The organism is Klebsiella sp. P1CD1 (assembly GCF_003790505.1).
GTDB classification, from domain to species: Bacteria; Pseudomonadota; Gammaproteobacteria; order Enterobacterales; family Enterobacteriaceae; genus Klebsiella; species Klebsiella variicola.
In genome coordinates this window covers 2,053,424-2,111,094 of record NZ_CP033631.1, presented here as the reverse complement: position 1 = coordinate 2,111,094, position 57,671 = coordinate 2,053,424, and the positions used below count along the sequence as shown (strand labels likewise).

Genomic DNA, 57,671 nt, shown 5'->3' with positions numbered 1-57,671 from the left:
AGACGGTGTGTTTAAAATCGTCAACGATTACACCGGTGAAGGCTGGAACGAGCAGGTCGACGATGAGCTTGGTAACTTCGACTACCTGATGGGCGCCAACATTGATTTTCGTAATCACGCCGTTACCGAGGAGATCAAATACTGGGCGCGCTGGGTCATGGAGCAGACCGGCTGCGATGGTTTTCGTCTTGACGCCGTGAAGCATATCCCCGCCTGGTTTTACAAAGCGTGGATCGAGCACGTCCAGGAGGTGGCACCGCAGCCGCTGTTTATTGTCGCGGAGTATTGGTCCCATGAGGTGGAAAAGCTCCAGCAGTATATCGACCTGGTCGAGGGCAAGACGATGCTGTTCGATGCCCCGCTGCAGATGAAATTTCATGAAGCCTCACGCCAGGGGCGCGATTATGACATGAGCCAGATATTCAGCGGCACGCTGGTGGAAGCAGACCCTTTTCACGCCGTGACGCTGGTGACAAACCACGATACGCAGCCGCTGCAGGCCCTCGAGGCGCCGGTTGAACCCTGGTTCAAGCCGCTGGCCTATGCGCTGATCCTGCTGCGTGAAAATGGTGTGCCGTCGGTCTTTTATGCCGATCTTTTCGGCGCATCCTATGAAGATACCGGCGGCGATGGACAAACCTACGCCATTGAGATGCCCGTTATCGAACAACTGCATGAACTGATCGACGCCCGTCAGCGCTTTGCCCATGGCGTGCAAACGCTGTGGTTCGATCACCCCAACTGTATTGCCTTCAGCCGTAGCGGCACCGACGAGGATCCCGGCTGCGTGGTGGTGATGTCCAATGGCGATGAGGGAGAAAAAACCCTGACGCTGGGCGAGAACTATGGCAATAAACGCTGGCGGGATTTTCTCGGCAACCGGGAAGAGATTGTCGAAACCGACGCTGAGGGTAGCGCGATCTTTACCTGCAACGGGGGTAGCGTGAGCGTGTGGGTGATGGAAGCCGTGCTGTAGTCAGCTGGCGATGTACCTGGCGGGCCGGAACGGGCCCGCCGGAACCTCAGCGCACGGAAGCCCGCGCGCTGACGGCCCCTGTCGTACGCGCTTTGGCCCACGCCTTTTCGCACTCAGGGGTGAGGCGTTCAACGCGAGTCAACGTCATACGATCGTAGGAGAGGGTATTGCCCTCACGCTCGATTGGATAGATATCCAGGGAAGCGGTAACGTTGTAGATCTGGTTATCGCGGTTCATCAGTTTACCCGGCTGCGCGATCACGCGCTGCCACTGGCGGCAGTCGAAGGTATCCCCTTCTTTAGTGACGATCAGGCTGGCGATCGCGTCAGGGCTCATCATTTCACTCTGCGGCCCTTTCGATTGCCAGTAGCCCTCAAGGCCAGCCGGCGCCGGTGCTTTAACGACGTCATCGTAATGATCAACCTGCACACATCCGGCCAGCGCCACCACCATGCCCGCAAAAACTAACTGTTTCATCATTCATCCCACAAGCCGATAAAAAAGTATTGTGGCATTAAAGCGTTAAGCCTTCCACCCCCGCTCCCGGCGGAAAAACCGGGCAAAACAGGAACGGGCAGCACCGCCTTCATTTGAAATAAGGAAATTCCGAAAATAAAATAATGTTTGGGGCGTAACCATAGCATCTATGGGCACTTTTTGTTTTTAATCCGCTCACACTACCGGTTCTCGACTTTACTTTAAGAGTTTTCCTGGCAAATTATATGCATAGATGCGGAATAGTTTAACGGAACTAATAGGTTCTTTCGTAAACCTACTATTACTGCTCGCAAGGACTGCTTCGCACAATGCGTGTGAAGAGAATATCGTTACGTGTTGATTGAGGATGGGTCATGTCAACGATGATTATGGATTTGTGCAGTTATACCCGGTTAGGCTTAACGGGTTATCTGACCAGTCGGGGAATAAAAAAACAGGAAATCGTTGAGGTCCATTGCGCGACAGATTTGCAAAAACATTGCGCGTCGTGTTGTCCGGCAGTGGTGTTTCTTAATGAAGACTGCTTCGTGCATGATGATGAAAGTAATGGCATTATTCGCCAGATCATTACGCAAAACCCGGCGACGCTGTTTGTTATCTTTATGTCGCTGGCAAACATTCATTTTGACCGCTATTTGCGGGTACGGAAAAACCTGCTGATCAGTTCGAAATCGATAACGCCAAAAGACCTTGATGTTATTCTGGTTAATTATCTAAAATACAAAAATAGCAGTCTGGGGCAATTAAATTTACCGACGTTGTCGCTGAGTAAAACAGAATCAAATATGCTGCAAATGTGGATGGCCGGGCACGGCACGTCACAAATTTCAACGCAAATGAACATCAAAGCGAAGACGGTATCATCGCATAAAGGCAATATTAAAAAGAAAATACAAACGCACAATAAGCAGGTGATTTACCATATCGTTCGACTGACCGAAAACGTAACGTCAGGTATTCAGGTGAATCTGCGTTGAAACAGACTGGCGGTAGTACCGCCAGTCCCGTTTTATGAGGCTTCTTTTTCGACGAAGATCCCATCCGGATGCCCTATTTCGTTGAAAAACCAGATCCCTAAAGGATAGTCTTCCAGCGAAACCAGATACATCGTCCCTTCACTAAACGACTCAATTGCCAGCACTACCCCCGATCGACGTGGGCCACCGTCGGTCTTCACCGTGACACGATCGTTCACCTGCATATTCACTCTCCTCTATTTTTCAGCCAGTGTAGAACAAAACCACGCAACTCGCAGCGTCGCGGCCCATGACTGGTGTTTTTTTAGACCGACTATACTTAAAGAGGGTTGAGCGACGCTCAGCGAGGGGGTAATGATGAAGAATCGATTGACTGGCCAGGCCGGAAATGACGTTGATGTCAACGTGGATGCGCTACTGGCAGCGATTAATGAGATTAGCGAAAGTGAAATCCATCGCACTCTGGACGACCCACAGCGCGCCAGCATTGATGGCCGCGGGTCACATACCTGGCGCGAACTGGCGGAGGCATTTGAGCTCGACATTCACGATTTCAGCGCCAGTGAAGTTAACCGCTAACGGCAGGCGAAAAAAATCCCGACTCGCAGGAGTCGGGATCAAACTTGCTAATGCAAGAAGCACTTGAAAATTCGTTACACCGGGAAATCCGATGCGTTAAAACATTATCCTCAATTATTTTGCATGACAAGCGATATTCATGACGCAAATTATTGAGAATGTTAGCGCTTTGCTTTGAGCAGGGCTGCAGGGCTGATGCGAGAAGGCTTCGCCGCAAACCGGTTTCATTCGATAGCGCGATCCCCGTCGAACACTTTAAGAAAAATCTCATTTCGCCTGATTCGGGCGAAACGTTTTGCTCACGCTTCGCTGCGAAAACAGACCTGATTGCGGCCGTTCTGCTTTGCCAGATAGAGACGACGATCGGCCACCGACTGTAAGGCTTCAAACTGATACTCCCCCTGCTCTTCGCTGGTACTGACCCCCAGCGAGGCACTGACCCGCAGCGTCACATTGTTATGTAAAAAGACCTCCCGGCCCTGAATTCGCAGGCGTAGCCGCTCTGCCACCGCCACCGCGTCCTGTAGTGTGGTATTCGGCAGCACGACACAAAACTCCTCCCCGCCCACGCGGCCCAGCAAGTCATCCTCACGAACGGTGCTGGCAAGGGTACTGGCCACCGTCGACAGCACTCTGTCACCCGCCTGATGGCCATAGCGATCGTTGATGCGCTTGAAGTGATCCAGATCGAGCTGGATCACCGACAGCGGCCGTCCACTGCGCTGGCAGGCGCTGGCTACCGCCATCGCCTGTTCAAACAGCGCCCCGCGATTGAGCAGACGGGTTAAGGCATCATGCCATGCCTGCCATTCAAGGGAGGTTTGCAGGACGCTCATATTGCGGACCATGCGGCGGATCACCAGCCAGGAGAGCAACAGCATCAAGGTGAAGAGGACCCACATCAGGGTCAGGGCGATGGTGATGGTGCCAAAATTGCCCCGCACGCCTTCCCGCAGGGTGTGGATCCGCAGCAACACGCCGTCAAAATTGCGCAGTTTGGCCCAGCTGATATAGCGCGTCAGCAAGCGCAGCCCCCCCTGGTTATCATGGACAAACGCGCGGCTGAGCAGTTCCTGTTCCCTGGGGGACAATAGCGTCAGGACATTCCCCGGCGCGGAAGAGGCCAGCAGGTTCAAATGGCTATCATAAAGCTGGTACTCCCCCTCCTGCCCGCCCTGCATGGCGCTGACCAAAAACGCTTTTATTTCACTGACCGAGAAATCCATCGCCAGCACCCCGCGCCAGTAACCGGCGAAATCCAGCGGTATCGAAGCGGTGACCACCTGCTCTTCCAGCTGCGGGTCATCGTCAGGAAAGGTTTGCCAGATAACGCCCCGCCCCGGATTATTCCGCTGGCTCTGTCGGGTAAACCAGAGGGCGCTGATGGCTTGCGAATAGTGGGTCATCACCTGCGACTCGTCCCGCAGCGGCAGGGTCGAGGTGAAAAAGCCGCTGCGAGAGATATACTGCATCCGCTCGGCGAAATCGCGGTCATGTTGCGTCAGATTCAACAGATACCCCAGCTCCAGCGTCGCCATCAACTCATCAGCCGCGAGCGGATCGTCCTTCAGCAGTATAGGGTTGTTACCGACGACGCTCCCCGAGACGCCAAACACCGGCAGCGTACGACGATTCGGCAGCGCTACTCGCCAGGCCTCCTGGTGACGCTGGCTCAGATAGCGCTGACTGGCGCTACGCAATACGTCGATATCGAGCGGCTGCTCAAGGGCAGACTGCATGCCGTGGCGAAAAAACATCATCCGGTCAATATTGAACTGCAGCAACCCATCCATTTCATGGGCGACATTAGCCAGATTATTGCGCTGGTTGGCCACATAGGCCTCTTCCAGGACGTTGATTTCACGCCAGATCAGTAACGTGGAGAAAAAAAGCACCACAATAAAACAAACGTTAACCACATGCGCCGGGCGAGTCAGGTGGCGGAGCTTGTTTATCTTCAACCGAAGTGGCTTATCCATCATTATCTCGCAGTACGTTGCGCAAACCTGACGACATCAGCGCCCCGGCTGGTGTCGACGCCGGGCGCGCTTTTAGCGTAGACGACGCAGCGCCGTCACGCTGCGTGCAGCCACTCTACTTCACTGACCGGCGCAGACTGCTCACCACTTTCACGCCCGCCAGCACCACTGCGCCAATGATAAAACCCAGCACCAGGTTGGCAATGACCGGCAGCAGGGAAGCCAATATCCCGCCCAGCCCCGCGCTCCAGTGCTCAATGGCATGATGCAGTGGCGCAATGCCGTGAACCACAATCCCGCCGCCGACAAGGAACATCGCCAGCGTCCCAACGATGGAGAGCACTTTCATCAGCCAGGGGGCTACCACTAACAATCCTTTGCCCAGCCATTGCGCCAGCGCAGCGCGTTTCTCTGCCAGCCAGTAGCCCATGTCGTCCAGCTTAACGATCACCCCCACCAGGCCATAGACCCCGATGGTGACCAGAATCGCGATCCCCGAGAGGATCAGGATCTGATTGAGCAGCGGCGCTTCCGCCACAATGCCGAGGGTGATGGCGACAATTTCCGCGGACAAAATAAAATCGGTGCGAATCGCCCCTTTCACTTTGTCACGCTCAAAGGCCAGCGGGTCACGTTCCGCCAGCGCCTGAAGACGCTGCTGCCGTTGCGCAGGGTCCTCCTTGTGCTTACGCGCCTCCAGGCTGTGAAGGACCTTCTCCACCCCTTCAAAACAGAGGAATGCGCCTCCCAGCATCAGCAACGGCGTAATCGCCCAGGGGATAAAAGCACTGATCAATAGCGCCAGCGGCACGAGGATCACTTTATTAATGAACGAACCTTTCGCCACGCCCCAGACGACCGGCAGTTCACGATTCGCTCGCACGCCGGTCACCTGCTGAGCATTGAGCGACAGATCGTCGCCCAATACCCCGGCTGTTTTTTTCGCCGCCAGCTTGCCCATCACGGAAATATCGTCCAGCAGCGTGGCGATATCATCGAGTAATGTTAAAAGACTACTTCCTGCCAAAATAATTTCCTTCTCTTTTCATCAATGTCTCCCTCGAGTATGCGTTAAAAAACGGCCGGTGCCCAAGGTACAATTAGTCAATATAAATTTAACAAACTCGGGCAAATTAAGCGCTCGCCAGCGCGATAGTTTTCACGTTTACTATATGTCCCCTTTCTATCTCTGCACCGTCGTGAGGAAGTATGTCTACCCGTCAGCTGTTACCGCTTATCGGGGCGCTGTTTGCGCTGTATATCATTTGGGGCTCTACCTATTTTGCCATCGCCGTCGGCGTCGCCAGCTGGCCGCCGCTGATGATGGCCGGTATTCGCTTTCTCTCTGCCGGCGTGCTACTGCTGGGCTGGCTGCTGGCCACCGGCCATAAGCTGCCAGCCCGCCGGCCGCTGCTTAACGCCGCGCTGATCGGGGTCTTGCTGCTTGCCGTCGGCAACGGCTTCGTCACTCTCGCCGAACATCAGCACGTTCCGTCAGGGATCGCGGCGGTGATGGTCGCCACCGTGCCGCTGTTCACGCTATGTTTCAGCCGCTTTTTCGGCATCGCCACCCGTAAACTGGAGTGGCTGGGCATTGCCATTGGCCTGGCAGGTATCGTCATGCTCAACAGCGGTGGCAACCTGAACGGCAACCCCTGGGGCGCACTGCTGATCCTGATTGGTTCGCTAAGCTGGGCGTTCGGCTCGGTTTACGGGTCGCGGATTGAGCTGCCGACCGGCATGATGGCGGGGGCTATCGAGATGCTCGCCGCCGGGATCGTCCTGCTGGTCTCGTCATGGCTGACCGGTGAGACGTTAACCCATGTCCCCTCGTGGTCCGGGATCGCCGCCCTGGCCTACCTGGCTATCTTTGGCTCGCTAATCGCCATCAACGCCTACATGTTTTTGATCCGCAACGTCACCCCGGCGGTAGCCACCAGCTATGCGTATGTTAACCCGGTGGTGGCCGTCTTGCTCGGCACCGGGTTTGGCGGTGAAAGCCTGTCGCTCATTGAATGGCTGGCGCTGGCAGTGATTATTTTCGCCGTAGTGCTGGTGACGCTGGGAAAATATCTCTTCCCCGCCCGCAGCGAGGCTACTCCTTGTAAGGCGGCGAAGTAAACGCCAGCTCGCGGATCCCCTGCGTATCGATCTGCGCGTCGTGCCCGGCGCCGCAGATCCACTCTTCCAGACGCTCGGTGAGCGCCTCATCATTTAGTTTCAACCGGCCGCGCAGGGCGCATTCCCAGATGATAAGCACCCGCCAGCCCTGCTCAGCCAGCTGTTGCCGGTCGCGGGCGTCACGCGCCACGTTGCCGGCGATTTTATCCAGCCAGAAAGCCGTCCGGGTGGCCGGCACCTTAAACAGATAACAGTCATGGTGATGCCAGAAACAGCCGTGAGTAAAGATAACGCAGCGGTAGTCGGGTAAGGCGAAATCGGGGCGTCCTGGCAGCGCGCGATCCTGGGCGACAAAGGTGAATCCCGCCCCGGTCAGCAGCGCCGCTATCCGCTTTTCAATCGCCGTATCGCGCGTGGCGATAGCCCGCATATTTTTACTGCGCGTGGCTTTATCGTGAACATCCGCCATCGTTATCATCCGCTTCGCGACGCGCCACCGCCTGGGCGATACGCGGCGCCAGGAGCTTCGCCACCGCGGCGAAGACCGGAACCACCACCGAGTTGCCGAACTGACGATAGGCCTGGGTATCCGACACTGGAATGCGGAACCGTGAACCCTGGGGCGATTCAAAGCCCATCAGCCGGGCGCATTCGCGCGGCGTCAACCGGCGAGGCCGCCGCTGTTGGTTCTGTGGATCGTCAAAATGCTGCTCGCCCAACGGCCGGTCCCAGCCGCGGTCGACGAGAATTTCGGCACCGTCTTTATAGTAGCGGGCAGAGAGTGTTCGAGCCACGCTGTGGGGATTACCGGGGTCTACCAGGCCATAACCAAAGCCATTACCCCGCGCCTGATGCTTGCGGGCATAACGATAGAGATATTTCCACAACACCGGCGTAAGGATAAATTTGGCATCCACCGTCGGCTCCAGCAGCTCGCCAAACGTCGGCCGCACCGCCGGATAGAGCGCAGCGATATCGCGCAGCGTAAATCCTTCATGCAGCTGCAGGTCGCGGCGGAAACCCACCAGCACGATGCGCTCCCGGTGCTGTGGTAAGAAATGGCGCCCGTCGATGACCTTAGGGTCATCCGGCCCGGTATGCCCGGCATCGGCCACCTCATACCCCAGCTCATCCAGCGTCTGCATGATGATGCGGAAGGTGCGCCCCTGATCGTGGCTTTTGAGGTTTTTGACATTCTCCAGCACAAAAATCGCCGGCTGACGCGCGGCGATAATTCTCACGACATCAAAAAACAGCGTCCCCTGGGTTTCGCAGGCAAAGCCGTGCGCGCGCCCCATGGCATTTTTTTTGGAGACGCCGGCGAGTGAGAAAGGCTGGCAGGGAAAGCCAGCCAGTAAGACATCATGCTGAGGAATCGTCTCGCGGATATGCTGCGCCGCTTCTTCATCGCTGACATCGGGGCGGTGGCTGAGCGTGACATCGCGGATATCTTCATTAAAACGATGCTGTTGCGGATCACAGTACCAGTTGGCCTTGTAGGTACGCACCGCGTGCTTGTTCCACTCGCTGGTAAAGACGCACTGCCCGCCGATGGCTTCAAAACCGTTGCGGATCCCGCCGATACCGGCAAACAAATCGACAAAGCGGAACGCATAATGCGGGTGATGAGCTGGCGGCGCCGGCAGCAGCGTCGCCAGATGGGCGATCTCCTGCGGACGCAAACGCCCCGCCGCGCGGGAGAGCGCCGCCACGCGCTTGAGGATCGCCGCGCTCCAGTGCTGTTCGCCGACGCTTACCAGTTCGGCGACCAGCGTTTTCACATCATAGATCGTCATCAGCTGACGCAGCAGCGCCTGAGCCTCTTCCCCGGCCTGCTCAGCCAGCGGCAACGACCTGTTTTCCTTAATTAACTTTTGCGGCATATCCTCAACCAGCGCGGACGATTTTTGCAGAGAGTACCATAAATCACCGGTCGGTTGACGCCTGCGGTGCAAAGCGGCGTAAAACCGCTTCATCCAGCGCCAGCGGCTCCCCCTGCAGCTCCGCGCTAAGCTTGGCCATAAATTCGACGAGGAAGCGGGCATTGTGCTGCGCCATCTCTTTTCCTCTGGTCGTCTGCATGGTCTCCGGCAGGCGCAGGAGTTTGCACTGGAAATGGTCAAGGGCATATCTGCGGTCATCCAGCGCCCGCCGGTCAGCAAATGGATCTTCAGCATCAAACAAGATGGTATTCAGGGCGCCGGCGACGGCGAAGACGCGCGCCAGACCAATCGCCCCCAGCGACTCAAGACGGTCGGCATCCTGGACGATTTTCGCCTCCAGCGTGCGTGGCGGGATCGCCGCGCTGAAGCTGTGCGCCTCGATGGCATGGCTGACCGCCGCGTAACGCTCCACGGGAAAATCGGCAAAAGAGGACTGTAGGATCGCGAGGGTTTTCTCGGCGGCCATCATCGAGGAACGGCTTCGCTCCGGATGATTCTTCGGCAAGCTGACGATGTCATGAAAATAGCAGGCCGTGAGGAGTACCAGTCGGTCGACCTCCTCCCCGGCGGCCAGCTGGGTAGCCGTGGCCCAGACGCGACGAAAATGGGACAGATCGTGTGCGGCATCATCCTGCGCGTGGTGCGTCAGTATCCAGTGCTCATATCGTTGCTGCCAGTCAACCAGGTTCATAGGCTTTCCTTTATGTGAAGGTCAGCCTCGAGCATAGCAACTTTACCGCTGATGATCCCGCTCGCCGCGAGACGGCCGGGTATACCAGACAACCGCCCCGAGGATCGCGCCAATGCCCGCAAGGACTAACATCCCCAACAGCGCGCCAAGCCATTTTCCCGCTGTGGTTCCCAAATCGCCCTCCACGCTGGCGCCGGGAACGCTGTGAATTTTTCCGACCACCCACCAGTAACGCACGATGACCCAGACACAATATCCGCAAAAAGCATACAACGCCCATAACGCGAGCTTCCCTCCGGGGCTGCGTTTTGCCTGCTCTTCCATCTCATTCCTCTCCGTGACACAACACACTACCGCCACTCAAAACGTGACAAGCATCACATTATACCGCCAACCTGCGCAGCAGGCAGCAGTTTCATCCCCATCTTCTGCGTCAACCTGCGACTTATGCTGCCGGTGAGCGGGCGCTGGAGTGTTTTATTTATTCTTCTCCCCATGCGAAAAGTTTATTCCGGCGCGGGAGATCGCGTGTTGTATTGATAATATATTGATTATTTTTGCCGGCCAAAAAGCAATTTTCGTGATGAATGATGCCTTGATGTTAATTCATACAACTCATTTCATTAAGTTAACAAAATTAATCAAACCAAGTCATATCCCATTGCTATATAATAAAATAATATTCCACCAAAAATTATTCACAAATAATATAAAGAACCAAATTGAAATAAATTGAAATGTTTTATATTATTTATTTACATCTTTTATTTTAAATAAAAATGAACTTAGTCGTTAGTATCTGATAGTCATTCCGGAGGGATTGTCATAATTCATAGAAATTATTATTAAAAGGGAATATATAATGAAAAGAAAAGTACTGGCACTCATGGTACCGGCATTATTAATGGCCAATGCCGTTAATGCCGCGGAAATCTATAACAACAACGGCAACAAACTGGACCTTTACGGAAAAGTCGACGGCCTGCACTACTTCTCTGACGACACTTCAGAGGATGGCGATCAGACCTATGCTCGCTTTGGTATAAAAGGCGAAACGCAGATCGCTTCCGAGTTAACCGGCTACGGTCAGTGGGAATACAACATTCAGGCAAATACCACTGAAAAAGAAGGCGCAAACTCCTGGACCCGTCTGGCCTTCGCTGGTCTGAAGTTTGCCGACTACGGCTCACTGGACTACGGTCGTAACTACGGCGTGGTGTACGACATTGAATCCTGGACCGATATGCTGCCGGAATTCGGCGGCGATACCTACACCCAGACCGACGTTTACATGACCGGCCGTACCAACGGCGTGGCAACCTACCGTAACAGCGACTTCTTCGGCCTCGTCGACGGTCTGCATTTCGCTCTGCAGTATCAGGGTAATAATGAAAACGCCGGTTCTGGCGAAGGCACTAATAACGGCGGCAAACGTAAACTGGCGCGGGAAAATGGCGACGGTTTCGGTATCTCCAGCTACTACGATCTTGATATGGGGATCAGCGTAGGGGCAGCGTATTCGTCTTCTGACCGTACCCATAACCAGCTGGCAGAGGCTCGTAGCAGCCAGCGCTACGCCAATGGCGATAAAGCTGACGCCTGGACCGTCGGCGCGAAATATGACGCCAACAACATCTATCTGGCCGCCATGTATGCTGAAACCCGCAACATGACCTTCTACGGCAACGATAGTTTTGGTGGGATTGCCAACAAAACGCAGAACTTCGAAGTGGTCGCGCAGTATCAGTTTGACGACTTTAATTTACCGCTGCGTCCGTCTGTCGCCTATCTGCAGTCGAAGGGTAAAGATCTCTACACCTATTCTCGCTACGGCGACAAGGATCTGGTCAAGTATGTCGACGTGGGCATGACCTACTACTTCAACAAAAATATGTCCACCTATGTGGATTACAAAATCAACCTGCTGGATGAAGACGACCGCTTCTACAAAAACAGCGGTATCGCGACCGATGACATCGTCGCCCTCGGCCTGGTCTATCAGTTCTGATCCCCGTCAAAGCCCGCGTTCAGCGGGCTTTTTTATGTTCCCGCTCCGTTGAGATCACTCTTTTCGACATTGCCGCTTTCCAGGCGTACCTTCCCTCTTTATGATGCGTTTAAGCTCGTTCGGGCAAAAAGCGGCGATAAGGTCCTAAAAGGATAAAGCGCGCTACCGCGTCTCTACGCTGAAACCAGGACGATGATGATGGCGATACCCCAGCGCAGGCGTTATACCTGAAGCTAACGGTGTGATTGAAGGGGAATGGTCATTAAGAGAAAAGTGGCGGAGAGAGGGGGATTTGAACCCCCGGTAGAGTTGCCCCTACTCCGGTTTTCGAGACCGGTCCGTTCAGCCGCTCCGGCATCTCTCCGCTGTTGTGGTTGCTATAATGCCAGGATCTTTGGCATTTTAATAGCTCCCGTTTCGGTAATCGTGTTCAAGTGACGACTTTGCGAGCAATATGATGTTTAAATGGCCCTGGAAAGCAGATGATGAGTCCGGCAACGCAGAGATGCCCTGGGAGCAAGCGCTTGCCATTCCGGTTTTAGCCCATCTTTCTCCCACTGAGCAGCGCAAGCTTACTCAGTTGGCTGCCCGTTTCTTACAGCAAAAACGTCTGGTGGCGCTGCAGGGGCTGGAGCTCACCCCGCTGCATCAGGCACGCATTGCCCTGCTCTTTTGTCTGCCAGTGCTTGAGCTGGGAATAGAGTGGCTGGACGGTTTCCATGAAGTGCTGATCTACCCAGCCCCGTTCGTCGTGGATGATGAATGGGAAGATGATATTGGTCTGGTCCATAACCAGCGGGTGGTGCAATCGGGACAAAGCTGGCAGCAGGGGCCTGTAGTGCTGAACTGGCTGGATATTCAGGACTCCTTTGATGCGTCAGGCTTTAACCTCGTGGTGCACGAGGTGGCGCATAAGCTGGATGCGAGGAATGGCGATCGGGCCAGCGGCGTGCCGCTTATCCCATTACGCGAGGTTGCCGGCTGGGAGCACGATCTCCACGCGGCAATGAACAATATTCAGGATGAGATAGACCTGGTGGGGGAAAGCGCCGCCAGCATTGACGCCTATGCCGCCACCGACCCCGCGGAGTGCTTTGCCGTCCTCTCGGAATATTTTTTCAGCGCGCCCGAGTTGTTCGCGCCCCGCTTCCCCGCCCTGTGGCAGCGTTTTTGCCACTTCTACCAGCAGGATCCGCTGCAGCGGATACGTGAGAATGGCCTGCAGGATGAAGACAATCGGCGCATTGTTCACTAAAACAACGCCTTGGGCTAAATTTAGCCAGTTGAATCAGCAAGTTAATTTTAGTGTTGACACAAAAATGCGAGGCCAGTAGTATGCGCCTCGTTCACACGATTCCTCTGTAGTTCAGTCGGTAGAACGGCGGACTGTTAATCCGTATGTCACTGGTTCGAGTCCAGTCAGAGGAGCCAAATTCCTGTTTTCATGCATCCTTGCGAATCATTATATGATGTTAGTTCAACAGGTTAGCGTGAAAATTCTTCCCGGTGCATTTTGATTTTACCCTCCGCATCGGGAAAAATTGGTGGTCAAATCTGGGGTCAGGTTAGTTCGATAATGGAGTGACCCCCATATGTCCCTTAGCGACGCGAAAATCCGCACTCTCAAGCCCTCTGATAAACCCTTTAAAGTCTCCGATTCCCACGGTCTGTATCTGCTGGTCAAACCGGGTGGCTCACGTCACTGGTATCTCAAGTACCGTATTAACGGTAAAGAATCCCGCATTGCGCTGGGTGCCTATCCTGCCGTCTCCCTCTCTGATGCGCGACAGCAGCGTGAAGGTGTCCGTAAAATGCTGGCGCTGAATATCAACCCGGTACAGCAGCGGGCTGCTGAACGTGGCTCACGAACACCGGATAAAGTTTTTAAAAACGTGGCGCTGGCGTGGCATAAAAGTAATAAAAAATGGTCGCAGAACACCGCTGACCGTCTGCTTGCCAGCCTGAACAATCACATCTTTCCGGTTATCGGGAACCTGCCTGTATCAGAACTTAAACCCCGTCATTTCATTGACCTGCTGAAAGGGATCGAGGAAAAAGGTCTGCTAGAAGTTGCGTCCCGCACGCGGCAGCACCTGAGTAACATAATGCGCCATGCGGTCCATCAGGGGTTAATCGATACGAACCCGGCAGCAAACCTTGGCGGCGTGACCACACCTCCTGTCAGACGGCACTATCCTGCCCTGCCACTGGAGCGGCTGCCTGAACTGCTTGAACGTATTGAGGCATATCATCAGGGCCGCGAACTTACCCGGCTTGCCGTCCTGCTGATGCTGCATGTGTTCATTCGCTCCAGTGAACTGCGTTTCGCCCGCTGGTCAGAGATTGATTTCACAAACCGGGTCTGGACGATACCCGCGACGCGAGAACCCATTATTGGCGTGCGTTATTCCGGGCGCGGGGCCAAAATGCGAATGCCGCATATCGTCCCCCTCTCAGAACATGTCATCGCCATTCTGAAACAGATTAAAGATATCACCGGTAATAATGAACTGGTCTTCCCCGGCGACCATAACCCGTATAAGCCAATGTGTGAAAACACGGTCAATAAGGCACTGCGGGTGATGGGTTACGACACGAAAAAGGATATCTGCGGTCACGGCTTCCGGGCAATGGCATGCAGTGCGCTGATGGAATCGGGTTTATGGGCAAAGGACGCAGTAGAACGCCAGATGAGTCATCAGGAGCGCAATACCGTGCGCATGGCTTATATTCATAAGGCAGAGCACCTAGAAGCCCGCAAGGCGATGATGCAGTGGTGGTCGGATTATCTGGAAGCATGCCGAGAATCTTATGCACCGCCTTATACAATTGGTAAAAATAAGTTTATCCCATAGTATACTAACGAATCCCACACTCTGGCAAATTACCACCACCTCCACAGGAGGTGGTTCTATATAGACTTTTATCAACTTCATGACGAAAAACACCTATTTTATCCCAAAAGAAGACAATAGAGTCACAGAGGAATCAAAGAGCGACTCAATTGTCTTTGGACAGTCTGGTTGTGAGGTTAGAAAACAGTTACTCCTACACCATTAAATAGGGCGCAATGCTCGCTAATTTCTCCCGGGTTTCTGTCAGTTCGCGTTCCGGCGTAGATTGCGCGATGATTCCCGCCCCCGCCTGTATCCAGCAGCGCTGGCTATCCTGAAATACGGAACGCAGAACTAGCGCCGCATCAAAGCGCGTATCGTCCAGCAGCAGGATTGCGCCGGAATAAAGCTCTCGCGGCGTCTTCTCAATTTGCATAATCGCGTTCAGAGCAGCATTTTTAGGGATACCTGAGGCGGTAATCGACGGAAACAGCACGGTAAACGCATCCCAGGCATCCTTGTTTTCCGCAAGCTGACCGCTCACGCCAGACCCCAGATGCTGAACGCTGCCGCGCTGGCGAACCGACATTAAATCTTCAACCACCACGCTGCCCGGCTGGCAAACGGCCTCCAGTTCAGCAATAGCTTCTTTGACAGAAAGGATATGCTCAAGCACCTCTTTACTGTCGTGCAGCAGTTCTGCCTCTTTCGCCTTATTATGCTCCGGGTTTCCCATGCGATCGCGGGTGCCCGCAAGCGGTTCAGTGACCACTTTATTGCCCGTCACTGACATCACCAGTTCCGGGCTAAAGCCCAGCGCTTCGCGTCCTTCCTGACGGAACATAAACGAGCGCACAGGTGTGTTTGCCTGCCGCCCGTATAACAGCGTGGCGGGCATATCAATCCGCGATGGCAGGGGAATGGCGCGCGAGACAATCACTTTGACATACTCGCCACGGCGGATCTCCGCAACGGCGCGCGCAACCTGTTGTTTATATGCCTCACCATTGAGGGCGGTATCCACCGCCAGTGGTGCGTTCTGCGTCGTTGTACCGGCCTCTTTTACCCACTCGCACAAACGTCGGCACCCGTCGGCGGAGTCCGCATAAACGGTGACATTTCCCTTTTCAAAAATAAGTTCTTCACGGGGAACGGTTAACGTCAGCAGCGGCCACTCCCCGGCGTTAAAGGCAATCCCCCGCGCATGCGCCGCAAAGTTGAACCCAACTTGTCCATATACCCGACGTCCTTTCACCTGAGGATGCGCCATAAAACGACGCGCGCAGTCGGCAATGGAATCCACCGCCCATTTTTGCTCCCCGGCATCATCAATAAATGTCGCCTGCGTTCCGTCGGCATTAATGTGCAGCCGTGCCTGGCACCCTTTGCCTAAATACCAACAGGGTTGACGCTCATAGACATAACACTCTTCTTCTGCGAACTGGCGTAAAACGCCAGAAATCGTCGGTAGCCATTGTTCCTCTGGTAACGCCAGATGTAGAAATTCACTGATTTTCATCCCTTACCTCTCTGTGTTATTCCCGGATCAATCAATTGCGCTTGTCATCAGTTCTCTTGCCGAATGCAGCCGGATATAAGCAACCCACGCCGCCAGCAACGTGAATGCCCCGGCAAACAGGAAGCAGGCCGCATAGCCAAAATGTTGAGCAACAACGCCACCGATAACGCCTGCCAGAATGGCGATTGCCGCGTCAGTACATTGAAAGAGGGTGAAGTCGACACCGGCCTGCAAAGGCGATGAAAGCGACATCAGCGTGGCGTAAAGACAGACCAGCGCGCAGGCCAGCGAAATGGACTGGACAATGACCAGACACTGGAGAATCGGCAGCAGCAGATGACCCGGCGCCATCATGAGCGTCATCACCACCGCCAGCAGCGCGATCCCCTGGACGCCATAAGCCGTCAACAGCGCTCTGCCGGGTGAGGTGTATTTCATCAGCAATCCGCCTGCCAGCGTTCCTGCTATGCCCGCTGCAATATTGCCGCCGCTGAACAGCGCGCCCAATGCGGACATGCTCACCCCATGATCCAACAACAGCGGTGCCAGAAGAGGCAGCACAAACCGCATGCCTGAATTCAGCATCAATACCAGCAGTAAGCCCAGGCGCGCCTGCTTCCTCCTTAGCGCATAACCTAACGCCGGAACATGCGGGATAGTCGCTGTTCGCGTCGGCTCCGTAATGCGCCACAGCGGGAGTGACAGCGCCATAATCAGCACCGCCATCATCAGCATGGCGACAGGCCAGCCGGATGCCGCCGACAGCATCAGGAACACCCCGCCGCCGCACATCATTCCCAGATAGCTGCCGCCGACCTGCACGCTGTTTCCCCAGCCGTAACCCGTGCGGGTCAGTTGATCGACGCAAAAGCCGTCGCTGGCGATATCAATGGTGGAGGCGACCGTGCCTGCCACCATAAACAGAACAAATAACGCGACGATTTGCGTATCGGGGAATCCCCCTTCTCGCCCAAACCAGCCAATCGCTGCGGCAATAGTCAGGATCGCCGCTAGCGCGACCTGACCACGCAGGATTAACATGCGGGAACGGCGCTCCTGGCTACCGGGCGGAAGCCGCCAGCGCTCGATCCACGGCGCCCAAATAAACTTCAGCGCCCAGGGCAGCATAAACAGGGTTGTCGCACCGGCAAGCGCCAGCGAACCGCCAGCAGCGCGCACCAGCGCGGGTAAGGACTGCATAGACAGCGCCGATACCAGACTCTGCGTCACATAGACGCCGGCAATAGCAAAAATCACCCGCCCGGTCGTCAACGTCAGCGGTTTCACATTCGACTGAACATCACTCATGCACCCACTCTCCAGACGCGGAAACCCCGTCGTCGCGCCACACGCGCGCGGCCATTTGCGCCTGCCACAGCGCCTGATAACGTCCATGATGTGAGAGCAATTGCGCATGAGTACCCTGCTCAACCACCTGTCCCTCTTCCATCACCAGAATGTTTCCGGCCCCGGCGATGGTGGATAAACGGTGAGCGATGATAATCACCGTCCGGTTGTGAACCAGGTTATCGATCGCTTTTTGCACCGCCAGCTCGCTTTCAATATCCAGCGCGGCAGTCGGTTCATCGAGAATGACGACCGGCGCGTTTTTCAATAACGCTCTGGCAATGGAAATCCGCTGGCGCTCGCCGCCCGATAGCTGGCCGCCCATCTCTCCCATTGGCGTCAGCCAGCCTTGCGGAAGACGGGAAATAAACTCAAGGCACTGCGCCGCGCGGGCGGCCTCTTCTACCTCCTGCCGCGTCGCCTGTGGGCGCGCGATACGGATATTCGCCAGCAGCGTGTCATCAAACAGCCAGACATCCTGGAAAACAACAGAAATCAGGCTATTGAGCTGTTCCGGCGTCAGGCGGCGAATATCGACGCCGCCAATAGAAATCTGCCCTTGCTGCGGATCGGCATAGCGCATTAACAGTTTGGTGACCGTAGTTTTGCCTGCGCCGGAGGCACCCACCAGCGCGCTCATACTGGCTGCCGGGAACGTCAAAGAAACATGATTAAGCGCGTGGCCGTCGCCTTCTTCGTAGCGATAGCTGACGTTGTCAAAGCGGATATCGTAACGTTCCGGCATCTCGCTTTGCTCTGCGACGGGAAGCGGTGCTATCGCCATAAACCGCTCAATCCGTTGCAGGGCGCTGGCGATCAGTTCCACAACCGAGGTGTAGCTGATAAACATCGCCATCGGTTCTGCGAAGCGCATAATCATCGCGACGGCGGCAATCAAAAAGGCGAGGTTCAGAGTGCCCGTCACTACCCAGACGATCCCGGATAACACCACCACCTGTAGGCCCAACTCCACGACGCTGGCGATCAGCATCGTCGCGCCAGCGCCCTGACGGTGAGTGCGGGTCTGTAAGTTTTCCAGCGCATTGAAATGCGCCAGCAGCGCCCGGCTTTTATCGGCATCGCTGCCGCAGGTGCGCAATACCATCATCCCCTGAGCAAATTCAACGATATCGCCGCTCAGACGCTGGTGCGCTTCCCCCAGCGTCTGCATTTGTCGCCGCATCGCCGGGCGGCGCCAGTAATAAAACGGCACCAGCAGAGGGAAGATCAGCAACATCACCAGCCCCAGCCGCCAGTCTATCCACAATGTCGCCAGCGACGCCGTCAGCGGCGTGACAATGGTGAGCAGCAAAATATTGGCTATCGCAATAACATAATTGAGATTTTCATCCACGCTGCCCAGCAGCAAGGCGTTCATTTCACCCGCCCTGCCGCGCTGGAGCTTCTCCAGCGGCACGCGGCGTAACTGCTCGCCAAGTCGCAGGCGCAACTCATGGGTGGCCTGCGCCAGATGACCACGGTATTCAAAGCCCAGGCCATACCAGCGTAGCACCAGCGTCACAATTGCGGCGACGCTGAAGGCCATAGCCCAGTTAAGAAGTTGCGGCGCGTCTCCCCGTAACAGCGCATCAATGATCGGATAAAGACAGGCAAAGGCGATCCCCTGCATGAATGCCGCCAGCAACAGCGCCAGCATACTGCGTCGCAGCATCCTGGCCTGACTGCCAACGCTGGAGATAAGCTGGCGCCAGATGACGCGCCAGGCCAGGTTATCCGCAGGATTATTGTCTTTCATTTTCCACCACCTCTTCCTGTGTTCCACCCGGCACCCAATGCTGCGCCTGCTGATAGTGTTGCCAGAGCCGTTGATACAGGCCGCCCTGCGCCAACAGTTGCGTATGGTTCCCCATTTCCCTGAGCTGTCCGTCGGAAAACAGCAATATCACATCGGCCTGAGTCACCATTGAGAGACGATGCGCGACCATGATGACCGTCCGGCCACGCATGGCCGCCGCGAGCGCCTTGATAAGCGCCGCTTCGTTTTCCGGGTCAGCAAACGCCGTCGCCTCATCGAGCACCAGGATGGGGCGATCCTGCAAAAGCGCCCGGGCGATAGTAATGCGCTGCCGCTGGCCGCCGGAGAGAAATACCCCACGTTCCCCGACTCGTGTGTTGTAACCTTCTGGCAGAGCGCTAATAAAATCATGGGCCTGCGCCACTCTGGCCGCCGCTATTACCGCCTCCAGCGGCGTATCCGGCGCGCCCAGACGAATGTTATTGGCTATCGTGTCGGCAAAAAGAAAGTTGTCCTGAAACACAAACGAGAGTTGCTTCATCAGGGTGTCCGTCTGCATATCACGCAGATCCACGCCGCCAATACGGATATGGCCTTTGTCCGGGTCGGCGTAACGCAGCAGCAAGCGCGCCACGGTGCTTTTTCCGGCGCCGCTTGGCCCGACCAGCGCCACAATTTGCCCGGCAGGCACATGAAAGCTCACCTCCTGCAACGCGGCACCAGTACGCGCTTGCGGATAATGAAAGCTCACCTGCTCAAAGGTAATGCTCGCCTCTTGCGGCTGCTGGTCAGACTGCGGCAGCGATAACTCCGGCATCGCGAGAACCTGATAAATACGCTGAATGCTTAAACGCGTTTGCGCGACCAGGTTATTGAGCATCATCATTGGCATTACGGCTTCGGCCATTCCGCTGCCCAGCAGTAAAACGGCCACCCACGCGATAAAATCGAAACTGCCATAGTGCAACAGGCCGTATCCCGACCAGATCAGGACAAACAGGGTCGGGAGAGGATTCAGAATCGAGAAGGAAAAACGCGCTGAAAAACCGGCTTTGCGATACCAGGTTTTGAGCACATCGACCCACTCTTCAAGGGCGCGTTGATAGCGCAAAAAACTGGTGCTGCCGCTATCAAACGTTCTCACCACGGGCATGGCCTGCACGAACTCAATAACCGCCGCGCTAACCTGCTCGCGCGCCTTATGATAACGCTGAGCCATATCTTCCGAACGCTGGCGGGCGAGCACGAGAACAACCGATCCAAACGCCAGTACCCCCAGCGTCGCGATTGCCAGCCGCCAGTCCAGCCAGAACAAGATAACGATTGTCGCCAGCGGCATGATGATCGCGCGGGCATAGAGCGGCGTGCTGTCGGCCACAAAAATATGTAACGACTTCACGTCATCCAGCATCACTTTCGCCACTGACCCGCTGCCCATTTGCTGTAACACGCCAGGCGGAAGCTGCAATGCTTTACGGGCTAACCTGCTGCGCAGAATGTTCTCCAGATGAAAAGCCGCGTAATGAGAGGTGTTGAACGCCTGTAAGCGCAGAACAAAAGTTAAGACCACGCAGCCGATCACGCCGCCCAGCGGCCAGGCCGGAATAGCGTCAGGCGTCGCGCGAATGTCACGCAGGCTCCACGCCAGAAAAAGGAGCGCCCCCAGGCTGGTTAATGCCGCCAGCCCCGCCAGCGCCATAGCTAAAATAACCTTCCTGCGAACCGGTGTAATCACCTGCCAGAGAGGAAATCGGGACAGCGATTCAGTATTTGATGATTGAGATGACATGGGAGTAACTGAATTTCCTGATGAATTTTTACGGACGCCAAAAACGACAATTCAGGGTGGCGTTCTGAGAATTAATGTGAATAATAACCATTATCAATAACTCATCTACCCCATTCGGTTCTATTTATACCCGCATTGGTCTAAGCCACAGGGAGATAACCAGGTCATGACGGAGTCACCGCAAACGCAATCTGAAATCTCTATTCACCAGTTGGTGGTCGGGAAACCTGCAAACGATGGCAATATTCCTGCTCAGTGTGAACTGCTGCGCTGTTCGTTGCAGGAAGGTATGGATATTTTGCTCTGGAGGGGCCATTTTGCGCGGCCTGAGACGTTGCAGCTACACGACGATCTGGGCAGGATTAACTTCTCGTGCATCCTGGAAGGCACATCGCGCTTTGCGATTCAGGGACTCCGGCGCCACACCGACTGGGAGCTTGCGCGCAATCGCCATTACATTACCCATACGCCAGACTGTCGCGGCAGCGCCTCCTATTGTGGCCGATTCGAGAGCATTACCCTCTCCTTCAGCCCTGAAACCCTCGCGCTGTGGGTGCCGGATATTAGCGCGGTCATTAAGAATAAGATCGACTCCCACTGCTGTTGCCAGCAGCAGCGTTGTAATGCTGAAACCCACTTAACGGCTCAGGCCTTGCGTCACGCGCTGATGCGCATGCACGGCGGCTTCAGCCATGAACAAAAGCCGTCGACGCTATGGTTGCAGGGGCAAAGTCTGGTCATGCTCAGTCTGGTGCTGGATGAACATCGCGAAGACGCCAGTTGCCTCTCCTGCCACTTCAACCCGATGGAACGTCAGAAACTGCTGCGGGCGAAGGATCTGCTGCTGGCTGATCTGACGCAAGCGCCGGGCGTCGCGGAGCTGGCCAGAGAGTCCGGTCTGAGCGTTCTCAAAATTAAGCGAGGCTTCCGCGTTCTGTTCAACAACAGCGTCTATGGCCTGTTTCAGGCTGAACGAATGCAGGAAGCCAGAAGACGTCTGGCCAACGGCAATACCTCCGTCATGACGGTGGCGGCCGATCTGGGCTATGCCAACGCCAGCCATTTCTCTGCCGCCTTCCAGAAACAGTTTGGCGTAACCCCTTCGACCTTTAAACGCGTGATGTAACCGGGGTCGCGCCCCCCTAAACTCCTCCCTGACAGAGGCCCGGATACCCCATCCGGGCCTCTGTTCTTTCCGCCTGTTACCAACCCGAAACGGGCATAAATAAACCCGTTTCGGGTAGCATCCAATTGTTAATAATTATTATTCTCATATGAGCAATGCTTTTCGGTAAGACGTGCCATCAGGAGGAAGAATGATTTCTGGCGCACCATCTCAGGATTCGCTGTTACCGGACAACCGCCACGCGGCTGATTACCAACAATTACGCGAGCGGCTCATACAGGAACTGAATTTAACGCCGCAGCAGTTACATGAAGAGAGCAACCTGATCCAGGCCGGCCTGGATTCCATAAGATTGATGAGATGGTTACACTGGTTTCGTAAAAATGGCTACCGCCTTACCCTTCGCGAGCTGTATGCCGCCCCCACGCTGGCGGCATGGAACCAGTTAATGCTCAGCCGGTCGCCTGAGAACGCGGAAGAAGAAACGCCGCCCGACGAATCATCCTGGCCGAACATGACCGAAAGTACCCCCTTCCCATTGACGCCAGTACAGCACGCCTACCTGACGGGCCGCATGCCGGGGCAGAAGCTTGGCGGCGTGGGTTGCCACCTGTATCAGGAGTTTGAAGGCCATTGTCTGACGGCGTCGCAGCTGGAGCAGGCCATCACGACCTTGCTGCAACGCCACCCAATGCTGCATATCGCCTTTCGCCCCGACGGGCAGCAGGTCTGGCTACCGCAACCTTACTGGAACGGCGTCACCGTTCATGATTTACGCCATAACGACGCTGAAAGCCGCCAGGCCTATCTGGACGCACTGCGCCAGCGCCTGAGCCACCGTCTTTTACGCGTGGAAATCGGCGAAACGTTTGATTTTCAGCTGACGCTCTTGCCGGACAATCGCCACCGCCTCCATGTCAATATTGACCTGCTGATTATGGATGCCTCCAGCTTTACGCTTTTCTTCGATGAGCTTAACGCTCTGCTGGCCGGAGAATCGCTGCCGGCTATCGACACCCGCTATGATTTCCGCTCGTATTTGCTGCACCAGCAGAAGATCAATCAACCACTGAGAGACGACGCGCGCGCTTACTGGCTGGCGAAAGCATCGACGCTTCCCCCCGCGCCCGTCTTGCCGCTGGCCTGCGAACCCGCCACGCTACGTGAAGTCCGTAATACCCGACGCCGCATGATTGTCCCGGCAACACGCTGGCACGCCTTTAGCAACCGGGCCGGCGAGTATGGCGTGACGCCGACAATGGCGCTGGCGACCTGTTTTTCTGCCGTGCTGGCTCGCTGGGGCGGCCTGACGCGTCTGCTGCTTAACATCACCTTATTCGACCGCCAGCCGCTGCACCCGGCGGTTGGCGCGATGCTTGCCGACTTCACCAATATTCTTCTGCTGGATACCGCCTGCGATGGCGATACCGTCAGCAACCTGGCGCGTAAAAACCAGCTCACGTTTACGGAGGACTGGGAGCATCGCCACTGGTCCGGCGTCGAATTACTCCGTGAACTCAAACGCCAGCAGCGCTACCCCCACGGCGCCCCGGTGGTATTTACCAGCAATCTGGGGCGTTCCCTCTACAGCAGCCGCGCAGAATCGCCGTTGGGCGAGCCGGAATGGGGCATCTCGCAAACGCCGCAGGTCTGGATAGATCATCTGGCGTTCGAGCATCACGGCGAGGTCTGGCTACAATGGGACAGCAACGACGCGCTGTTCCCTCCGGCGTTAGTCGAAACATTGTTCGACGCTTACTGCCAGTTGATTAACCAACTCTGCGATGACGAAAGCGCCTGGCAAAAGCCGTTCGCAGATATGATGCCCGCCAGCCAGCGCGCGATACGCGAACGGGTCAACGCCACCGGCGCCCCCATTCCCGAAGGCTTGCTGCATGAAGGCATTTTCCGTATCGCTCTGCAACAGCCGCAGGCGCTGGCGGTAACGGACATGCGTTATCAGTGGAATTATCATGAGCTGACAGACTATGCCCGCCGTTGCGCGGGCAGGTTAATCGAGTGCGGGGTTCAGCCCGGCGATAATGTGGCTATCACGATGTCGAAAGGCGCAGGACAACTTGTTGCGGTTCTGGCCGTCCTGCTGGCCGGGGCGGTTTACGTTCCGGTTTCGCTGGATCAGCCTGCCGCACGGCGCGAGAAAATCTACGCTGACGCCAGCGTCCGGCTGGTGCTCATTTGTCAGCACGACGCCAGCGCCGGGTCAGACGATATTCCCGTCCTTGCCTGGCAGCAGGCCATTGAGGCGGAGCCGATCGCCAACCTGGTAGTACGCGCCCCCACGCAACCGGCCTACATTATCTACACCTCCGGCTCTACCGGTACGCCGAAAGGGGTAGTCATTTCTCACCGGGGAGCGCTTAACACCTGTTGCGATATCAATACCCGCTATCAGGTTGGCCCGCATGACAGGGTGCTGGCCCTCTCCGCCCTACATTTTGATTTATCGGTTTACGACATTTTTGGCGTACTGCGCGTGGGCGGCGCGCTGGTGATGGTGATGGAAAATCAACGGCGCGATCCTCACGCATGGTGTGAGCTGATCCAGCGCCATCAGGTCACGCTCTGGAACAGCGTCCCGGCGCTGTTCGATATGCTGCTGACCTGGTGTGAAGGTTTCGCCGACGCCACGCCGGAAAACCTGCGCGCAGTGATGCTTTCCGGCGACTGGATCGGGCTTGACCTCCCCGCCCGTTATCGGGCCTTCCGGCCACAAGGACAATTTATCGCGATGGGCGGCGCCACCGAGGCGTCTATCTGGTCTAACGCCTGCGAAATTCACGACGTCCCCGCCCACTGGCGCTCCATCCCTTACGGTTTTCCGCTAACCAACCAACGCTACCGGGTGGTGGATGAACAGGGCCGGGACTGCCCTGACTGGGTGCCGGGTGAATTATGGATTGGCGGCATTGGGGTCGCGGAAGGCTATTTCAACGATCCCCTGCGTAGCGAGCAGCAATTTTTGACGCTCCCGGACGAGCGCTGGTATCGCACCGGCGATCTCGGCTGCTACTGGCCAGATGGCACAATCGAGTTCCTCGGTCGTCGCGACAAGCAGGTCAAAGTCGGAGGATATCGCATCGAGCTGGGCGAAATCGAAAGCGCGCTCAGCCAGCTGGCGGGGGTGAAACAAGCAACCGTTCTGGCGATCGGCGAAAAAGAAAAAACGCTGGCGGCATACGTTGTTCCTCAGGGCGAGGCTTTTTGCGTTACCGATCATCGGAACCCGGCACTGCCGCAGGCGTGGCACACGCTTGCGGGAACGTTGCCCTGTTGCGCCATCTCGCCAGAGATCTCCGCAGAACAGGTAGCCGATTTCCTTCAGCATCGCCTGCTAAAACTGAAGCCGGGTCACACCGCTGGCGCCGATCCTCTCCCCCTGATGAACTCACTCGCTATCCAGCCGCGCTGGCAGGCCGTGGTGGAACGCTGGTTAGCATTTCTGGTGACACAACGGCGACTGAAGCCCGCTGCTGAAGGTTATCAGGTCTGCGCTGGTGAAGAACGCGAGGATGAGCACCCGCACTTCAGCGGACATGATTTAACGTTATCGCAAATTCTTCGCGGTGCCCGTAACGAACTGTCGTTACTGAACGACGCGCAGTGGTCGCCGGAAAGCCTGGCCTTTAACCATCCGGCCAGCGCCCCGTATATTCAGGAACTGGCGACAATTTGCCAACAGCTTGCACAGCGCTTACAGCGCCCGGTACGCCTGCTTGAGGTGGGAACCCGCACTGGCCGCGCCGCAGAATCGCTGTTAGCACAGCTCAACGCCGGACAGATTGAGTATGTCGGGCTTGAGCAGAGCCAGGAGATGCTGCTGAGCGCCCGGCAGAGGCTCGCCCCCTGGCCTGGCGCCCGTCTGTCCCTCTGGAATGCAGACACGCTGGCGGCGCACGCTCACTCGGCGGACATTATCTGGCTTAATAACGCCCTGCATCGTCTGCTGCCGGAAGATCCCGGGCTCCTTGCGACATTACAACAGCTTGCCGTTCCCGGCGCGCTGCTCTACGTGATGGAGTTTCGCCAGTTAACGCCGTCCGCCCTGCTCAGCACGCTCCTGTTAACCAATGGGCAGCCGGAGGCCTTGCTGCATAACAGCGCCGACTGGGCGGCATTATTTAGCGCGGCCGCCTTCAACTGTCAGCATGGCGATGAGGTCGCGGGGTTACAACGCTTCCTCGTACAATGTCCTGACAGGCAGGTGCGCCGCGATCCCCGTCAACTTCAGGCCGCCCTCGCCGGACGTCTGCCGGGGTGGATGGTGCCGCAACGGATCGTCTTCCTCGACGCCTTACCGCTGACGGCTAACGGGAAAATTGACTACCAGGCGCTGAAGCGTCGTCATACCCCTGAAGCGGAAAACCCGGCCGAAGCGGATTTACCCCAGGGCGACATTGAAAAACAGGTTGCCGCCCTCTGGCAGCAACTCTTATCAACTGGCAATGTCACCAGAGAAACCGACTTCTTCCAGCAAGGCGGCGATAGCCTGCTGGCGACCCGTCTGACCGGGCAACTTCATCAGGCAGGTTATGAAGCGCAATTAAGCGACCTGTTTAATCATCCCCGGCTGGCGGATTTTGCCGCCACGCTGCGGAAAACCGACGTCCCGGTCGAACAACCATTCGTCCACTCCCCTGAAGATCGCTACCAGCCCTTTGCGCTTACCGACGTGCAGCAGGCTTACCTGGTGGGGCGTCAGCCGGGCTTTGCCCTGGGCGGCGTCGGCTCACATTTCTTTGTTGAATTTGAAATTGCCGATCTGGACCTCACCCGGCTGGAGACGGTCTGGAACCGATTAATCGCCCGCCACGATATGCTGCGCGCCATCGTGCGTGATGGACAGCAACAGGTGCTCGAACAGACGCCCCCCAGGGTGATACCCGCACACACCCTCCATACGCCTGAAGAGGCGTTGCGGGTGCGCGAAAAACTGGCGCATCAGGTACTCAACCCCGAAGTGTGGCCGGTATTCGATCTCCAGGTCGGATACGTGGACGGGATGCCTGCCCGCCTGTGGCTGTGTCTGGATAACCTGTTGCTTGACGGTCTGAGCATGCAGATCCTGCTGGCGGAGCTGGAGCACGGCTACCGCTACCCGCAACAGCTGCTTCCGCCGCTGCCCGTCACCTTCAGGGATTATCTGCAACAACCCTCGCTACAGTCGCCCAATCCAGATTCTCTGGCATGGTGGCAGGCGCAGCTTGATGATATTCCTCCGGCGCCTGCGTTGCCGCTGCGCTGCTTGCCTCAGGAGGTTGAAACACCGCGCTTCGCCCGCCTGAACGGCGCGCTGGACAGCACGCGCTGGCATCGGCTGAAAAAACGGGCGGCTGACGCCCATCTCACCCCGTCGGCCGTACTGTTGTCGGTGTGGTCAACGGTTCTCTCTGCATGGAGTGCACAGCCTGAGTTCACGCTTAACCTTACGCTTTTCGACAGGCGACCGCTGCACCCGCAAATCAACCAGATTCTGGGCGATTTCACCTCGCTGATGCTGCTGAGCTGGCATCCCGGCGAAAGCTGGCTGCACAGCGCGCAGTCACTACAGCAGCGGCTGAGCCAGAACCTCAACCACCGCGATGTGTCAGCCATCCGCGTGATGCGTCAACTGGCGCAACGGCAAAACGTGCCTGCCGTTCCGATGCCCGTCGTCTTTACCAGCGCGCTGGGCTTTGAGCAGGATAACTTCCTCGCCCAGCGTAATCTGCTCAAACCGGTCTGGGGCATCTCCCAGACGCCGCAGGTCTGGCTCGATCACCAGATTTATGAATCCGAAGGCGAACTGCGCTTTAACTGGGATTTTGTCGCCGCGCTGTTTCCTGCCGGGCAGGTGGAGCGCCAGTTTGAACAGTATTGCGCATTGCTAAACCGAATGGCCGAGGATGAAAGCGGCTGGCAACTGCCGCTCGCCGCGCTGGTGCCTCCCGTTAAACACGCAGGGCAATGCACAGAGCGCTCACCGCGCGTATGCCCTGAGCACTCTCAGCCACACATTGCGGCGGACGAGAGCACCGTCAGCCTGATTTGCGACGCCTTCCGCGAGGTGGTTGGCGAGTCTGTCACGCCCGCAGAAAACTTCTTTGAGGCGGGCGCAACGTCGCTGAATCTGGTGCAACTGCACGTTTTGTTACAACGTCACGAATTTTCCACCCTGACGTTGCTTGACCTCTTCACCCACCCTTCTCCTGCTGCCCTGGCCGATTATCTGGCCGGCGTCGCCACGGTGGAGAAAACAAAACGACCTCGCCCTGTTCGCCGTCGTCAGCGGCGGATATAGCGCGAAGCAAACTGATTTTCCCCGGAACGCCATCGCGAACGCATGGCGTTCCATTGACTTTGTGAATCTTAGGAAACGGGACCGATTATGGATAACTTGCGCTTCTCTTCTGCGCCGACAGCAGATTCCATTGATGCATCGATCGCTCAACACTACCCGGACTGCGAACCTGTCGCGGTTATCGGCTACGCCTGCCATTTTCCTGAATCGCCGGATGGCGAAACGTTCTGGCAAAATCTGCTGGAAGGTCGTGAATGCAGCCGACGCTTTACGCGCGAAGAGCTTCTGGCCGTCGGTCTGGATGCCGCCATCATTGACGATCCTCATTATGTCAATATCGGTACGGTGTTAGACAACGCCGACTGCTTCGACGCCACCCTGTTTGGCTATTCGCGACAGGAAGCGGAGTCGATGGACCCGCAGCAGCGCCTATTTTTGCAGGCGGTCTGGCATGCGCTGGAACATGCCGGTTATGCCCCCGGCGCCGTCCCCCATAAGACCGGCGTTTTCGCCTCTTCCCGGATGAGTACCTACCCCGGTCGCGAAGCATTGAACGTGACAGAAGTCGCGCAGGTAAAAGGTCTGCAATCTCTGATGGGCAATGATAAAGACTATATTGCCACCCGCGCCGCGTACAAACTCAACCTGCACGGCCCGGCGTTATCGGTACAGACCGCCTGCTCCAGCTCGCTGGTTGCCGTGCATCTGGCCTGTGAAAGCCTGCGCGCAGGCGAATCCGATATGGCGGTTGCCGGCGGCGTGGCGCTCTCTTTCCCCCAGCAGGCAGGCTACCGCTACCAGCCCGGAATGATTTTCTCTCCTGATGGTCACTGTCGTCCCTTTGACGCCTCGGCTGAGGGCACCTGGGCAGGTAACGGTCTCGGCTGCGTGGTGCTGCGTCGCCTGAGAGACGCGCTGCTGTCAGGCGATCCGATTATCTCGGTGATCCTCTCCAGCGCGGTCAACAACGACGGCAACAGAAAGGTCGGCTATACCGCCCCTTCCGTCGCAGGGCAACAGGCAGTCATCGAAGAGGCGTTAATGCTGGCGGCCATCGACGACAGGCAGGTAGGTTACATTGAAACCCACGGCACCGGCACACCGCTGGGCGACGCGATTGAAATTGAAGCGTTACGCAACGTCTATGCGCCTCGCCCGCAGGATCAGCGCTGTGCGCTCGGTTCCGTGAAAAGTAACATGGGCCATCTGGATACCGCGGCGGGCATTGCCGGACTGCTGAAAACCGTTCTGGCAGTCAGTCGCGGGCAAATTCCTCCCTTACTGAATTTTCACACCCCCAACCCTGCGCTGAAACTTGAAGAGAGCCCCTTTACCATACCGGTGTCGGCACAGGCATGGCAGGACGAAATGCGCTATGCGGGCGTCTCCTCCTTTGGTATTGGCGGCACCAACTGCCATATGATCGTCGCCTCGCTGCCCGACGCGCTCAACGCGCGCCTCCCCAATACGGATAGCGGCAGAAAAAGTACCGCGCTGCTGCTCAGCGCCGCCAGCGACAGCGCGTTGCGGCGGCTGGCGACGGATTATGCCGGGGCGCTGAGAGAGAATGCGGATGCCAGCTCTCTGGCCTTCACAGCCCTGCACGCGCGCCGTCTCGATCTCCCCTTCCGCCTGGCGGCGCCATTAAACCGTGAAACCGCCGAGGCGCTCAGCGCCTGGGCCGGTGAGAAATCGGGGGAGCTGGTTTACAGCGGCCACGGCGCCAGCGGCAAGCAGGTGTGGCTGTTTACCGGCCAGGGCTCGCACTGGCGCACTATGGGTCAAACGATGTACCAGCACTCAACGGCGTTTGCCGACACGCTGGATCGCTGTTTTTCCGCCTGTAGCGAAATGCTCACGCCGTCACTGCGCGAAGCGATGTTTAACCCCGATTCGGCGCAGCTGGACAATATGGCCTGGGCGCAGCCGGCGATTGTCGCGTTTGAAATCGCGATGGCGGCGCACTGGCGTGCTGAAGGACTGAAGCCAGACTTCGCCATTGGGCATTCCGTCGGTGAATTTGCCGCTGCCGTTGTCTGCGGACACTATACGATTGAACAGGTCATGCCACTGGTTTGTCGGCGCGGCGCGCTAATGCAGCAGTGCGCAAGCGGCGCGATGGTGGCGGTATTTGCAGACGAAGACACGCTGATGCCGCTGGCTCGCCAGTTTGAGCTGGATCTCGCCGCCAACAACGGTACGCAACATACGGTATTTTCCGGGCCGGAAGCCCGTCTCGCGGTATTTTGCGCCACGCTCTCGCAGCATGACATTAACTATCGTCGCCTGAGCGTAACCGGTGCGGCGCACTCCGCTTTACTGGAGCCGATACTCGATCGGTTCCAGGACGCCTGCGCGGGACTGCACGCGGAGCCGGGGCAAATACCGATTATTTCCACGCTCACCGCCGACGTCATTGATGAGTCAACGCTCAACCAGGCGGATTACTGGCGCCGACACATGCGCCAGCCGGTGCGTTTTATCCAGAGTATTCAGGTGGCGCATCAGCTCGGCGCCCGCGTTTTTCTGGAGATGGGGCCCGATGCCCAGTTGGTTGCTTGCGGGCAGCGCGAATACCGCGATAACGCATACTGGATAGCCAGCGCCCGGCGTAACAAAGAGGCGAGCGATGTCCTCAATCAGGCCCTGCTCCAGCTTTACGCTGCCGGCGTCGCCCTACCGTGGGCCGACCTGCTGGCGGGCGATGGACAACGTATCGCTGCGCCATGTTATCCGTTTGATACTGAGCGTTACTGGAAAGAGCGCGTCTCCCCGGCCTGCGAGCCTGCCGACGCAGCGCTGTCTGCCGGGCTGGAGGTGGCGAGTCGCGCCGCGACAGCGCTCGATCTCCCTCGCCTGGAAGCGCTTAAACAGTGCGCCACGCGACTGCACGCCATCTACGTCGATCAACTGGTACAACGCTGTACCGGCGATGCCATTGAGAACGGCGTGGACGCCATGACCATCATGCGCCGTGGACGTCTGCTGCCCCGCTACCAGCAGCTACTCCAGCGCCTGCTGAATAACTGCGTGGTCGACGGCGATTACCGCTGCACCGACGGGCGATACGTCCGCGCCCGCCCCATTGAACATCAACAGCGGGAATCACTGCTGACGGAACTTGCCGGTTATTGTGAAGGTTTTCAGGCTATTCCCGACACCATCGCCCGTGCCGGCGATCGGTTATATGAAATGATGAGCGGCGCGGAAGAACCGGTGGCGATTATCTTCCCGCAAAGCGCCTCCGACGGCGTGGAAGTGCTGTATCAGGAATTCAGCTTTGGCCGCTATTTCAACCAAATCGCCGCCGGGGTATTACGCGGCATTGTCCAGACGCGTCAGCCCCGCCAGCCGTTGCGTATTCTTGAAGTTGGCGGCGGAACCGGCGGCACCACCGCGTGGCTGCTGCCGGAACTCAACGGCGTTCCGGCACTGGAGTACCATTTCACCGATATCTCGGCGCTGTTCACCCGTCGCGCCCAGCAGAAATTCGCCGACTATGATTTTGTGAAGTATAGCGAGCTGGATCTCGAAAAAGAGGCGCCGTCTCAGGGTTTCCAGGCACAGTCTTACGATCTTATCGTGGCAGCGAACGTGATTCACGCCACCCGCCATATTGGCTGCACGCTCGATAATCTGCGCCCCCTGCTCAAGCCGGGCGGGCGCCTGCTGATGCGCGAAATCACCCAGCCAATGCGTCTGTTTGACTTCGTTTTCGGCCCGCTGGTTCTTCCGCTACAGGATCTCGACGCCCGCGAAGGTGAGTTATTCCTCACCACCGCTCAGTGGCAACAACAGTGCCGCCACGCCGGATTCAGCAAAGTGGCGTGGCTACCACAGGATGGCAGCCCGACCGCCGGGATGAGCGAACATATCATTCTCGCCACGCTGCCCGGTCAGGCGGTTAGCGCCGTAACATTCACCGCGCCATCAGAACCCGTGTTGGGGCAGGCGCTGACGGATAACGGTGATTATCTCGCCGACTGGTCTGATTGCGCAGGTCAGCCCGAACGGTTTAACGCCCGCTGGCAGGAGGCCTGGCGTCTGCTTTCACAGCGTCATGGCGACGCTCTGCCTGTGGAACCGCCCCCCGTCGCCGCCCCGGAGTGGCTGGGGAAGGTTCGCTTAAGCTGGCAAAACGAAGCCTTTTCCCGCGGTCAGATGCGCGTTGAAGCCCGTCATCCTGCTGGCGAGTGGCTGCCGCTATCGCCCGCCGCGCCTCTTCCTGCGCCGCAGACGCATTATCAATGGCGCTGGACGCCCCTCAACGTCGCCAGCATTGACCATCCGCTTACCTTTAGCTTCAGCGCCGGTACGCTTGCGCGCAGCGACGAGCTGGCGCAATACGGCATCATTCACGATCCGCACGCCTCTTCGCGACTGATGATTGTTGAGGAGAGCGAGGATACGCTGGCCTTAGCGGAGAAAGTGATAGCAGCGCTCACCGCTAGCGCAGCCGGATTGATTGTGGTTACTCGCCGCGCGTGGCGAGTCGAGGAAAATGAAGCACTCTCTGCATCCCATCACGCGCTATGGGCCTTGCTTCGCGTCGCGGCCAACGAACAGCCGGAACGGTTGCTTGCCGCCATCGATCTCGCCGAAAACACCCCGTGGGAAACGCTGCATCAAGGGTTGAGCGCAGTCTCACTATCACAGCGCTGGCTCGCCGCACGGGGTGACACCCTCTGGCTCCCTTCACTGGCGCCCAATACGGGATGCGCCGCTGAATTACCGGCAAACGTGTTTACCGGCGATAGCCGCTGGCATCTGGTGACCGGAGCGTTTGGCGGATTAGGCCGCCTTGCCGTGAACTGGCTCAGAGAAAAAGGGGCGCGACGCATCGCCCTGCTGGCGCCGCGCGTGGATGAGTCATGGCTACGCGACGTGGAGGGCGGGCAGACGCGCGTCTGCCGTTGTGATGTGGGCGATGCCGGGCAACTGGCCACTGTTCTTGACGATCTGGCGGCCAACGGCGGCATTGCCGGAGCGATTCATGCCGCTGGCGTATTGGCTGACGCGCCCTTGCAGGAGCTTGATGACCACCAGCTGGCTGCCGTTTTCGCGGTAAAAGCGCAGGCGGCAAGCCAGCTGTTGCAAACCCTGCGCAACCACGACGGACGCTATCTTATTCTCTACTCTTCCGCTGCCGCCACCCTCGGCGCGCCGGGTCAGAGCGCCCATGCGCTGGCCTGCGGCTACCTGGACGGGCTGGCCCAGCAGTTTTCCACCCTTGATGCGCCGAAAACGCTCTCTGTCGCCTGGGGCGCATGGGGAGAAAGCGGTCGGGCGGCCACGCCGGAAATGCTGGCGACGCTCGCCAGACTAGGTATGGGCGCGTTAAGCGATGCCGAAGGCTGCTGGCACCTGGAACAGGCGGTGATGCGCGGCGCCCCGTGGCGACTGGCGATGCGCGTTTTTACCGACAAAATGCCCCCGTTACAACAGGCTCTGTTTAACTTCAGCGCCACAGAAAAAGCCGCAACGCCGGTCATTCCTCCTGCTGATGACAACGCCTTTAACGGCAGCCTGAGCGATGAAACAGCGGTGATGGCATGGCTGAAAAAGCGGATTGCGGTTCAGCTAAGGCTGAGCGATCCGGCGTCACTGCATCCAAACCAGGATCTGTTGCAACTCGGCATGGACTCGCTGCTCTTCCTTGAACTCAGTAGCGATATTCAGCACTACCTGGGCGTACGCATCAATGCGGAACGGGCGTGGCAGGATCTGTCTCCTCATGGACTCACGCAGCTTATCTGTTCTAAGCCAGAGGCGACGCCTGCCGCTTCGCAGCCGGAAGTGTTGCGGCACGACGCCGACGAGCGTTATGCGCCCTTCCCTTTGACGCCCATTCAGCACGCCTACTGGCTGGGGCGAACCCACCTCATTGGCTATGGCGGCGTCGCCTGTCACGTCCTGTTTGAGTGGGATAAACGCCACGATGAGTTCGATCTCGCCATACTGGAGAAAGCATGGAACCAGCTCATCGCACGCCACGATATGTTGCGTATGGTGGTTGATGCCGACGGGCAGCAGCGAATCCTGGCGACAACGCCGGAGTATCACATCCCGCGTGACGATCTGCGCGCGCTTTCCCCGGAAGAACAGCGCATCGCGCTGGAAAAACGGCGGCATGAACTGAGCTATCGCGTTTTGCCTGCCGACCAGTGGCCTCTTTTTGAGCTGGTGGTCAGCGAAATCGACGATTGCCATTACCGTCTTCATATGAACCTCGACCTTTTGCAGTTTGATGTGCAGAGTTTTAAAGTCATGATGGACGACCTGGCGCAGGTCTGGCGCGGTGAAACGCTGGCGCCGCTCGCTATTACCTTCCGTGATTATGTGATGGCTGAACAGGCGCGCCGACAGACATCGGCATGGCACGATGCCTGGGATTACTGGCAGGAAAAACTGCCGCAACTGCCCTTAGCGCCAGAGCTGCCGGTGGTTGAGACGCCCCCGGAAACGCCACACTTCACCACCTTCAAATCGACGATCGGCAAGACAGAATGGCAGGCCGTGAAACAGCGCTGGCAGCAGCAAGGCGTCACATCGTCTGCCGCGCTGCTCACGCTGTTTGCCGCCACCCTTGAGCGCTGGAGCCGTACCACAACATTTACGCTGAACCTGACGTTCTTCAATCGCCAGCCGATCCATCCGCAAATCAACCAGTTGATTGGTGATTTTACCTCCGTCACGCTGGTTGATTTTAACTTCTCAGCGCCGGTGACGTTGCAAGAGCAGATGCAACAGACCCAACAGCGCCTCTGGCAAAACATGGCGCACAGTGAAATGAACGGTGTTGAGGTGATCCGTGAGCTGGGCCGCCTGCGCGGATCACAACGTCAACCGCTGATGCCGGTAGTGTTTACCAGTATGCTGGGGATGACGCTGGAAGGCATGACTATCGATCAGGCGATGAGCCATCTGTTCGGCGAACCCTGCTATGTATTCACGCAAACGCCGCAGGTCTGGCTGGATCATCAGGTCATGGAGAGCGACGGCGAGTTGATGTTTAGCTGGTACTGCATGGACAACGTGCTGGAACCCGGCGCTGCCGAGGCGATGTTTAATGACTATTGCGCCATCCTGCAAGCCGTCATCGCCGCCCCTGAAAGCCTGAAGACTCTCGCCAGCGGCATCGCCGGGCACATTCCCCGCCGACGCTGGCCGCTGAACGCGCAGGCGGACTACGACCTGCGGGATATTGAGCAGGCGACGCTCGAATACCCCGGCATCCGGCAGGCCAGAGCGGAAATAACCGAACAGGGCGCGTTGACGCTGGATATCGTGATGGCCGACGATCCGTCGCCATCAGCGGCGATGCCTGATGAGCACGAACTTACCCAACTGGCGCTGCCGTTGCCTGAGCAGGCGCAGCTTGATGAGCTGGAGGCGACCTGGCGCTGGCTGGAGGCGCGTGCGCTACAGGGGATCGCGGCTACGCTAAATCGTCACGGCCTGTTTACCACGCCGGAGATCGCCCATCGCTTTAGCGCAATAGTACAGGCGCTGTCCGCGCAAGCGTCTCACCAGCGTCTGCTGCGCCAGTGGCTACAGTATCTGACGGAAAGAGAGTGGTTAATCCGCGAAGGTGAAAGCTGGCGCTGCCGCATTCCGCTCAGCGAGATTCCTGAGCCTCAGGAAGCGTGCCCGCAAAGCCAATGGAGCCAGGCGCTGGCGCAGTATCTGGAAACCTGCATCGCCCGGCACGACGCCCTCTTCTCCGGGCAGTGTTCTCCGCTGGAATTGCTGTTCAACGAGCAGCATCGCGTTACCGACGCGCTGTATCGCGACAACCCCGCCAGCGCCTGTCTGAATCGCTATACCGCGCAGATTGCCGCCTTGTGCAGCGCAGAACGGATTCTGGAGGTTGGCGCCGGAACCGCAGCCACTACCGCGCCGGTGCTGAAGGCCACGCGAAACACGCGGCAGTCGTACCACTTCACGGACGTCTCCGCGCAGTTCCTCAATGACGCCAGAGCCCGTTTCCATGATGAATCGCAGGTGTCTTATGCCTTGTTCGACATCAACCAGCCGCTGGATTTCACCGCCCACCCAGAGGCGGGTTACGACCTGATCGTTGCCGTCAATGTGCTCCACGACGCCAGCCATGTCGTCCAGACGTTGCGCAGATTAAAACTGTTGCTGAAAGCCGGCGGACGTTTGCTGATCGTTGAAGCGACGGAGCGAAACAGCGTATTCCAGCTGGCGAGCGTGGGCTTTATTGAGGGATTAAGCGGATACCGTGATTTCCGCCGCCGGGATGAGAAACCGATGCTCACCCGCTCCGCATGGCAGGAGGTTCTCGTTCAGGCCGGGTTTGCAAACGAGCTGGCGTGGCCCGCGAAGGAATCGTCGCCGCTGCGCCAGCATCTGCTGGTGGCGCGTTCGCCTGGCGTAAATCGCCCGGATAAAAAAGCCGTGAGCCGCTATTTACAGCAGCGCTTTGGCACCGGTCTGCCCATTTTACAGATCCGGCAAAGAGAAGCGTTATTTACGCCGCTGCATGCCCCGTCTGAGGCGCCGACTGAGCCAGCCAAACCCACGCCAGTTGCCGGGGGGAATCCGGCGCTGGAAAAACAGGTGGCTGAACTCTGGCAATCCCTGCTGTCTCGCCCCGTGGCAAGGCATCACGACTTTTTCGAACTGGGCGGCGACAGCCTGATGGCGACAAGGATGGTCGCGCAGCTAAACCGGAGAGGGATTGCCAGGGCTAACCTTCAGGATCTGTTCAGCCATTCGACGCTGAGCGACTTCTGCGCCCATCTACAGGCGGCTACGTCAGGAGAGGACAACCCGATACCCCTTTGCCAGGGCGACGGTGAGGAAACCCTGTTTGTCTTCCACGCTTCAGACGGCGATATCAGCGCCTGGCTGCCGCTCGCCAGCGCGTTGAACAGGCGCGTTTTCGGCCTGCAAGCAAAATCGCCGCAGCGCTTTGCCACGCTCGACCAGATGATCGATGAGTATGTCGGGTGCATCCGTCGTCAGCAGCCTCACGGCCCTTATGTGCTGGCGGGTTGGTCGTATGGCGCGTTTCTTGCGGCGGGCGCCGCACAGCGCCTGTACGCCAAAGGCGAGCAGGTTCGGATGGTGTTAATCGATCCCGTGTGCCGACAGGATTTCTGTTGCGAAAACCGGGCGGCCCTGCTGCGCCTGTTAGCCGAAGGACAAACGCCTCTGGCACTGCCCGAACATTTCGACCAGCAGACGCCCGACAGCCAGCTTGCCGACTTTATCAGCCTCGCTAAAACGGCCGGTATGGTGTCGCAAAACCTGACGCTGCAAGCGGCAGAAACGTGGCTCGACAACATCGCGCATCTGCTGCGTTTACTGACTGAGCATACGCCGGGCGAAAGCGTTCCGGTCCCCTGTCTCATGGTGTATGCCGCCGGGAGACCCGCGCGCTGGACGCCAGCAGAAACCGAGTGGCAGGGCTGGATAAACAACGCCGACGACGCTGTGATTGAAGCCAGCCACTGGCAAATCATGATGGAAGCCCCCCACGTTCAGGCTTGTGCGCAACACATTACGCGCTGGCTTTGCGCAACCTCAACGCAACCGGAGAACACGTTATGATGCCGTCCGCCTCCCCAAAACAACGCGTACTGATTGTGGGCGCCAAATTTGGCGAAATGTACCTGAATGCCTTTATGCAGCCCCCGGAGGGGCTGGAACTGGTCGGCCTGCTGGCGCAGGGAAGCGCCCGTTCAAGAGAGCTGGCTCATGCGTTTGGCATTCCGCTGTATACCTCGCCGGAACAGATAACTAGGATGCCGGATATCGCCTGTATTGTCGTGCGTTCGACCGTCGCCGGAGGAACCGGTACGCAGCTTGCCAGACACTTTCTGACGCGCGGCGTACACGTCATTCAGGAGCATCCCCTCCACCCGGATGACATCAGTTCCTTACAAACGCTGGCGCAGGAACAGGGCTGCTGCTATTGGGTAAACACGTTTTATCCGCATACGCGCGCGGGACGCACATGGCTTCGCGATGCGCAGCAGCTGCGTCGCTGCCTGGCTAAGACGCCGCCGGTAGTCCACGCCACCACCAGCCGACAGTTGCTCTACTCCACTCTGGATTTGTTGTTGCTGGCTCTGGGCGTTGATGCCGCCGCCGTGGAGTGCGACGTGGTTGGCAGCTTTAGCGATTTTCACTGTCTGAGACTCTTCTGGCCGGAGGGAGAAGCCTGCCTGCTGCTTCAGCGCTATCTCGATCCTGACGATCCAGATATGCATAGCCTTATCATGCACCGCCTGCTGCTGGGCTGGCCGGAAGGTCATCTTTCGCTGGAGGCGAGCTACGGCCCCGTCATCTGGTCATCCAGCCTGTTTGTCGCAGACCATCAGGAGAACGCCCACAGCCTCTACCGCAGACCGGAGATCCTGCGCGATCTGCCGGGTCTGACGCGCAGCGCGGCGCCCCTGAGCTGGCGCGACTGCTGCGAAACCGTCGGGCCGGAGGGCGTCAGCTGGTTGCTACACCAGTTGCGCAGCAATCTGGCGGGCGAACATCCACCAGCGGCCTGCCAAAGCGTACATCAGATCGCGTTATCACGTTTATGGCAGCAGATTTTACGTAAGACCGGCAATGCGGAGATCAGACGCCTGACGCCGCCGCACCACGACCGGTTAGCCGGTTTCTACAACGATGATGATAAGGAGGCGCTGTGACGCAATCTGCAATGTGCATCCCGCTGTGGCCCGCCCGGAACGGCAATACTGCGCATCTGGTCATGTGCCCTTTCGCTGGCGGCAGCAGTAGCGCGTTTCGCCACTGGCAAGCTGAGCAACTGGCTGATTGCGCGCTTTCTCTGGTGACCTGGCCGGGGCGCGATCGCCTTCGCCATCTGGAACCGCTCAGAAGCATTACACAACTGGCGGCACTGCTGGCGAACGAGCTGGAAGCATCCGTATCGCCTGACACGCCGCTTTTACTCGCCGGGCACAGCATGGGGGCGCAGGTGGCGTTTGAAACCTGCCGACTTCTGGAGCAACGGGGGCTTGCGCCACAAGGACTGATTATTTCCGGGTGCCATGCCCCGCATCTGCATTCTGAACGCCAGCTCAGCCATCGCGATGATGCCGACTTTATCGCTGAGCTGATAGACATTGGCGGATGTTCTCCTGAACTGCGGGAAAACCAGGAATTAATGTCGCTGTTTCTTCCTCTTCTGCGCGCTGATTTTTACGCCACCGAGAGCTATCACTACGACTCGCCCGACGTCTGTCCGCCGCTGCGCACGCCTGCGCTGTTATTGTGCGGCAGCCACGATCGCGAAGCCTCCTGGCAGCAGGTCGATGCCTGGCGTCAGTGGCTGAGCCACGTTACAGGCCCGGTGGTGATTGACGGCGATCATTTCTATCCCATTCAACAAGCCCGGTCCTTTTTTACGCAGATTGTCCGCCATTTTCCCCACGCATTTTCTGCAATGACCGCGTTGCAAAAACAGCCCAGTACTTCAGAAAGGTGACGCATGAATTCTTCCTTTGAATCTCTGATTGAACAGTATCCCTTCCCCATTGCCGAACAGTTGCGCCACTGGGCGGCCCGTTATGCCTCGCGAATTGCCGTCGTTGATGCAAAGGGGTCGTTAACCTACAGCGCGCTTGATGCACAAGTTGACGAACTTGCCGCAGGTCTGTCATCACTGGGTTTGCGTTCGGGGGAGCATGTAATTGTGCAGCTTCCCAACGACAACGCGTTTGTTACCCTGCTGTTCGCCTTGTTAAGACTGGGCGTTATCCCCGTGCTGGCGATGCCCTCGCAACGGGCGCTGGATATCGACGCGCTGATTGAGCTGGCGCAACCCGTCGCTTACGTTATTCACGGGGAAAACCACGCAGAGCTGGCCCGACAGATGGCGCACAAACACGCCTGCTTGCGTCATGTTCTGGTCGCTGGAGAGACCGTGAGCGACGATTTTACGCCGCTCTTCTCCCTTCACGGTGAGCGACAGGCATGGCCGCAGCCTGATGTTTCCGCCACCGCGTTGTTGTTGCTCTCAGGCGGCACAACCGGCACGCCCAAACTCATCCCGCGCCGACATGCCGACTATAGCTATAACTTCAGCGCTTCTGCTGAACTGTGCGGCATCAGCCAACAGAGCGTGTATCTCGCCGTCCTCCCGGTGGCGCATAACTTTCCGCTGGCCTGCCCCGGTATTCTGGGAACGCTTGCCTGCGGCGGAAAAGTGGTGCTGACCGACAGCGCCAGCTGTGATGAGGTGATGCCTTTAATCGCGCAGGAAAGAGTGACTCACGTCGCCCTGGTTCCGGCGCTGGCGCAATTATGGGTGCAGGCCAGGGAGTGGGAAGACAGCGACCTTTCGTCGCTGCGCGTCATTCAGGCAGGCGGCGCCCGGCTCGACCCGACGCTTGCTGAGCAGGTTATCGCCACCTTTGACTGTACCCTGCAACAGGTTTTCGGTATGGCGGAAGGCCTGCTCTGTTTTACCCGGCTGGACGATCCGCATGCCACCATTCTCCACAGCCAGGGGCGCCCGTTGTCCCCTCTGGATGAAATCCGCATCGTTGATCAAGACGAGAACGACGTCGCGCCGGGCGAAACCGGGCAATTGTTAACGCGCGGCCCTTATACCATTTCGGGCTATTACCGCGCCCCTGCCCACAACGCGCAGGCCTTTACCGCGCAAGGGTTTTACCGCACAGGCGACAATGTCAGGCTGGATGAGGTGGGGAACCTGCACGTTGAGGGACGCATAAAAGAGCAGATCAACCGCGCCGGAGAAAAAATAGCCGCGGCTGAAGTGGAATCGGCACTGCTGCGTTTAGCGGAAGTGCAAGATTGCGCGGTGGTCGCCGCGCCGGACACGCTGCTTGGCGAGCGGATTTGCGCGTTTATCATCGCGCAGCAGGTGCCAACTGACTATCAGCAGTTGCGTCAACAACTGACCCGTATGGGGCTCAGCGCGTGGAAAATTCCTGACCAAATCGAGTTTCTGGACCACTGGCCGCTCACCGCCGTCGGCAAGATAGACAAAAAACGCCTGACGGCTCTCGCCGTCGACCGTTATCGCCATTCTGCCCAATAAGCGCAAACCGACCCGAAACAGGTTGAAATAAACCCGTTTCGGGTAGCACCACCATTAGAAATAGTTATCATTTTCAATTCACCATTGTCGGTATTTTTGGCGTTTCGCCGTCTTACAGGGACTCACAACAATGAAAATGACACGGCTTTATCCTCTGGCCTTGGGGGGATTATTGCTCCCCGCCATTGCTAATGCCCAGACTTCACAGCAAGACGAAAGCACGCTGGTGGTTACCGCCAGTAAACAATCTTCCCGCTCGGCATCAGCCAACAACGTCTCGTCTACTGTTGTCAGCGCGCCGGAATTAAGCGACGCCGGCGTCACCGCCAGCGACAAACTCCCCAGAGTCTTGCCCGGGCTCAATATTGAAAATAGCGGCAACATGCTTTTTTCGACGATCTCGCTACGCGGCGTCTCTTCAGCGCAGGACTTCTATAACCCCGCCGTCACCCTGTATGTCGATGGCGTCCCTCAGCTTTCCACCAACACCATCCAGGCGCTTACCGATGTGCAAAGCGTGGAGTTGCTGCGAGGCCCACAGGGAACGTTATATGGCAAAAGCGCTCAGGGCGGGATCATCAACATCGTCACCCAGCAGCCGGACAGCACGCCGCGCGGCTATATTGAAGGCGGCGTCAGTAGCCGCGACAGTTATCGAAGTAAGTTCAACCTGAGCGGCCCCATTCAGGATGGCCTGCTGTACGGCAGCGTCACCCTGTTACGCCAGGTTGATGACGGCGACATGATTAACCCCGCGACGGGAAGCGATGACTTAGGCGGCACCCGCGCCAGCATAGGGAATGTGAAACTGCGTCTGGCGCCGGACGATCAGCCCTGGGAAATGGGCTTTGCCGCCTCACGCGAATGTACCCGCGCCACCCAGGACGCCTATGTGGGATGGAATGATATTAAGGGCCGTAAGCTGTCGATCAGCGATGGTTCACCAGACCCGTACATGCGGCGCTGCACTGACAGCCAGACCCTGAGTGGGAAATACACCACCGATGACTGGGTTTTCAACCTGATCAGCGCCTGGCAGCAGCAGCATTATTCGCGCACCTACCCTTCCGGTTCGTTAATCGTCAATATGCCTCAGCGCTGGAATCAGGATGTGCAGGAGCTGCGCGCCGCAACCCTGGGCGATGCGCGTACCGTTGATATGGTGTTTGGGCTGTACCGGCAGAACACCCGCGAGAAGTTAAATTCAGCCTACGACATGCCGACAATGCCTTATTTAAGCAGTACCGGCTATACCACCGCTGAAACGCTGGCCGCATACAGTGACCTGACTTGGCATTTAACCGATCGTTTTGATATCGGCGGCGGCGTGCGCTTCTCGCATGATAAATCCAGTACACAATATCACGGCAGCATGCTCGGCAACCCGTTTGGCGACCAGGGTAAGAGCAATGACGATCAGGTGCTCGGGCAGCTATCCGCAGGCTATATGCTGACCGATGACTGGAGAGTGTATACCCGTGTAGCCCAGGGATATAAACCTTCCGGGTACAACATCGTACCTACTGCGGGTCTTGATGCCAAACCGTTCGTCGCCGAGAAATCCATCAACTATGAACTTGGCACCCGCTACGAAACCGCTGACGTCACGCTGCAAGCCGCGACGTTTTATACCCACACCAAAGACATGCAGCTCTACTCTGGCCCGGTCGGGATGCAGACATTAAGCAATGCGGGTAAAGCCGACGCCACTGGCGTTGAGCTTGAAGCGAAATGGCGGTTTGCGCCAGGCTGGTCATGGGATATCAATGGCAACGTGATCCGTTCCGAATTCACCAATGACAGTGAGTTGTATCACGGCAACCGGGTGCCGTTCGTACCACGTTATGGCGCGGGAAGCAGCGTGAACGGCGTGGTTGATACGCGCTATGGCGCACTGATGCCCCGACTGGCGGTTAATCTGGTCGGGCCGCATTATTTTGATGGCGGCAACCAGTTGCGGCAAGGCACCTATGCCACCCTGGACAGCAGCCTGGGCTGGCAGGCGACTGAACGGATAAACATTTCCGTCTATGTCGATAACCTGTTTGACCGTCGTTACCGTACCTATGGCTATATGAACGGCAGCAGCGCCGCCGCGCAGGTCAATATGGGACGCACCGTCGGTATCAATACGCGAATTGATTTCTTCTGATTATTTTAAAAGGGATACCGGAAGGGCATCCCTTTTACGCCATGAGTTAAAACGGTACCCCAACAGCAACTGCCCAACACAACGTTGCCTGTTTCGTAGCCCGATTAAGGAGATAATCCCATCATGTCAGAGACGTTTTCTCACCTCCTGGACGCATATACCCAATCAGCAGAGATGTACGATATTCTCTCGGAAAAACATTGGCAGTCCCGGCGTGCCTCAGTGCTGAATGGATTGCAGACTACCTGCCCTGACGCGAAAACCATACTTGATATCGGTTCCGGCACTGGCATGGCTCTGGATGTCGTCCTGGAAGCCTTTCCAGGTGCACAGGTTCATGCCATTGAACCCTCTGCGTCAATGCGCATCGGTCTGATGACGCGGATACTAGCAGATACCCGACTACGCAGGCAGGTTACCGTACACCCGTGCGATATTGCTCAGGCCACGCTTCCTGCAGACATTGATATCGCCCTTGTGTGTGGCTGTGTTGGTTTTTTTGAGGTTCCGGTGCGGAAAGCGCTTTGGTCGCAGCTGGCCTCATTGCTGACGCCGAACGGTGCTGTACTGGTCGATGTGATGCCCATAGCGGAGCCGCAGCAGGTGTCAGAATTCCGTGCGGCCAGCGTTGATGTTGGTGAGCACCGTTACGACATTTGGCTAAGTGGGCAAAAAATAGAAGATGAACCGGAAATAATGCGCTGGCATATTCGCTTTGAACAGCATGACGGCGAAGTAAAAATACGCAGTTTCTCCGTTGAACGTGACTGGCGTACGTTCAGCCTTGATATATTGATAGATGAAGCGGCTGACGCAGGATTTAAGGCACTTTTACTGCCTGACAGCCCAGTTCCGGCAGCTTTGTTCAGGTTGTGTTGAGACGTACCAGAGCCTGTTTTTGTAAGCGGTTAGGCGTCGCATGCCAGGCATTGCCCTGCTTTGCAGGAAAAGCTTCGTTTTCATCTTCATTGACGAGTCTTTGTTTTTTTAATTGTGAGAAAGCGATACCCATAATTACCTCCTCAACTAATAGCTCATGAATAAAATGTAAATTGTACTTTAAGTTACAACAAAAGCGTAACATGACAATGCTCTCATATTTTCAGGCGATGAGGTTACGGCATGCTTATTTCATGGCTTCAATTTCGGAGAAATTGTTAAGCCATGAAATAAGCATGTGGCTCGCGGTCAGAAAATTCAATTCCGGAGGAATTGTTAATTTTCAGGCACCGCGCCCACCTGCGAACATTCGCCCAAAGCGAATTGAGCAGGCCGGGGGGAGCCGCAAAAATTTTGCCGCCCCGGCGAGCAAAAAGGCACGCCCACGTGCCGGTTTTTGTGGGGGGCCTGCCCCGCACACCGTCAAGCCAGGTAATATTTCCCGCCCACGGGGAATATTGCCGATCAGGCGCGACCAACCCCTTTAAAGCAGCGTTCCCGTTTTTTCGCTCCGAGCTGGCGAGGAAAAGAAAAAACAGGCGAAACGCGCGTCTTAAAGGGGTTGGTCGCGCGTAGCGCGTGACGGTGTGCCGCCTTTGACCCAGGGGGTTTTGACGCAGCGTTCAGCGGAGTCATTACCCCCATGTGACAGGCAGTGAGGGCGTCCAGCCCGAGCGTAATGACACACGCCGTTGCCCGCCATTCGGGCGTTTCAGGTGGCGGACGACCACGGGTCGGCTGTCATCTGAAAGCGCGGATAACGGGCATGCCCGCAGGATACGGGCAACCGGTTCATGGGCGCCATCTGTGGGCGTCTCCGATGGGCGTGGGGTCTGACGTCCATCCGTGACGCCCATAGTCAGCGCCTGTGTCAGCATGAAAACAGGTACCAGGGCGTGTCCGTTTTCATGGAAAAAACAACGCCGGGATTTTATACGGGTCGCCCTGTCCATTTGCCCCATATCATGGCCCTGATGAGCGGGGCAATGTCATGGGGCGAACTGCCACGGAAGAGGCTTACCGGATGTGCGGGCTCTTTGCCGCCCGCCCCCGCAGCCTGCGAATTTATTCGGGTATAAGATGCCCGGATAAATTCGCAGGGAAATGAATATCACCTGGAATATATCTCATCCTGTTGGCCCCGATATAAGACGAAAGCTGCATTCCCTTGCGGCAGCTTATTTTACACTCATTGCTTATCCATCAGATAACGGTGCGCCTTTGAGGCTGCGCTGGCTGCTCTGAAAATATAACGCTTGTCGTTTTTCAGTGCTTTCAGCCAGGATGCAATATAGCTTTCGTGCTGAACCTCACCTTCAATGCTTAAATCTGCTATCAGAAACGCGCTACCGAGTTCCGCGCACAGCTCCTCGAAAGCGTAACACTCACTGCCAAATCTGCCTTTCATTTCGCGGTTAAGGCGGGCTTTTGCCCCGGTCCAGTGAACCAGCTCATGCAGGCCGGTGGCATAGAAGTTCGCCGCATCGTTAAACAGATGGCGCTCAGGCAGCCAGATTTCATCCGTGGCGGGCATGAAGAATGCATTCTGCCCCTTCTCGATGATTTTCGCACCGCTGCAACTGAAAAGTGCTTCTGCCTGCGGTAAGGGGTCAAACGTAGCGGCGGGGACTTCTGCTCCTGCTTTCTCCGTCACGGGCAGACCGTCAATCTGGTCAAGGTTAAACACCGTGAATGTTTTCAGTATCGGGATGTGTTCCGTCTCGCCCTCGTCGTTTTCTTTCTCCAGCGTGGTGTAGAAAATGGCGGTTGTCCCGCGCTCTCCCTTACGTACCTGACCGCCAGCGGCCTGCGACTGTTTGTACGTCATCCACCGTGAATCACTGAATCCCTGTTTCGAAGCACTACACCACAGCAGCATAATATTCATCCCGCTGTAAGCCACGTCGGTAGCATAATTAACAGGCAGACCGGACATTCCCGGAACACGCTTCCACGGGCATGACCACGGTTTTACACCCGCTTCAAGCGCTTCAATGATGCTGTCTGTCACGGTCTGGTAAATATCAGTCCGGCTTTTTAACCCTTTCGTTTTTGAGGAGCCAGAGCGCTCCAGCGACGATACGCTGGTCGCCGCTGCGGGGTTAGGGGCGGTAGTCTGGTTATGCAGGGAAATGGACATGGTTTTTTCTCCGTCAGTGGTGTGATTTTCGTCTTCGTATCGCCTGACGGTTCGCTTTCCCGGCGTCGTTCTGTCCCGCAGGGGCGCAGCATGCGTGCACTTCACCCTTGCAGGACGGGTTGCAACGGGAAACGATTAACCGGAAGCGAATACGGGAACGAAAAGCACGCGGGAGAAAAAATCGGCCCCTGCATAACCGGGCATAGCGCCCCTTAGTTCGCAGTGGTGAAAATAGATTTTTGGTAATTGAGGATTGGCACTAACGGAAAATTCTTGTTAATGCTAAATAACTGCTCGGAATAGTAGATCACTCAGGGGGAACTCAGCCCGGTTTATGCGATCTGATCAATCGCTGAATATCCCAAATCACCAACCGGACTGAGCAATGCCAATCATAGCACCAATTCCCAGAACTGAACGACGCATGATGCAGAAAACGCTCCATAAAACAAAGGACAAAAACCACGCCCGGCGACTCACAGCCATGCTAATGCTGCATCGTGGTGACACCGTCAGCCATGTTGCCAGAACGCTCTGCTGTGCCCGCTCATCAATTGGTCGCTGGATTAACTGGTTCACGCTGTCTGGCGCTGATGGCCTGAAGTCATTGCCGTCAGGACGTGGGAGGCGCTGGCCGTTCGAGCATATTTACGCATTGCTGCGTGAGCTCGTTAAGCATTCTCCCGGCGATTTTGGTTATCAGCGTTCCCGCTGGAGTACCGAGCTGCTGGCGATAAAAATCCGTGATGTCACCGGTTGTCCGCTACATGCTTCAACCATCCGGCGATGGTTACCTGCTGCCGGACTGGTATGGCTCAGAACAACGCCAACACTGCGTATCCGGTACCCGAATAAGGAAGAAAAAGTGGCAGCGATTAATGTGGCGTTAGCCAGCTGTAGCACAGAACACCCGGTGTTTTACGAAGATGAAGTGGATATCCACCTCAATCCCAAAATCGGCGCTGACTGGCAGTTACGCGGGCAGCAAAAACGCGTTGTCACGCCGGGGCAGAATGAAAAGTACTATCTTGCCGGTGCGCTACACAGTGGTACGGGCAAAGTCAGCTACGTGGGTGGAAACAGCAAAGGTTCATCATTATTTATCAGTATGTTAAAAAATCTGAAGGCGACATACCGGCGGGCAAAAACGATTACGCTCATTGTCGATAACTACATCATCCACAAAAGCCGTGAAACGTTGCGCTGGCTGAAAGCAAACCCAAAGTTCAGAGTGATTTATCAGCCAGTTTACTCGCCGCGGGTCAATCATGTTGAACGGTTATGGCAGGCGCTTCATGAAACAATAAGCCGAAATCACCAGTGCCGTTCAATGTGGCAACTGTTGAAAAAGGTTCGTCACTTTATGGATACCGTCAGCCCATTCCCCGGTGGAATGCATGGGCTGGCTAAAGTGTAGCGGTATTAGGAACAGTTATTTAGAATGTTTTCTCCTCCAAAATAAGCTCATTGTCGGGTTAAAATTCCGGGTATATTATCGAACGTCGTTGTGATTTTTTTCTTATTCCATTCTTCATCTCAATTTCACATAATCTGAAAAATAAATATTCTTTAGTAAAAAGGCACGAAGTACTCATAAAATATGGTCACTACTTTATTAGTGACCATTATTTATGGATCGAAGCATTTTCAGGTTTTCATAATTACTGCTGACGTATCAGGTCTACGGCATCATAAGCGAATGAAGGGCCAAGCCAGCCTGCACCACCTGAACCACTTATTACACTAATGGTCAGGGTGTTCTCACCCTCTTTCAAAACGCCTTCAGGAATATCAAATGTATAAAGGGTGTTAAAGCCGCGATATGTACCTACAGTTATATTCCTTGTCTTGGGTTGAACCGGTGCCCCTGACTTCGCAATCCAGCCGTTAACATTGATTGCAGGGCGCCCACCTTGTCCTGCAGTGGTAGTACCAATTCTTAGCCTGCTGGCGCCCAACTGCTCACTGGTTAAGCGGAAGTTAATCTTTATATCATTATTGATGTTACGACATTGATACGCCGGGAAGTGTTTATTTGGTACAGACTGCCCAATAGTATATGTTTCTGGGGTCCAATCGGACATTCTAACATCTGTAGGATGCATGACTGTAATTTTATCCCCATTCATTAATTCCTGAGGAGAACCATCCCACTCACCGATTCGCCACAGGCTTTCAACAAACGAAGGATCGTCAGTTATTGTCAGGTGACTGATCTGCGTTGTTGCCCCGGAAATTACTGTGACTGTGTCTTTAAGAACTTCTAGTTCATTTTTAAAGACCGTCAAATCATATTCCCCGGGAATAAGTCCTTCGCACTTAAATTGAGTTGTAATGTTATTTATAATACACCAGTAAAAAGAAGATTTATTTGAAAAAGATACAGTGTATGTTGATTTTCCATCCAGGCCATCAATTCCCGTACAATTAATACCCCCCCTGTTTTCCAAGGGAATCCAGCCCAGCAGGTTTGTATCAGCAAGCCATGTCAATCCAGGTTTTTCTGGCTGAGATCCATCATTGAATACAAGCGTATACAGATTAAGGATCTTCGTACGGAATACATCAGTCTGAGCCATTCCGTAGTTAATAATATATGTAATTTCCTGATCTTCACTGGCCTGATTCAGCAATGAACGATAAAAGGGACCTCCGGACATACCTTCCGCATTTCCACGCACAACCCAAAGCCCAACATTATCACCTGTAGCACCGATGTATGACCAGTCTTTAAGTCGCTGATTCGAGTAATGCTTAGATTTTGTGTGACCATCATCCGTAGAAAATATATCAGCAGATTCGATTGTCTTTGTGGTTCCATGCAAATCTGAAGGCTCAGGACCATAAGGAAGTAAGGAATAATTAGTTCTCAAAATATACCTTACATGTCCATGGACATCAGGTTGCTGAGTAAAGTACGTCCCCATATAAATATTGTCCTCACCTTTTCTGACAATATAGTAATGAGTCAGATACCCTGCTCTTACGGTAACTTTGACGATGTCATCATTAATTAATTCAGCCTCAACATTTACGTCATAAATGCCATTGTATAACCAGTCGAAGCCAGAATTAATCTGGCTGCCACGGGACTTATCCTGATACTCAACACCTTTATAAATTAAGGATGCAATATCGCCTGGCGATTGTGTGCTGGAACCATAATCCTGACGTCTGACTTTAAAAATTAAATTCTCACCATTTTTAATAGTAAAGAACTCATTGTCAGTAACCAAACCAAATTCAGACATATTAAATATCTCCTTTATAATAACTTTGTGCGATTAAGGAAAGAGAATTTTCCGTGCTGCGAAATGCATAATGAATTTTATACTCTGTCCATTCTCACTCCTGTAGTAATAATCTTAAAAAGGTTATAATTCTCATAAATGTTGTATCATGATCAAAACATCCCCCCCATTGTTAATGACGCAGCTATGCTGATTTGTAAATAATCATAGAGTGGAACCGGGTCTACTGTGTTCACAGTCATGCAAAATACCTCTTCACCATAAATAAGCGCAGCATGTCCCCTCTTCAATTAGAAAGACATGTAAAAAAATTATGCACGGCTCGGCTCTCAGCTTCAGCCATCCAGAGTAGATTAAATGCTTTTGACACGACGATATGTCGCTAATTAAGCATTTACGAATTTTTAAACGGAACCTTAAGCCGATAATACCTTCGTTAACGACATTTAGTACCTAAACTTTGTATTAGGTTCACCATTGTGAAAACCTTTTTTACTGGGTAAGCACAATACCTCCCAACCCCACCAATACTGTATATAAACACAGTACCCCCGGCACTGTGGCATGTCAACAGATGAGATGAAATTGTTAAGTATAAGTGGGTTACGAGGACCGTACAGACTGTAGTTAGTATTCAGCTCACAGTGCAACGCGCCACGGCTGTAAATCGCTGTCCCGGTTGACTGCCCAGCATGTACTGACATTATGCATATGGAGATGGTAGCGCTTTGATTCTGGACTGGCCCCATAGATCACCAGACACTTCGCCTCTCTTAAAATAAGAGGTAGTCTTAGACCTATGTTTAACACCAATCAGAATAATAAGATGGTTGAAGTGTTATCAGGACCTGTGCGGCGCCGCCGCCGTACACCGCAGGAAAAAATAGCCATTATTCAGCAGACATTTGAACCCGGTATGACCGTGTCTCATGTCGCCCGCCTGCATGGCATCAATGCCAACCAGATTTTCAAATGTCGCAGGCAATACGAAGACAGCTCGCTAACAGCCGTGGCTTAAGGTGAAGAAGTTGTGCCTGCTTCTGAACTTGCTGCAGCCAATAAGCAAATCCGTAAACTACAGCACCTTCTGGGCAAAAAGACGATGGAAGCTGAAATACTTAAAAGGCCGTGGAGTTCGATCGGGCAAAAAAATGGATTGCGCATGCGCCCCTGTTGCCCGGGGACGACGAATATCCGACGTTTGCCTAAGTATTGGCGTGTCGCGTGCGCAGCTGAGTATCAGGGTTCACCGGTTGTCTGACTGGCAGGATCACCGGCGACAACCCCGTTTTGACGATAACGCGGTGTTGTCCCGGATAAATACCGCTGTGGCCAGCCTGCCCGCGTACGGTTACCGACGGGTGTGGGCACTGTTGCGACGAGAATCTGAGCGTGACGGGAAGCCTGTAGTTAATGCAAAACGGGTGTACCGCATTATGAACACCCACCATCTGCTTCTTGAGCGAAAACCTGCGGATAAGCACCGTAAACGGGCCCATAAAAGACGTGTTGCAGTGGCTGAGAGCAACCGACGTTGGTGTTCAGACGGCTTTGAGTTCCGCTGCGATAATGGCGAAAAGTTGCGGGTAACCTTCGCACAGGACTGCTGTGACCAGGAGATCACCACGAGCACGTACTGAGGATCGTTCAAACCAGATTAAGTAATCCGTAACTATTAGTGGTCATTCTGGTGGTCTTGACAGGCAAGCCATTCTGGCTTAGCTTAATTATTAGCCACTTGCTGGCAAAGGCGATCCCAGTCAGAGGAGCCAAATTTAAAAAAGCCTGCTTTCGAGCAGGCTTTTTACTTTTCGGTTTTCATGCCTCTTCACGAATCTTTATACGATGTAGATTCAACAAGTTAGCGTGAAAAATTTTCCTGATGCATTTTCATTCCTTCCTCCGCATCAGGCAATATTCTGGGTCATTTCAGTTCGATTTTGCGCTGACCACCCTATGTCTTTTTGCGACACCCAATTCCGCAGTTTCAAGCCTAATGAAAAACCTTTTAAGTTTACTCAGCGGGACTGAGTTTCGCGCAGGCCGATGCAATGCGCCGCCCGGCTTCAGCTACCGTGGCGTTGTCTGTGGCAATCGATAATCGAAAATAGGGCGACAAGCCGTATGCGCTGCCGCCAACGCCGGACACGCCGTTTTCCAGCAGATAATCCAGCACGTCAGCTTCGTTTTCGATTTTCGCCCCGCCTGGCCGGTAACGTCCGATTAATCCGGCGCAGCGGCAAAAGACAAAGAAACCGCCCTGCGGCACCCGCAACTCCAGCCCGTCAATATTCGCCAGAATGTCGGTTATCACATCGCGCCGTTGCTGATAAGCCGCAACCTGTGGCGCAATAAAATCCAGCCCGCCGTTAAAGGCTGCCAGCGCAGCCGCCTGACTCACCGAACTGGCACCGGAACTGATTTGCGACTGCACCACGGTCATGGCGGCAATAAGCGCTTGTGGCCCGGCACCAAAACCAATTCGCCAGCCGGTCATTGCATAAGTTTTGGATACGCCGCCCACCAGCAGACTGCGCCCCTGTAAATCAGCGGCTACGTTGAGCAGATTCTGGTGTTCACAGCCATCAAACAGAATGTGCTCATATAAGTCATCGAGCATGACCAGCACCTGCGGATGTCCGCGCAGGACGGCGGCCAGCGCCTGCAATTCCGCGGCGGAATATACTGCGCCGCTCGGATTTCCTGGATGATTGAGCACCAGCCAGCGGGTGCGCGGCGTAATACTGGCGGCCAGCTGTTCCGGCGTCAGTTTGTAACCCTGCTCCAGATGACATTCGACCAAAACCGGTGTGCCGCCGTTAAAACGCACGCTATCCGGAAACGTCGGCCAGTACGGAACCGGCACAATCACTTCGTCGCCATCATTGAGCGTAGCGGCAAAGGCATTGAAAATGACCTGCTTGGCTCCGTTGGCAATCATAATGTCGGCAACAGGGAATGGCAGCCGGTTTTCCCGCTGTAATTTCTGTCGCACCGCCTCACGCAACGCTGGAATGCCCGGCGTCGGCGTGTATTTGGTTTCACCACCCGCAATCGCCTCGTATGCTGCCTGTTTAATGTGAGCGGGCGTATCAAAATCCGGCTCACCGGTGGTGAGATCCAAAATATCCACCCCAGCTTTTTTCAGGTCATTGGTGCGCTGTTTCGCCGCAGCATTGGCGGAAAGTGACACGCGCTGAACGCGGTCTGACAAAGAAATCGTCATCGTAATGTTCCAACGCTAAAGTTAAGACAGGCGGTTAAAGTCAGGCTCAGGCAGCCCAAGGTTTTCACGCAGCGTGCTGAATTCATACTCTTCACGGAACAACCCGCGACGGCGCAATTCGGGGATCACCAGCTCAACAAACAGCGAAAGCTGTTCCGGCATCACCGCCGGCATGATATTGAAACCGTCTGCCCCGCCTTCTTCAAGCCAGTGCTGGAAATCATCGGCGATAACGTCCGCCGTACCGACCAGTACGCGGTGCCCACGCGAACCGGCAGCAATCGCGGCCAGTTCACGCAGGGTCAGATTTTCGCGATACGCCAGATCGGTCAGCAGTTTCACTCGGCTCTGATTACCTTCACCAGCAGGCACATCCGGCACCGGTCCATCAAGCGGAAACACACTCAGATCCATATTAAAACGGGTGGAAAGCTGGCGGATGCCGTTATCAATATCCACCAGCGAATTCAGTTCACGCCAGGTTTCATGCGCCTCTTCCAGCGTGCGGCCCACGATGGGCATTACGCCTGGCAAAATCAGCACGTGATCTGGATTCCGTCCGGCCTCTTTCACCTGCTGTTTTTGCGCGCGGTAAAACGTTTGCGCTTCTTCCAGCGTGGCGGCCGCAGTAAACACGACTTCCGCCGTGGCCGCCGCCAGTTTCTGGCCGTCAGCAGAAGAACCAGCCTCAATAATCACCGGGCGCCCCTGCGGCGAACGAGTGATATTCAGCGGACCCTGTACCTGAAAATACGTGCCCTGATGATTCACCGGCTGGATTTTCTCGTTCACGAAATACTGGCCGCTGGCCTTGTCCGGCTGCACCGCCCCCTCCTGCCAGCCTTCCCACAGTTTGAACGTCGCCTCGAGAAACTCATGCGCCACGGCATAACGTTCGGCATGCGTGGGCATATCGTCGCGGCTGAAATTGCGCGCCACGTCAGTGGAAAACGACGTTACCACGTTCCACGCCGCACGGCCGTGGCTGATGTGATCAAGAGAAGAAAAGCTGCGTGCCAGATTAAACGGATCGCTGAATGTCGTTGAAGCCGTGGCGGCCAGCCCGATATGGCGTGTTTGCACTGCCAGCGCCGACAGCAAGGTCAGCGGCTCAAGCCGCGCCATGGTGGACGGCAACCGGTAGACGCTGGTCGCCAGAGCATCGCCGACGAAGAACATATCGAACTTGCCCTCTTCGGCTTTTTTGGCAATCCCCGTCAGCCAGTCGATGTCGGTCGGCGAACCAAGGTGTTCAGTTAAGCGCCAGCCACTGACGTGATGCCCGAGCGGCTGTACAAACAGACCAAGACGCAATTGACGTGTGTTTTTTGCAGAAGATGAATCAGAGGTCATGGCGTTATCCCTGTGAATAATAGTTAGTTTCGGTTTTCCGCAGGGCTTTTTCGATATTTTCCGCTGCTATTGGAAACGGTAAACGGGCGGCATTTTCGGCGGAGAATTTTACTTCGCGGGCAATGGCCGCGATGATCGCCTCCCGGTCACCATTCAGTGGCGGCAATGACAGTGGCGCGTCATATTCACGTAACAACGACAGCAACTGCACCTCGGGCTGGCCGTCATCGCTTTCCAACAGGGACTGCACCAGCAACCCGAAACCCACTTTCTCGCCGTGCAGCCAGTCATGCAATTCCGGCTGATGGGTGAAACGGTTATGGATCGCGTGCGCCACGCCCGGCGCAGGGGTTTCATCGCGCATGCTGTTAGCCATACCTGCCACCGCGATATTGGCGTCGATAACTTTCATCAGCGCCGGTGTGACTTCATGGCGGGCGTTGTCCTGCACCGCCTGAGCGCCGTATTGTTCAAAGACGTCCACCGCCAGTTTTGCTGCCTGAACTTTCAGGTTCAGCGCCAGACTGTCGTCGCTTTTCTGTTTATACGGGCGGAATTCGTACCATTTCGCCAGCGCATCCACGATGCCCGCTTTGAGATAACGCACATCGTTTTGCGCAATCACATTCGTGTCGACCAGCAGCATCAGCGGCATACGCGACAACGGCTGGCTGCGCACATGCCCGCCGAGCTCATTATAAATAATGCTGACCGGCGACCAGGCGGCACAGGTCGCGGCAACGGTCGGTATGGTCACCAGCCCGACGTGGGACAGCAGATTCGCCACCGCTTTGGCACAATCAAGCACCCGCCCACCGCCAATGCCCAGTACCAGCGTGGCGTTTTGTTCCCGCACGCTGTTCAGATGGGTTTCGATAGCCGCATCGGTACATTCCGTGGTGAGAAAATTGACCTGCCAGCGAATACCGGCTGCCTCCAGGCTGGTTTCCAGTTGCGGATTCACCGCCCGCCACGCTTTCGGGCTGGTGATGATCGCGACATCGGAGGAATGAACGGCAAGTAGCTCACCGGTGCGTGAAAGCAGGCCGGGCTGATGATGATAGGTCTGCGGTGATTTTATGGCGAACACATCGATGCCCTGTATTTGTCGTCTGGTTAAAGAGAAACTCCCCGTAATTAAACAGGAATTTGATATGGGATATATTCAAGTGTTATTAAAAGCATCCTACGAGAATTGAAAAAATTAACAAAGTGCTAAGTGGGGATCCTTATTAACTTATTCTCAATAGCATAGATTGATTTTTGCTATAGCCTATAAACCCCTTGCATGCTGTGCTGGATCAAAGAAATGATAGTGTCAGACAGGGCTAATTTAACGCAATGAAAACAGAAGCATCTGGCATCATCCCATACCTGATACGCCATTTCGATATCGTGTTTTTAATGACGATCTTAAAACAACGTTAATTATCCCTTATATAAGACGAGAGTATTATGTCCTCACATCCGATAGATTTTCTTTTACTTGGCAACAATTTTGGCACACCCGAAATGCGGGAAATCTGGTCAGAGCAAAATCGCCTGACACAGCAAATTAATGTCGAAGTTGCGCTGGCATTGGCCGAAGGTGAGCTGGGTGTGATTCCGCAACAGGCTGCGCTGAGCATTGCGGAGCTGGCCAATGCCAGCCAGCTGAATATTAAGGACATCGCCGCCTCCGGCGCGCAGATGAAACATTCTCTGATGCCGGTGCTCACCGCATTGCAACAGCAATGCGGTGACGCAGGGGAATACATTCATTACGGCGCAACCACGCAGGATATCATCGATACCGCCACCGTTTTACAGCTGGCACAAACTCTGAAAGTGATCGTCCGTGACAGCACCGCCGTGGCGAATGAGCTGAAAGCGCTGGCGCGTGAGCATCAGTACACGCTGATGACAGGCCGCACCCACGGTATGCAGGCGTTGCCCACCACGTTTGGCTTTAAAGTCGCCGTCTGGCTGGATGAGTTTATCCGTCATCTCGACCGTCTTGCCGCCATCACGCCGCGTCTGCTGACCGGTAATATCAGCGGCGCGATCAGTACCTACGCTGCGCTTGGCGAAGTGGGTCCGGAGGTAGAACGCCGCACACTGGCGCGCCTGAACCTCAGTACGCCGAATATCGGCTGGCAGGCTGCGCGTGACCGCTTTTCAGAATACGCCTCGGTGGCGGTGCTGATCAGCGGCACTCTGGGCAAAATCGGCAACGAACTTTACAACCTGATGCGCACCGAAATTAATGAAGTCGAAGAGCCGTTCAGCAGCGGGAAAATCGGCTCCACCACCATGCCGCACAAACGCAATCCCGCGGCCCTCGAAGGTCTTGCCAGCCTGACACAGCCGCTGTTGCACAGCGCATCACTGATTTATCAGTCGATGCACGTGGAGCATGAACGTGATGCGATGAGCTGGCGCGCCGAGTGGCTCGCCCTGCCGGAAATCTCTATTTATCTCTCTGCACAGCTGCAAAATGCTCAGTCGATTCTCTCCGGCCTGACGGTCAATAAAGCACGCATGCTTGCGAATTTGCAAATGCAGGACGGCCTGCTGCTGTCCGAAAAAGTGATGTTTGAGGTCGGTAAAAAACTCGGTAAACAAACCGCGCATCATCTGGTTTATGAATGCGCCATGCAGGCGTTTGAAAAACGACACGCTTTTAAAACCGTTCTGCTTGCGCATCCGGTGTTGGCGGCCTGTATTACTGAACGGGATCTTGACCACTGGTTAGATCCGGCTCATTACACCGGCTGCGCCGCGCAAAAAGTCGATGACGTCATCCGCTTTGCCGAGCAGTCCGGTCATCTGACTTCTCCTGAGGGATCTGGGTTATGACACAACATTTCAGGCGGCTGACGCTGGATGATAAACACGATTATCTGACACTGATGCTGGCCGCCTACGCGCCAATCAAAGCGCTCGGGATTCAGTTTGATGCTGCCACCGCCGATCTGGTACGCGTGACACAACACCTCGACGATCATGCGGTGTTTGCGCTCTTTGATGACCAGCGGATGGCGGCTTCGGTTACCCTGCGCTTCCCGTGGGGCGCAATGCCCGGCCCTTTGGGCCTGCCGCATATTGGCTGGTTTGGCACGCATCCAGATT

At 55.9% G+C, this 57,671-nt stretch carries 37 protein-coding genes, 2 tRNA genes and 1 pseudogene (2 of these 40 running past the window's edge); 21 read left to right on the top strand and 19 right to left on the bottom strand.

Going from position 1 to position 57,671, the window contains the following annotated elements:
* A protein-coding gene (amyA, locus tag DTA24_RS10555; RefSeq protein ID WP_008804212.1) for an alpha-amylase crosses the window boundary here: on the top strand, nucleotides 1-976 show its 3' portion. 512 nt of this gene lie to the left of the window's left edge; 976 of the gene's 1,488 nt are visible here — the last part of the coding sequence; its start codon lies beyond the left edge, outside the window; its stop codon occupies nucleotides 974-976.
* 46 nt (nucleotides 977-1,022) lie between these two features.
* Here the strand turns inward: amyA and yedD are convergent, their stop codons facing one another.
* Complete coding sequence (gene yedD / locus DTA24_RS10550; protein ID WP_162493239.1) at nucleotides 1,023-1,457, bottom strand: lipoprotein YedD; 435 nt, start codon at nucleotides 1,455-1,457, stop codon at nucleotides 1,023-1,025.
* A 371-nt stretch (nucleotides 1,458-1,828) separates the two neighbouring features.
* On the opposite strand from yedD, the gene rcsA reads away from it, so the two are divergent.
* Nucleotides 1,829-2,452: a transcriptional regulator RcsA gene (gene rcsA, locus DTA24_RS10545; RefSeq protein WP_008804210.1), complete on the top strand. Its 624-nt coding sequence runs from the start codon at nucleotides 1,829-1,831 to the stop codon at nucleotides 2,450-2,452.
* A gap of 32 nt (nucleotides 2,453-2,484) precedes the next feature.
* Here rcsA and dsrB read toward each other — a convergent pair whose 3' ends face one another.
* Entirely contained in the window at nucleotides 2,485-2,676 is a 192-nt protein-coding gene (gene dsrB / locus DTA24_RS10540) for a protein DsrB (RefSeq protein WP_012541227.1), read from the bottom strand.
* 133 nt (nucleotides 2,677-2,809) lie between these two features.
* Between dsrB and DTA24_RS10535 the strand changes: the two genes are divergently transcribed.
* The gene (locus DTA24_RS10535; protein ID WP_032691215.1) at nucleotides 2,810-3,031 is read left to right on the top strand and encodes a YodD family protein; all 222 of its coding nucleotides are present in this window, start codon (nucleotides 2,810-2,812) and stop codon (nucleotides 3,029-3,031) included.
* Between the two features lie 299 nt (nucleotides 3,032-3,330).
* Here the strand turns inward: DTA24_RS10535 and dgcQ are convergent, their stop codons facing one another.
* Complete coding sequence (gene dgcQ / locus DTA24_RS10530; RefSeq protein ID WP_032731028.1) at nucleotides 3,331-5,010, bottom strand: cellulose biosynthesis regulator diguanylate cyclase DgcQ; 1,680 nt, start codon at nucleotides 5,008-5,010, stop codon at nucleotides 3,331-3,333.
* Between the two features lie 115 nt (nucleotides 5,011-5,125).
* Nucleotides 5,126-6,037: a DUF808 domain-containing protein gene (locus DTA24_RS10525; protein ID WP_008804206.1), complete on the bottom strand. Its 912-nt coding sequence runs from the start codon at nucleotides 6,035-6,037 to the stop codon at nucleotides 5,126-5,128.
* A gap of 182 nt (nucleotides 6,038-6,219) precedes the next feature.
* Between DTA24_RS10525 and yedA the strand changes: the two genes are divergently transcribed.
* Nucleotides 6,220-7,131, top strand: coding sequence for a drug/metabolite exporter YedA (gene yedA, locus DTA24_RS10520; protein ID WP_008804205.1), 912 nt, complete (start codon nucleotides 6,220-6,222; stop codon nucleotides 7,129-7,131).
* Here the strand turns inward: yedA and DTA24_RS10515 are convergent.
* The 4 genes from DTA24_RS10515 to drpB all read right to left on the bottom strand — a co-directional run bounded on the left by DTA24_RS10515 (nucleotide 7,106) and on the right by drpB (nucleotide 10,089).
* Nucleotides 7,106-7,600 (bottom strand): very short patch repair endonuclease, encoded by a 495-nt coding sequence (locus tag DTA24_RS10515; RefSeq protein WP_023340419.1) that lies wholly within the window; start codon nucleotides 7,598-7,600, stop codon nucleotides 7,106-7,108. The two genes, yedA and DTA24_RS10515, sit on opposite strands and share 26 nt — an antisense overlap.
* Nucleotides 7,581-8,981: a DNA cytosine methyltransferase gene (locus DTA24_RS10510; RefSeq protein ID WP_012967658.1), complete on the bottom strand. Its 1,401-nt coding sequence runs from the start codon at nucleotides 8,979-8,981 to the stop codon at nucleotides 7,581-7,583. The genes DTA24_RS10515 and DTA24_RS10510 overlap by 20 nt, the downstream gene beginning before the upstream one ends.
* Nucleotides 8,982-9,057: 76 nt before the next feature.
* On the bottom strand, nucleotides 9,058-9,765 hold the full coding sequence (locus DTA24_RS10505) for a phosphohydrolase (protein ID WP_008804202.1): 708 nt from the start codon (nucleotides 9,763-9,765) through the stop codon (nucleotides 9,058-9,060).
* Nucleotides 9,766-9,807: 42 nt separating this feature from the next.
* Nucleotides 9,808-10,089 (bottom strand): cell division protein DrpB, encoded by a 282-nt coding sequence (gene drpB / locus DTA24_RS10500; protein WP_008804201.1) that lies wholly within the window; start codon nucleotides 10,087-10,089, stop codon nucleotides 9,808-9,810.
* Between the two features lie 538 nt (nucleotides 10,090-10,627).
* Between drpB and ompC the strand changes: the two genes are divergently transcribed.
* The gene (gene ompC, locus DTA24_RS10495) at nucleotides 10,628-11,773 is read left to right on the top strand and encodes a porin OmpC (RefSeq protein WP_008804200.1); all 1,146 of its coding nucleotides are present in this window, start codon (nucleotides 10,628-10,630) and stop codon (nucleotides 11,771-11,773) included.
* Nucleotides 11,774-12,047: 274 nt separating this feature from the next.
* Here ompC and DTA24_RS10490 read toward each other — a convergent pair.
* Nucleotides 12,048-12,137: transfer RNA gene (locus DTA24_RS10490), tRNA-Ser, on the bottom strand.
* Between the two features lie 90 nt (nucleotides 12,138-12,227).
* Here DTA24_RS10490 and mtfA point away from each other — a divergent pair.
* The 3 genes from mtfA to DTA24_RS10475 all read left to right on the top strand — a co-directional run bounded on the left by mtfA (nucleotide 12,228) and on the right by DTA24_RS10475 (nucleotide 14,628).
* Entirely contained in the window at nucleotides 12,228-13,028 is an 801-nt protein-coding gene (gene mtfA / locus DTA24_RS10485) for a DgsA anti-repressor MtfA (protein WP_008804199.1), read from the top strand.
* Nucleotides 13,029-13,128: 100 nt separating this feature from the next.
* Nucleotides 13,129-13,204: transfer RNA gene (locus tag DTA24_RS10480), tRNA-Asn, on the top strand.
* Between the two features lie 161 nt (nucleotides 13,205-13,365).
* A complete protein-coding gene (locus DTA24_RS10475; protein ID WP_123836819.1) occupies nucleotides 13,366-14,628 on the top strand; it encodes a tyrosine-type recombinase/integrase in 1,263 nt (420 codons plus the stop codon).
* 193 nt (nucleotides 14,629-14,821) lie between these two features.
* On the opposite strand, the gene ybtS is transcribed toward DTA24_RS10475, so the two are convergent.
* From ybtS to ybtP, 4 genes are read right to left on the bottom strand one after another with little or no spacing between them, the layout of a single operon-like run.
* Nucleotides 14,822-16,126, bottom strand: a complete 1,305-nt coding sequence (gene ybtS / locus DTA24_RS10470) for a yersiniabactin biosynthesis salicylate synthase Irp9/YbtS (RefSeq protein ID WP_000703040.1) — start codon at nucleotides 16,124-16,126, stop codon at nucleotides 14,822-14,824.
* A 27-nt stretch (nucleotides 16,127-16,153) separates the two neighbouring features.
* Complete coding sequence (gene ybtX, locus DTA24_RS10465; protein ID WP_123836818.1) at nucleotides 16,154-17,434, bottom strand: yersiniabactin-associated zinc MFS transporter YbtX; 1,281 nt, start codon at nucleotides 17,432-17,434, stop codon at nucleotides 16,154-16,156.
* The gene (gene ybtQ, locus DTA24_RS10460) at nucleotides 17,427-19,229 is read right to left on the bottom strand and encodes a yersiniabactin ABC transporter ATP-binding/permease protein YbtQ (RefSeq protein ID WP_002212761.1); all 1,803 of its coding nucleotides are present in this window, start codon (nucleotides 19,227-19,229) and stop codon (nucleotides 17,427-17,429) included. Before ybtQ ends, ybtX begins: the two co-directional genes overlap by 8 nt.
* Complete coding sequence (gene ybtP, locus DTA24_RS10455; RefSeq protein WP_001327262.1) at nucleotides 19,216-20,928, bottom strand: yersiniabactin ABC transporter ATP-binding/permease protein YbtP; 1,713 nt, start codon at nucleotides 20,926-20,928, stop codon at nucleotides 19,216-19,218. Before ybtP ends, ybtQ begins: the two co-directional genes overlap by 14 nt.
* Before the next feature lie 256 nt (nucleotides 20,929-21,184).
* Between ybtP and ybtA the strand changes: the two genes are divergently transcribed.
* The 8 genes from ybtA (at nucleotide 21,185) to DTA24_RS10415 (ending at nucleotide 44,530) form a co-directional block, all read left to right on the top strand.
* On the top strand, nucleotides 21,185-22,144 hold the full coding sequence (gene ybtA / locus DTA24_RS10450; RefSeq protein ID WP_000140406.1) for a yersiniabactin transcriptional regulator YbtA: 960 nt from the start codon (nucleotides 21,185-21,187) through the stop codon (nucleotides 22,142-22,144).
* Nucleotides 22,145-22,334: 190 nt separating this feature from the next.
* The gene (irp2, locus tag DTA24_RS10445) at nucleotides 22,335-28,442 is read left to right on the top strand and encodes a yersiniabactin non-ribosomal peptide synthetase HMWP2 (RefSeq protein ID WP_123836817.1); all 6,108 of its coding nucleotides are present in this window, start codon (nucleotides 22,335-22,337) and stop codon (nucleotides 28,440-28,442) included.
* Between the two features lie 87 nt (nucleotides 28,443-28,529).
* Nucleotides 28,530-38,021, top strand: coding sequence for a yersiniabactin polyketide synthase HMWP1 (gene irp1 / locus DTA24_RS10440; protein ID WP_123836816.1), 9,492 nt, complete (start codon nucleotides 28,530-28,532; stop codon nucleotides 38,019-38,021).
* On the top strand, nucleotides 38,018-39,118 hold the full coding sequence (gene ybtU / locus DTA24_RS10435) for a yersiniabactin biosynthesis oxidoreductase YbtU (RefSeq protein ID WP_032218411.1): 1,101 nt from the start codon (nucleotides 38,018-38,020) through the stop codon (nucleotides 39,116-39,118). Before irp1 ends, ybtU begins: the two co-directional genes overlap by 4 nt.
* A complete protein-coding gene (ybtT, locus tag DTA24_RS10430; protein WP_000194282.1) occupies nucleotides 39,115-39,918 on the top strand; it encodes a yersiniabactin biosynthesis thioesterase YbtT in 804 nt (267 codons plus the stop codon). Before ybtU ends, ybtT begins: the two co-directional genes overlap by 4 nt.
* 3 nt (nucleotides 39,919-39,921) lie before the next feature.
* Entirely contained in the window at nucleotides 39,922-41,499 is a 1,578-nt protein-coding gene (gene ybtE / locus DTA24_RS10425) for a yersiniabactin biosynthesis salycil-AMP ligase YbtE (protein ID WP_123836815.1), read from the top strand.
* A 130-nt stretch (nucleotides 41,500-41,629) separates the two neighbouring features.
* Nucleotides 41,630-43,651, top strand: coding sequence for a siderophore yersiniabactin receptor FyuA (gene fyuA, locus DTA24_RS10420; protein WP_123836814.1), 2,022 nt, complete (start codon nucleotides 41,630-41,632; stop codon nucleotides 43,649-43,651).
* Nucleotides 43,652-43,774: 123 nt separating this feature from the next.
* Entirely contained in the window at nucleotides 43,775-44,530 is a 756-nt protein-coding gene (locus tag DTA24_RS10415; RefSeq protein WP_123836813.1) for a class I SAM-dependent methyltransferase, read from the top strand.
* Here the strand turns inward: DTA24_RS10415 and DTA24_RS28070 are convergent.
* Together DTA24_RS28070 and DTA24_RS10400 are read right to left on the bottom strand one after the other, a co-directional pair.
* Entirely contained in the window at nucleotides 44,517-44,663 is a 147-nt protein-coding gene (locus DTA24_RS28070) for a hypothetical protein (RefSeq protein ID WP_164481326.1), read from the bottom strand. The genes DTA24_RS10415 and DTA24_RS28070 overlap by 14 nt on opposite strands.
* Nucleotides 44,664-45,779: 1,116 nt before the next feature.
* A complete protein-coding gene (locus tag DTA24_RS10400) occupies nucleotides 45,780-46,730 on the bottom strand; it encodes an ArdC family protein (protein ID WP_123836812.1) in 951 nt (316 codons plus the stop codon).
* Between the two features lie 385 nt (nucleotides 46,731-47,115).
* Between DTA24_RS10400 and DTA24_RS10395 the strand changes: the two genes are divergently transcribed.
* A complete protein-coding gene (locus DTA24_RS10395) occupies nucleotides 47,116-48,147 on the top strand; it encodes an IS630 family transposase (RefSeq protein ID WP_123836811.1) in 1,032 nt (343 codons plus the stop codon).
* A 244-nt stretch (nucleotides 48,148-48,391) separates the two neighbouring features.
* Here the strand turns inward: DTA24_RS10395 and DTA24_RS10390 are convergent, their stop codons facing one another.
* Complete coding sequence (locus tag DTA24_RS10390) at nucleotides 48,392-49,981, bottom strand: rhamnogalacturonan lyase B N-terminal domain-containing protein (RefSeq protein ID WP_123836810.1); 1,590 nt, start codon at nucleotides 49,979-49,981, stop codon at nucleotides 48,392-48,394.
* 826 nt (nucleotides 49,982-50,807) lie between these two features.
* Here DTA24_RS10390 and DTA24_RS10385 point away from each other — a divergent pair.
* Both DTA24_RS10385 and DTA24_RS29085 read left to right on the top strand, forming a co-directional pair.
* Nucleotides 50,808-51,600, top strand: a pseudogene (locus tag DTA24_RS10385) (transposase); the annotation flags it as partial.
* Between the two features lie 59 nt (nucleotides 51,601-51,659).
* Nucleotides 51,660-51,851, top strand: coding sequence for a hypothetical protein (locus tag DTA24_RS29085; protein ID WP_123836809.1), 192 nt, complete (start codon nucleotides 51,660-51,662; stop codon nucleotides 51,849-51,851).
* A 144-nt stretch (nucleotides 51,852-51,995) separates the two neighbouring features.
* Here the strand turns inward: DTA24_RS29085 and DTA24_RS10375 are convergent, their stop codons facing one another.
* The 3 genes from DTA24_RS10375 to DTA24_RS10365 are packed head-to-tail and all read right to left on the bottom strand — an operon-like array spanning nucleotide 51,996 to nucleotide 55,650.
* Nucleotides 51,996-53,207 (bottom strand): aminotransferase class I/II-fold pyridoxal phosphate-dependent enzyme, encoded by a 1,212-nt coding sequence (locus tag DTA24_RS10375; RefSeq protein WP_060876548.1) that lies wholly within the window; start codon nucleotides 53,205-53,207, stop codon nucleotides 51,996-51,998.
* Between the two features lie 21 nt (nucleotides 53,208-53,228).
* Nucleotides 53,229-54,560 carry an LLM class flavin-dependent oxidoreductase gene (locus tag DTA24_RS10370; protein WP_101139466.1) on the bottom strand — a complete coding sequence of 444 codons (1,332 nt, stop codon included), beginning with the start codon at nucleotides 54,558-54,560 and terminating at the stop codon, nucleotides 53,229-53,231.
* Between the two features lie 4 nt (nucleotides 54,561-54,564).
* On the bottom strand, nucleotides 54,565-55,650 hold the full coding sequence (locus DTA24_RS10365) for an iron-containing alcohol dehydrogenase family protein (RefSeq protein ID WP_060876546.1): 1,086 nt from the start codon (nucleotides 55,648-55,650) through the stop codon (nucleotides 54,565-54,567).
* 365 nt (nucleotides 55,651-56,015) lie between these two features.
* Here DTA24_RS10365 and purB point away from each other — a divergent pair, with 365 nt between their 5' ends.
* Complete coding sequence (purB, locus tag DTA24_RS10360) at nucleotides 56,016-57,398, top strand: adenylosuccinate lyase (RefSeq protein WP_012967652.1); 1,383 nt, start codon at nucleotides 56,016-56,018, stop codon at nucleotides 57,396-57,398.
* Nucleotides 57,395-57,671, top strand: partial view of a GNAT family N-acetyltransferase gene (locus DTA24_RS10355; protein WP_008804194.1) — the 5' portion only. Its footprint extends 260 nt past the window's final position; the window shows 277 of its 537 coding nt (coding positions 1-277); the start codon lies at nucleotides 57,395-57,397; the stop codon falls past the right edge of the window. The genes purB and DTA24_RS10355 overlap by 4 nt, the downstream gene beginning before the upstream one ends.

What these genes read in the sequence shown, in the direction of transcription:
- ybtQ (WP_002212761.1), bottom strand. Translation starts at nt 19,229, where the DNA reads ATGAAAGACAATAATCCTGCGGATAACCTGGCCTGGCGCGTCATCTGG.
- DTA24_RS10535 (WP_032691215.1), top strand. Translation starts at nt 2,810, where the DNA reads ATGAAGAATCGATTGACTGGCCAGGCCGGAAATGACGTTGATGTCAAC.
- ybtX (WP_123836818.1), bottom strand. Translation starts at nt 17,434, where the DNA reads ATGAGTGATGTTCAGTCGAATGTGAAACCGCTGACGTTGACGACCGGG.
- ybtE (WP_123836815.1), top strand. Translation starts at nt 39,922, where the DNA reads ATGAATTCTTCCTTTGAATCTCTGATTGAACAGTATCCCTTCCCCATT.
- DTA24_RS10370 (WP_101139466.1), bottom strand. Translation starts at nt 54,560, where the DNA reads ATGACCTCTGATTCATCTTCTGCAAAAAACACACGTCAATTGCGTCTT.
- DTA24_RS10505 (WP_008804202.1), bottom strand. Translation starts at nt 9,765, where the DNA reads ATGAACCTGGTTGACTGGCAGCAACGATATGAGCACTGGATACTGACG.
- ybtS (WP_000703040.1), bottom strand. Translation starts at nt 16,126, where the DNA reads ATGAAAATCAGTGAATTTCTACATCTGGCGTTACCAGAGGAACAATGG.
- DTA24_RS10415 (WP_123836813.1), top strand. Translation starts at nt 43,775, where the DNA reads ATGTCAGAGACGTTTTCTCACCTCCTGGACGCATATACCCAATCAGCA.
- dsrB (WP_012541227.1), bottom strand. Translation starts at nt 2,676, where the DNA reads ATGCAGGTGAACGATCGTGTCACGGTGAAGACCGACGGTGGCCCACGT.
- DTA24_RS10400 (WP_123836812.1), bottom strand. Translation starts at nt 46,730, where the DNA reads ATGTCCATTTCCCTGCATAACCAGACTACCGCCCCTAACCCCGCAGCG.
- DTA24_RS10515 (WP_023340419.1), bottom strand. Translation starts at nt 7,600, where the DNA reads ATGGCGGATGTTCACGATAAAGCCACGCGCAGTAAAAATATGCGGGCT.
- fyuA (WP_123836814.1), top strand. Translation starts at nt 41,630, where the DNA reads ATGAAAATGACACGGCTTTATCCTCTGGCCTTGGGGGGATTATTGCTC.
- ompC (WP_008804200.1), top strand. Translation starts at nt 10,628, where the DNA reads ATGAAAAGAAAAGTACTGGCACTCATGGTACCGGCATTATTAATGGCC.
- irp2 (WP_123836817.1), top strand. Translation starts at nt 22,335, where the DNA reads ATGATTTCTGGCGCACCATCTCAGGATTCGCTGTTACCGGACAACCGC.
- purB (WP_012967652.1), top strand. Translation starts at nt 56,016, where the DNA reads ATGTCCTCACATCCGATAGATTTTCTTTTACTTGGCAACAATTTTGGC.
- DTA24_RS10390 (WP_123836810.1), bottom strand. Translation starts at nt 49,981, where the DNA reads ATGTCTGAATTTGGTTTGGTTACTGACAATGAGTTCTTTACTATTAAA.
- ybtA (WP_000140406.1), top strand. Translation starts at nt 21,185, where the DNA reads ATGACGGAGTCACCGCAAACGCAATCTGAAATCTCTATTCACCAGTTG.
- drpB (WP_008804201.1), bottom strand. Translation starts at nt 10,089, where the DNA reads ATGGAAGAGCAGGCAAAACGCAGCCCCGGAGGGAAGCTCGCGTTATGG.
- rcsA (WP_008804210.1), top strand. Translation starts at nt 1,829, where the DNA reads ATGTCAACGATGATTATGGATTTGTGCAGTTATACCCGGTTAGGCTTA.
- irp1 (WP_123836816.1), top strand. Translation starts at nt 28,530, where the DNA reads ATGGATAACTTGCGCTTCTCTTCTGCGCCGACAGCAGATTCCATTGAT.
- mtfA (WP_008804199.1), top strand. Translation starts at nt 12,228, where the DNA reads ATGATGTTTAAATGGCCCTGGAAAGCAGATGATGAGTCCGGCAACGCA.
- DTA24_RS28070 (WP_164481326.1), bottom strand. Translation starts at nt 44,663, where the DNA reads ATGGGTATCGCTTTCTCACAATTAAAAAAACAAAGACTCGTCAATGAA.
- DTA24_RS10375 (WP_060876548.1), bottom strand. Translation starts at nt 53,207, where the DNA reads ATGACGATTTCTTTGTCAGACCGCGTTCAGCGCGTGTCACTTTCCGCC.
- dgcQ (WP_032731028.1), bottom strand. Translation starts at nt 5,010, where the DNA reads ATGGATAAGCCACTTCGGTTGAAGATAAACAAGCTCCGCCACCTGACT.
- ybtP (WP_001327262.1), bottom strand. Translation starts at nt 20,928, where the DNA reads ATGGCGCTGGCGGGGCTGGCGGCATTAACCAGCCTGGGGGCGCTCCTT.
- DTA24_RS10395 (WP_123836811.1), top strand. Translation starts at nt 47,116, where the DNA reads ATGCCAATCATAGCACCAATTCCCAGAACTGAACGACGCATGATGCAG.
- yedA (WP_008804205.1), top strand. Translation starts at nt 6,220, where the DNA reads ATGTCTACCCGTCAGCTGTTACCGCTTATCGGGGCGCTGTTTGCGCTG.
- yedD (WP_162493239.1), bottom strand. Translation starts at nt 1,457, where the DNA reads ATGATGAAACAGTTAGTTTTTGCGGGCATGGTGGTGGCGCTGGCCGGA.
- ybtU (WP_032218411.1), top strand. Translation starts at nt 38,018, where the DNA reads ATGATGCCGTCCGCCTCCCCAAAACAACGCGTACTGATTGTGGGCGCC.
- DTA24_RS10475 (WP_123836819.1), top strand. Translation starts at nt 13,366, where the DNA reads ATGTCCCTTAGCGACGCGAAAATCCGCACTCTCAAGCCCTCTGATAAA.